At 52.0% G+C, this 57,671-nt stretch carries 48 protein-coding genes, 7 tRNA genes and 1 pseudogene (2 of these 56 only partly in view); 16 read left to right on the top strand and 40 right to left on the bottom strand.

Features of this window, described 5'->3' with window-relative positions; translation table 11 throughout:
* The 6 genes in view from BM477_RS03575 to BM477_RS03550 are tightly spaced (at most 51 nt apart) and all read right to left on the bottom strand, a layout consistent with a single transcriptional unit that may run on beyond the window.
* On the bottom strand, nt 1–285 hold the 5' end (the start) of the coding sequence (locus BM477_RS03575; protein ID WP_075361305.1) for a pseudouridine synthase. The gene continues 459 nt to the left of window position 1, outside the view; 285 of the gene's 744 nt are visible here — the first part of the coding sequence; its start codon is at nt 283–285; its stop codon lies off the left edge, out of view.
* Complete coding sequence (gene scpB / locus BM477_RS03570; RefSeq protein WP_281247076.1) at nt 282–863, bottom strand: SMC-Scp complex subunit ScpB; 582 nt, start codon at nt 861–863, stop codon at nt 282–284. The genes BM477_RS03575 and scpB overlap by 4 nt, the downstream gene beginning before the upstream one ends.
* A gap of 28 nt (nt 864–891) precedes the next feature.
* The gene (locus BM477_RS03565; RefSeq protein ID WP_075361303.1) at nt 892–1,674 is read right to left on the bottom strand and encodes a segregation and condensation protein A; all 783 of its coding nucleotides are present in this window, start codon (nt 1,672–1,674) and stop codon (nt 892–894) included.
* Nucleotides 1,675–1,682: 8 nt separating this feature from the next.
* Nucleotides 1,683–2,537: a ParA family protein gene (locus BM477_RS03560; protein WP_075361302.1), complete on the bottom strand. Its 855-nt coding sequence runs from the start codon at nt 2,535–2,537 to the stop codon at nt 1,683–1,685.
* 51 nt (nt 2,538–2,588) lie between these two features.
* On the bottom strand, nt 2,589–3,947 hold the full coding sequence (gene hisS, locus BM477_RS03555) for a histidine--tRNA ligase (protein ID WP_075361301.1): 1,359 nt from the start codon (nt 3,945–3,947) through the stop codon (nt 2,589–2,591).
* Nucleotides 3,948–3,952: 5 nt separating this feature from the next.
* Nucleotides 3,953–4,687 carry an MBL fold metallo-hydrolase gene (locus BM477_RS03550; RefSeq protein ID WP_075361300.1) on the bottom strand — a complete coding sequence of 245 codons (735 nt, stop codon included), beginning with the start codon at nt 4,685–4,687 and terminating at the stop codon, nt 3,953–3,955.
* Nucleotides 4,688–4,899: 212 nt separating this feature from the next.
* Here BM477_RS03550 and BM477_RS03545 point away from each other — a divergent pair, with 212 nt between their 5' ends.
* Nucleotides 4,900–6,222 carry a DUF349 domain-containing protein gene (locus tag BM477_RS03545; RefSeq protein WP_245792859.1) on the top strand — a complete coding sequence of 441 codons (1,323 nt, stop codon included), beginning with the start codon at nt 4,900–4,902 and terminating at the stop codon, nt 6,220–6,222.
* 106 nt (nt 6,223–6,328) lie between these two features.
* On the opposite strand, the gene BM477_RS03540 is transcribed toward BM477_RS03545, so the two are convergent.
* From BM477_RS03540 to thrS, 12 genes are all read right to left on the bottom strand, one after another.
* A complete protein-coding gene (locus BM477_RS03540) occupies nt 6,329–8,668 on the bottom strand; it encodes a RelA/SpoT family protein (protein WP_075361299.1) in 2,340 nt (779 codons plus the stop codon).
* A gap of 47 nt (nt 8,669–8,715) precedes the next feature.
* On the bottom strand, nt 8,716–9,249 hold the full coding sequence (locus tag BM477_RS03535) for an adenine phosphoribosyltransferase (protein WP_075361298.1): 534 nt from the start codon (nt 9,247–9,249) through the stop codon (nt 8,716–8,718).
* A complete protein-coding gene (gene secF, locus BM477_RS03530; RefSeq protein WP_075361297.1) occupies nt 9,246–10,349 on the bottom strand; it encodes a protein translocase subunit SecF in 1,104 nt (367 codons plus the stop codon). The genes BM477_RS03535 and secF overlap by 4 nt, the downstream gene beginning before the upstream one ends.
* Nucleotides 10,346–12,235: a protein translocase subunit SecD gene (secD, locus tag BM477_RS03525; RefSeq protein ID WP_245792858.1), complete on the bottom strand. Its 1,890-nt coding sequence runs from the start codon at nt 12,233–12,235 to the stop codon at nt 10,346–10,348. The genes secF and secD overlap by 4 nt, the downstream gene beginning before the upstream one ends.
* Before the next feature lie 123 nt (nt 12,236–12,358).
* A complete protein-coding gene (locus BM477_RS03520; protein WP_158024348.1) occupies nt 12,359–12,664 on the bottom strand; it encodes a preprotein translocase subunit YajC in 306 nt (101 codons plus the stop codon).
* Nucleotides 12,665–12,816: 152 nt separating this feature from the next.
* The gene (ruvB, locus tag BM477_RS03515) at nt 12,817–13,836 is read right to left on the bottom strand and encodes a Holliday junction branch migration DNA helicase RuvB (protein WP_075361294.1); all 1,020 of its coding nucleotides are present in this window, start codon (nt 13,834–13,836) and stop codon (nt 12,817–12,819) included.
* A 2-nt stretch (nt 13,837–13,838) separates the two neighbouring features.
* The gene (gene ruvA / locus BM477_RS03510; RefSeq protein WP_075361293.1) at nt 13,839–14,429 is read right to left on the bottom strand and encodes a Holliday junction branch migration protein RuvA; all 591 of its coding nucleotides are present in this window, start codon (nt 14,427–14,429) and stop codon (nt 13,839–13,841) included.
* Between the two features lie 76 nt (nt 14,430–14,505).
* Nucleotides 14,506–15,129: a crossover junction endodeoxyribonuclease RuvC gene (ruvC, locus tag BM477_RS03505; RefSeq protein ID WP_075361292.1), complete on the bottom strand. Its 624-nt coding sequence runs from the start codon at nt 15,127–15,129 to the stop codon at nt 14,506–14,508.
* A gap of 5 nt (nt 15,130–15,134) precedes the next feature.
* A complete protein-coding gene (locus BM477_RS03500; protein ID WP_075361291.1) occupies nt 15,135–15,896 on the bottom strand; it encodes a YebC/PmpR family DNA-binding transcriptional regulator in 762 nt (253 codons plus the stop codon).
* A 44-nt stretch (nt 15,897–15,940) separates the two neighbouring features.
* Nucleotides 15,941–16,444: an NUDIX domain-containing protein gene (locus tag BM477_RS03495; protein WP_075361290.1), complete on the bottom strand. Its 504-nt coding sequence runs from the start codon at nt 16,442–16,444 to the stop codon at nt 15,941–15,943.
* 213 nt (nt 16,445–16,657) lie between these two features.
* Complete coding sequence (locus BM477_RS03490) at nt 16,658–17,209, bottom strand: HIT family protein (protein WP_075361289.1); 552 nt, start codon at nt 17,207–17,209, stop codon at nt 16,658–16,660.
* A 3-nt stretch (nt 17,210–17,212) separates the two neighbouring features.
* Nucleotides 17,213–19,159 (bottom strand): threonine--tRNA ligase, encoded by a 1,947-nt coding sequence (gene thrS / locus BM477_RS03485; RefSeq protein ID WP_425425739.1) that lies wholly within the window; start codon nt 19,157–19,159, stop codon nt 17,213–17,215.
* A gap of 249 nt (nt 19,160–19,408) precedes the next feature.
* Between thrS and BM477_RS03480 the strand changes: the two genes are divergently transcribed.
* Nucleotides 19,409–20,683: an AGE family epimerase/isomerase gene (locus BM477_RS03480; protein ID WP_075361287.1), complete on the top strand. Its 1,275-nt coding sequence runs from the start codon at nt 19,409–19,411 to the stop codon at nt 20,681–20,683.
* Between the two features lie 190 nt (nt 20,684–20,873).
* Nucleotides 20,874–21,413 (top strand): NADPH-dependent FMN reductase, encoded by a 540-nt coding sequence (locus tag BM477_RS03475; protein ID WP_075361286.1) that lies wholly within the window; start codon nt 20,874–20,876, stop codon nt 21,411–21,413.
* 147 nt (nt 21,414–21,560) lie between these two features.
* Here BM477_RS03475 and BM477_RS03470 read toward each other — a convergent pair.
* The 5 genes from BM477_RS03470 to BM477_RS03450 form a co-directional block, all read right to left on the bottom strand.
* Nucleotides 21,561–21,631: transfer RNA gene (locus BM477_RS03470), tRNA-Cys, on the bottom strand.
* Nucleotides 21,632–21,653: 22 nt separating this feature from the next.
* Nucleotides 21,654–21,726 (bottom strand) — tRNA-Gly (locus BM477_RS03465).
* 34 nt (nt 21,727–21,760) lie between these two features.
* A tRNA-Val gene (locus BM477_RS03460) sits at nt 21,761–21,835 on the bottom strand.
* 1 nt (nt 21,836) lies between these two features.
* Nucleotides 21,837–21,909 (bottom strand) — tRNA-Gly (locus BM477_RS03455).
* Between the two features lie 38 nt (nt 21,910–21,947).
* Nucleotides 21,948–22,019 (bottom strand) — tRNA-Val (locus tag BM477_RS03450).
* Nucleotides 22,020–22,380: 361 nt separating this feature from the next.
* Here BM477_RS03450 and BM477_RS03445 point away from each other — a divergent pair.
* From BM477_RS03445 to BM477_RS03425, 5 genes are all read left to right on the top strand, one after another.
* Nucleotides 22,381–22,453: transfer RNA gene (locus tag BM477_RS03445), tRNA-Gly, on the top strand.
* A gap of 1 nt (nt 22,454) precedes the next feature.
* Nucleotides 22,455–22,529, top strand: a tRNA-Val gene (locus BM477_RS03440).
* Between the two features lie 67 nt (nt 22,530–22,596).
* Nucleotides 22,597–24,705, top strand: coding sequence for a glycogen debranching protein GlgX (gene glgX, locus BM477_RS03435; RefSeq protein ID WP_075361285.1), 2,109 nt, complete (start codon nt 22,597–22,599; stop codon nt 24,703–24,705).
* A gap of 71 nt (nt 24,706–24,776) precedes the next feature.
* On the top strand, nt 24,777–25,361 hold the full coding sequence (locus tag BM477_RS03430; protein ID WP_075361284.1) for a DUF3000 family protein: 585 nt from the start codon (nt 24,777–24,779) through the stop codon (nt 25,359–25,361).
* 3 nt (nt 25,362–25,364) lie between these two features.
* Entirely contained in the window at nt 25,365–26,588 is a 1,224-nt protein-coding gene (locus tag BM477_RS03425) for an HRDC domain-containing protein (protein WP_084543686.1), read from the top strand.
* 50 nt (nt 26,589–26,638) lie between these two features.
* Here BM477_RS03425 and pflA read toward each other — a convergent pair whose 3' ends face one another.
* The 3 genes and pseudogenes from pflA to dxs form a co-directional block, all read right to left on the bottom strand.
* Nucleotides 26,639–27,535 carry a pyruvate formate-lyase-activating protein gene (gene pflA / locus BM477_RS03420; RefSeq protein WP_075361283.1) on the bottom strand — a complete coding sequence of 299 codons (897 nt, stop codon included), beginning with the start codon at nt 27,533–27,535 and terminating at the stop codon, nt 26,639–26,641.
* 142 nt (nt 27,536–27,677) lie between these two features.
* A pseudogene (pflB, locus tag BM477_RS03410) lies at nt 27,678–30,050 on the bottom strand (formate C-acetyltransferase); the annotation flags it as partial.
* Nucleotides 30,051–30,250: 200 nt separating this feature from the next.
* Nucleotides 30,251–32,143 carry a 1-deoxy-D-xylulose-5-phosphate synthase gene (dxs, locus tag BM477_RS03405; RefSeq protein WP_075361420.1) on the bottom strand — a complete coding sequence of 631 codons (1,893 nt, stop codon included), beginning with the start codon at nt 32,141–32,143 and terminating at the stop codon, nt 30,251–30,253.
* Nucleotides 32,144–32,315: 172 nt separating this feature from the next.
* On the opposite strand from dxs, the gene BM477_RS03400 reads away from it, so the two are divergent.
* Nucleotides 32,316–34,259: an alpha/beta hydrolase family protein gene (locus tag BM477_RS03400; RefSeq protein ID WP_075361280.1), complete on the top strand. Its 1,944-nt coding sequence runs from the start codon at nt 32,316–32,318 to the stop codon at nt 34,257–34,259.
* A gap of 1 nt (nt 34,260) precedes the next feature.
* Here BM477_RS03400 and BM477_RS03395 read toward each other — a convergent pair whose 3' ends face one another.
* The gene (locus tag BM477_RS03395) at nt 34,261–35,589 is read right to left on the bottom strand and encodes a class I SAM-dependent RNA methyltransferase (protein ID WP_075361279.1); all 1,329 of its coding nucleotides are present in this window, start codon (nt 35,587–35,589) and stop codon (nt 34,261–34,263) included.
* A complete protein-coding gene (locus BM477_RS03390) occupies nt 35,586–37,613 on the bottom strand; it encodes an APC family permease (protein ID WP_084543698.1) in 2,028 nt (675 codons plus the stop codon). The genes BM477_RS03395 and BM477_RS03390 overlap by 4 nt, the downstream gene beginning before the upstream one ends.
* A 161-nt stretch (nt 37,614–37,774) precedes the next feature.
* Between BM477_RS03390 and BM477_RS03385 the strand changes: the two genes are divergently transcribed.
* Together BM477_RS03385 and BM477_RS03380 are read left to right on the top strand one after the other, a co-directional pair.
* A complete protein-coding gene (locus BM477_RS03385) occupies nt 37,775–38,446 on the top strand; it encodes a potassium channel family protein (protein WP_075361277.1) in 672 nt (223 codons plus the stop codon).
* Nucleotides 38,443–39,147 carry a potassium channel family protein gene (locus BM477_RS03380; protein ID WP_075361276.1) on the top strand — a complete coding sequence of 235 codons (705 nt, stop codon included), beginning with the start codon at nt 38,443–38,445 and terminating at the stop codon, nt 39,145–39,147. Before BM477_RS03385 ends, BM477_RS03380 begins: the two co-directional genes overlap by 4 nt.
* Here BM477_RS03380 and BM477_RS03375 read toward each other — a convergent pair.
* Genes BM477_RS03375 through BM477_RS03360 form a run of 4 tightly spaced genes read right to left on the bottom strand, consistent with a single transcriptional unit; the run spans nt 39,134 to nt 41,266 of the window.
* Nucleotides 39,134–39,796: a DUF3159 domain-containing protein gene (locus BM477_RS03375; RefSeq protein WP_075361275.1), complete on the bottom strand. Its 663-nt coding sequence runs from the start codon at nt 39,794–39,796 to the stop codon at nt 39,134–39,136. The two genes, BM477_RS03380 and BM477_RS03375, sit on opposite strands and share 14 nt — an antisense overlap.
* 7 nt (nt 39,797–39,803) lie before the next feature.
* Nucleotides 39,804–40,199 carry an OB-fold nucleic acid binding domain-containing protein gene (locus BM477_RS03370; protein ID WP_075361274.1) on the bottom strand — a complete coding sequence of 132 codons (396 nt, stop codon included), beginning with the start codon at nt 40,197–40,199 and terminating at the stop codon, nt 39,804–39,806.
* 5 nt (nt 40,200–40,204) lie between these two features.
* Nucleotides 40,205–40,903 carry a DUF3710 domain-containing protein gene (locus BM477_RS03365; protein WP_075361273.1) on the bottom strand — a complete coding sequence of 233 codons (699 nt, stop codon included), beginning with the start codon at nt 40,901–40,903 and terminating at the stop codon, nt 40,205–40,207.
* A gap of 57 nt (nt 40,904–40,960) precedes the next feature.
* Complete coding sequence (locus BM477_RS03360) at nt 40,961–41,266, bottom strand: DUF4193 domain-containing protein (protein ID WP_075361272.1); 306 nt, start codon at nt 41,264–41,266, stop codon at nt 40,961–40,963.
* Nucleotides 41,267–41,448: 182 nt separating this feature from the next.
* On the opposite strand from BM477_RS03360, the gene sepH reads away from it, so the two are divergent.
* Entirely contained in the window at nt 41,449–42,465 is a 1,017-nt protein-coding gene (gene sepH / locus BM477_RS03355; RefSeq protein ID WP_075361271.1) for a septation protein SepH, read from the top strand.
* Nucleotides 42,466–42,491: 26 nt separating this feature from the next.
* Here sepH and BM477_RS03350 read toward each other — a convergent pair whose 3' ends face one another.
* The gene (locus tag BM477_RS03350; RefSeq protein WP_075361270.1) at nt 42,492–43,589 is read right to left on the bottom strand and encodes an alkaline phosphatase family protein; all 1,098 of its coding nucleotides are present in this window, start codon (nt 43,587–43,589) and stop codon (nt 42,492–42,494) included.
* Nucleotides 43,590–44,153: a DUF5998 family protein gene (locus BM477_RS03345; protein ID WP_075361269.1), complete on the bottom strand. Its 564-nt coding sequence runs from the start codon at nt 44,151–44,153 to the stop codon at nt 43,590–43,592.
* A gap of 75 nt (nt 44,154–44,228) precedes the next feature.
* Between BM477_RS03345 and BM477_RS03340 the strand changes: the two genes are divergently transcribed.
* The gene (locus tag BM477_RS03340; RefSeq protein ID WP_075361268.1) at nt 44,229–46,649 is read left to right on the top strand and encodes a DNA gyrase/topoisomerase IV subunit A; all 2,421 of its coding nucleotides are present in this window, start codon (nt 44,229–44,231) and stop codon (nt 46,647–46,649) included.
* A gap of 13 nt (nt 46,650–46,662) precedes the next feature.
* Here BM477_RS03340 and BM477_RS03335 read toward each other — a convergent pair whose 3' ends face one another.
* The 3 genes from BM477_RS03335 to BM477_RS03325 all read right to left on the bottom strand — a co-directional run bounded on the left by BM477_RS03335 (nt 46,663) and on the right by BM477_RS03325 (nt 50,860).
* Nucleotides 46,663–47,655: a GNAT family N-acetyltransferase gene (locus BM477_RS03335; protein WP_075361267.1), complete on the bottom strand. Its 993-nt coding sequence runs from the start codon at nt 47,653–47,655 to the stop codon at nt 46,663–46,665.
* On the bottom strand, nt 47,655–48,680 hold the full coding sequence (locus BM477_RS03330; protein ID WP_075361266.1) for a GNAT family N-acetyltransferase: 1,026 nt from the start codon (nt 48,678–48,680) through the stop codon (nt 47,655–47,657). Before BM477_RS03330 ends, BM477_RS03335 begins: the two co-directional genes overlap by 1 nt.
* A 71-nt stretch (nt 48,681–48,751) precedes the next feature.
* Nucleotides 48,752–50,860: a DNA gyrase/topoisomerase IV subunit B gene (locus BM477_RS03325; protein ID WP_075361265.1), complete on the bottom strand. Its 2,109-nt coding sequence runs from the start codon at nt 50,858–50,860 to the stop codon at nt 48,752–48,754.
* 168 nt (nt 50,861–51,028) lie between these two features.
* On the opposite strand from BM477_RS03325, the gene BM477_RS03320 reads away from it, so the two are divergent.
* Nucleotides 51,029–51,250, top strand: coding sequence for a DUF7455 domain-containing protein (locus tag BM477_RS03320; protein WP_075361264.1), 222 nt, complete (start codon nt 51,029–51,031; stop codon nt 51,248–51,250).
* A 114-nt stretch (nt 51,251–51,364) separates the two neighbouring features.
* On the opposite strand, the gene BM477_RS03315 is transcribed toward BM477_RS03320, so the two are convergent.
* Together BM477_RS03315 and BM477_RS03310 are read right to left on the bottom strand one after the other, a co-directional pair.
* Nucleotides 51,365–53,095: an RNA polymerase sigma factor gene (locus BM477_RS03315; protein ID WP_075361263.1), complete on the bottom strand. Its 1,731-nt coding sequence runs from the start codon at nt 53,093–53,095 to the stop codon at nt 51,365–51,367.
* A gap of 119 nt (nt 53,096–53,214) precedes the next feature.
* Nucleotides 53,215–53,592: a universal stress protein gene (locus BM477_RS03310; RefSeq protein WP_075361262.1), complete on the bottom strand. Its 378-nt coding sequence runs from the start codon at nt 53,590–53,592 to the stop codon at nt 53,215–53,217.
* A 75-nt stretch (nt 53,593–53,667) separates the two neighbouring features.
* Here BM477_RS03310 and BM477_RS03305 point away from each other — a divergent pair, with 75 nt between their 5' ends.
* Together BM477_RS03305 and pknB are read left to right on the top strand one after the other, a co-directional pair.
* Entirely contained in the window at nt 53,668–54,777 is a 1,110-nt protein-coding gene (locus BM477_RS03305; protein ID WP_084543684.1) for a polyprenyl synthetase family protein, read from the top strand.
* Between the two features lie 145 nt (nt 54,778–54,922).
* Nucleotides 54,923–56,926, top strand: a complete 2,004-nt coding sequence (gene pknB / locus BM477_RS03300; RefSeq protein ID WP_158024346.1) for a Stk1 family PASTA domain-containing Ser/Thr kinase — start codon at nt 54,923–54,925, stop codon at nt 56,924–56,926.
* Between the two features lie 2 nt (nt 56,927–56,928).
* Here the strand turns inward: pknB and BM477_RS03295 are convergent, their stop codons facing one another.
* A protein-coding gene (locus tag BM477_RS03295) for a class II 3-deoxy-7-phosphoheptulonate synthase (RefSeq protein ID WP_075361260.1) crosses the window boundary here: on the bottom strand, nt 56,929–57,671 show its 3' portion. Its footprint extends 595 nt past the window's final position; only the last 743 of its 1,338 coding nucleotides appear in the window; its start codon lies off the right edge, out of view; its stop codon occupies nt 56,929–56,931.

Below are 57,671 nucleotides of genomic sequence, written 5' to 3'. Positions count from 1 at the left end.
TGCAAGGCACGGCCTGCCTCCCGGGTCTGACATGGTTGAGACTACGCCAACTGGTTTATTGAGCACTACGGTGACGTTCGATTGGTCCAAGAATACGCGCTTGCCGCGAACATGAATCACTGCGGTTTCAGGATTCACTCTCGTTCCTAGTTCGGTAACTCTCTGGCCGTTCACCTGGACTTTCCCGCGGGCAATCAGCTCCTCAGCGGCCCGCCTTGAGGCCACCCCTGCTTGGGCTAATACTTTTTGGAGACGCACCCCATCTGGTACGTGTGGATCATTCATCTTCTTAAACTCTCAATCTCATCCATTACATCTGGAAGTTGGTCGGCAGCGGGATAGTAGGGTGCCATCGGGGGCAAGTCATCTAGGCTTCGTAGCCCAAAAGCTTCGAGGAACTGCGAGGTGGTGCAATAGTGCAAAGCTCCGCTCTCAGAGGTTCCAGTTTCTTCAATCAAACCACGGGCAGTCAAAGTCCGCACCACCCCGTCAACGTTCACGCCACGGATTGCGCTAATTTGGCCGCGAGTTACCGGCTGCCGGTAGGCCACTACAGCTAAAGTCTCGAGTGCTGCCTGAGAAAGACGCGAAGTCTTTTCCCCAATCACAAAACGTTCAATCACGTGAGAATACTCATCGCGTGCGTAGATGCGCCAACCTTCTGCTACCTGTCTCAGCTCAAATCCGTGCCGAGGGTGTTCGGGGACTTCACCGTTATAGGTTCGTTGAAGAGCGAGAATCGTATTCTCAACGCTCTGTGCATCAACCCCGGTGGCTGCAGCGATGTCTTGGATGCTGGCGGGTTCGGTCGCAACCATCAATATAGCTTCAATCAGCTGAGCTAGCTGAGGTGGAACCGTCAATGCAGAAACGTGGGGCAGGGGCGCAGATTTAGGCAACAGCTTCACTCCCTGAATAGTTTTTGATGCGGTCGTCATTTCGGGTAATCAGGAGCTCACCCAACACCTCTGGTTGTTTCACTTCGATTACGCGGTCACGGTATAGCAATAGTACAGCTAAGAACAAAGCTACTGCGTGCCCGAGAGTGGGTGCTTCTTCCTGTAGCTGAGTGAAGGTGCACGACCTGCTCCGGCGGAGCTTCGCCAAGATGGTGTCGACCTGGGAAGAGACAGAAACGGTCGCAGAGTGGACATGCCGCGTTTCTACCTGCGGTTCCGGTTGGTGAAAGGCATCCCACGCATAGTTGGCGAGGCGGCGCACATCAATGTTGATTTTTATGGGGGGAAGTATCCGTTCGTAGCGTTCTTCTAGGGGAACCGCCCGCGGCGTTGACTGGGACCAGGTTGCGAAACGCTGCGCCAAGAATTCAGTTGCCTGCTTAAAGGCGCGATACTGCAATAGGTGCGAGAACAGCACATCCGCTGCTTCTAGTGCCGCGAGGGTGTCGTCGTCAGTTTGTTCATCAACGGGAAGCAAACGAGCGGCTTTCGCGTCGAGGAGGGTGGCCGCAACTACCAAAAACTCGCTGGTTTGCGAAAAGTCAGTGACCTTATCCATGTAGGCAATAAACTCTTCTGTCACCGCAGAAAGCGCCAGTTCAGTTAAGTCCAGCTTTCGCTTCGCAATTAAAGACAACAGCAAATCAAAGGGACCCGAGAAGTTATCGAGATGCACTTCAAAGGTCTGTGGGAGATGAGATTTTTCACCATCCATTTTGGATATCACGCAACATTACCGCGGGCAATCATTTCACGGGCTAGACTACGGTACGCGTCAGCACCCGAGTGGGTAGGTGCGTATGTAGTAATCGGTTCAGTTGCCACCGAAGCATCCGGGAACTTCACAGTTCTACGGATCATTGTCCGGTAGACCGTATCGCCAAAAGCTTCCTGTAGACGATCCAAAACTTCACGAGAATGCAAAGTCCGGGTATCCACCATGGTAGCCAAAATACCATCAATCTTAAGACGCGGGTTCAAACGTTCTTGCACCTTTTCAATCGTCTCTATCAGCAGTGCAACGCCGCGCAAAGCGAAAAACTCCGCTTCCAGTGGGATCATCACGCCATGTGCTGCAGTCAATGCGTTAACGGTAAGCAGACCAAGTGAAGGCTGGCAGTCGATCAGAACCAAATCATAATCATTCATGATGGGACGCAGAACTCGCTCCAACGCCTGTTCGCGCGCCACTTCATTGACCAGCTGCACCTCAGCTGCGGACAAGTCAATATTTGCAGGAATAATGTCTAGTCCTGGAACTGCAGTATTCACAATGACATCACGCACATCTAGGCGGGGGGTCATCAGCAGGTTGTATATCGTTTCATCCAGTTCATGAGCATTAATCCCCAAGCCGGCGGAAGCAGCACCTTGCGGGTCAAAATCCACGATGAGGACACGACGCCCCAGCTCAGCCAAAGCAGCGGACACATTAATGGTCGAGGTCGTTTTACCGACGCCGCCCTTTTGGTTACACATAGCGATTACGCGCGCCGGACCATGCGATTGAAGTACCGGCGGTTCCGGGAACTCACCCTCGTCCCCTGAACCCCATTGCAACAATGTTCCCTGTTCCACTTTGGGTCCCCTTCTTCCAGTATTTATTTCAGTATAGATTAGGAAACTGGCTTAGCCCTCAACATCTAAGGGCGGGGCAAGTACTTGCACCTTCAAGTCTTGCTGTGGAGGCTCCCAAGTATGACAATCAGCCACAACCTGTTCACCCGAGCGAATATCTTTCACCTCATCAACATCGCCGGGGAACCAGACAAAGGGGATACCGCGTCGATCCGCTGCTTTAATCTGTTTGCCAAACTTTGCGGCCTTATCGGCCACATCGGTACTGATGCCACGGGCGCGCAAGGCAGCAGCAATAGCATTAGATTCACCGCGATGTTCCTCATCGTTCACAGCCACATACACGACAGTGGGAACCGGACGGCTAGGAACCAGCAAGTTAGCAGCCATAATGCGCGAAAGCACGCGAGAAACACCAATCGACAGGCCGACGCCCGGATACTTCTTCTTACCATCACCAATCAGGTTATCGTAACGCCCGCCGGAACAAATCGAACCGAGGTCTTCGTGACCTTCAATGAAAGACTCGTAGACGGTTCCGGTGTAGTAGTCTAACCCGCGGGCGATCTTCAGATCCGCAACCAGTAATCCAGGGGCACGTCGCTCCCCCTCTTCTAGCATCGCACGAAGCTCAGCAAGCCCCTCATCAAGAAGCTCTGACTGGTATCCCAAAGCGGTCACCGCTGAGACAATACTTTCAGATTTCGATCCGCTAATCTGCGCCATCTTTAGCAAGACATCTGCTTGCTCTGCCCGGATTCCGACAGACTCTAGCTCTTCTCGGACCTGGTCAGCACCAATCTTGTCCAGTTTATCCAGGCACCGCAAAGCATCTTCGACCTGTTCGATTCCGGCGCCTTCACAGATACCTTGAACAATCTTGCGGTTGTTCACGCGAATTGTCACCGCGGGAAGACCAAGCTTACTGAGGGCCTCTCCCATCACAAGAGCAAGTTCAACTTCATGGTGGAAGGCAAGTTCTCCCTGCCCCACCACATCAATATCAGCTTGGATGAACTCTCGGAAACGACCATCTTGGGGACGCTCTCCACGCCAAACCTTTTGAATCTGGTACCGTTTGAACGGAAATACTAGGTGACCGGCATTCTCATTGACAAAACGGGCGAAAGGAACGGTCAGGTCAAAATGTAAACCGAGACGCTTACCCTTCGACATCTGCCGATCAATATCAAGGTTAGAATCTTGCAGACGGGAAAGCAAATAGATTTCCTTGGAGGTTTCACCTTTTCGCAGTAACTGAGAAACCGGCTCTACTGCCCTAGTTTCTAGAGAGGAAAAGCCGTGTAACTCAAAAGTCTCACGCAGGGTGTCTAGCACCTGTAGCTCGACTAGACGCTCCGCAGGCAACCATTCAGGGAAACCGGAAATCGATGCAATGTTTTTAGCCATAGATATCAACCTAGTTTGCGTGCCTGGCGAATATAAGCATTCGTAGACAACTGTGTGGATAGAAGTGTTGCCGGTCCATGACCAGGCAATAAAAGAGAGTTAGGATCGAGCACATTTGCGGTAGTACGTAAAGAATGCAGCATCTGTCGATTGTCTCCGCCCGGAAGGTCGCTCCGGCCAACCGAACCGGCGAACACGTGATCTCCGGTAAAGACAATCATGCTGGGAACCTGTTCAAGCACCTCAGCCTCAACGCTCACTTCATCTGGGATGGTGCCAGCTTCAATTACTCCACCCAAGAGCAACAACACTTGACCTTCAGTGTGCCCAGGGACTGAAAACCCCCTCACCACCAGACCTTCGGCGAATTTGAGTCCAGATTCAAAAAACCCAATTGGATAGACACGAAGGTCTTCGGGTTGTTTCCAATCGCCATAAAGTTCCCGCAAATTCGGCAATGGAAGGCTACCGCCAGAGGTACTCGTGGCAGGATCCTTCATCCGATACAGGTCTGGCCGTGAGACATAGCAGGGTGCAGAAAACTCAGCTGCATCCCAAACATGGTCAACGTGCGCATGCGTAATCAGTACGGCGACAACCTCTAGATTCTGAGCTGAGACAGCGGCTTTTATTCGGTCGCCAGATCCTGCCCCAGGGTCGATAACTATTGCCTTTCCGGAGTCTGATACCAGGTAGCAGTTCTCCGCAAAAAATGGGGCGGTAAATCTTTGAATACGCATGGAGATATTCTAGCGTGCCTGTGAACTTTACACACTTACAGCGTCTGTTGATAACAAAATGCTAAGAAACAGGCCATTAGGCTTTGCGTTAAGCTACTTAACGGATAAACTGTTATCGGTAACACAGCAGCGTGCCATTTTCAGCATGCGCACTGTGTTCTTGCGTTACATTACGGCCGAGCTTTCGGCCCTCACTGAATAAAAGGATCACCGTGTCTGATAACACAGAACAGAAGGAAACTGAAACTATCGTTCCTCCCGCCTCCACTCCGCACGCCCCGGATAGTGCAATTGCTCAAGCAGCGCTAGCTTTCGGTCGAATCGATGACGAAGGAAACGTGTGGGTACAAGATGGCGAAACCGAGCGTCAGGTGGGACAGTACCCTGATGGTGTTCCTGAGAATGGCCTAGATTTATATGTCCGCCGTTACTTGGATCTGTTCGCTCAGGTAAAGCTTTTCGCTGATCGTCTCCCACACCTTGCCCCAAAGGAAATCGACCAGACTTTGGTTTCTCTCCGTGAGGGAGTAAAAGAGCCAAACGCGGTTGGCGATTTACCTGCGTTGCGTGCTCGCGTAGAAGCTCTAGCGGAAACCGCTGAGCAACGTAAGGAAGAAGCCCGCAAGGCTCGCGCAGAAGCAAAAGAGAAGGCTCTTAAGCTTCGCACGGAAATCGTTGAAGCAGCCGAGGAAATAGCTAACCAAGATCCGGCACGAACTCAGTGGAAGATGTCTGGCCAGAAGTTCCGCGAGTTACTCGATGAGTGGAAGAAGAATCAGAAGTCCGGACCGAAGCTGGATCGTTCCGCTGAGGATGCACTCTGGAAGCGTTTCTCTGCTGCCCGTACTCTGTTTGACCGCAACCGTCGTCAGCACTTTGCAGCTCTGGATGCCCGTCAGGATGAAGCCAAGCGGGTCAAGGAAGAACTTATCGCGGAGGCGGAGCGTCTCTCCAGCTCCACAGAGTGGGGTGCTACCGCTGGGGCGTATCGCGACTTGATGACTAAATGGAAGGCGGCGGGTCGCGCTTCCCGCAAGGTAGATGATCAGCTTTGGGAGCGTTTCCGTGCCGCTCAGCAGCGCTTCTTTGACGCGCGGCACGCCGCCAATTCTGCCATGGATGCAGAGTTCGGTGAGAACCTGAAGGTTAAGGAACAGCTTCTTGAAGAAGCTGAGGCTTTGCTGCCTATTACTGATTTAGAGGTTGCGAAATCCAAGCTTCGTGTCATTCAGGACAAGTGGGATGAAGCAGGTAAGGTTCCCCGCGCTGATATGCAACGCGTTGAGCGCCGTATGCGTGCAGTAGAGGATGCCATTCGCGATGCAGAGCAAGAGCTGTGGCGCAAAAACAATCCTGAGACCAAGGCCCGTGCTGAGGGCATGCTCGGTCAGCTGGAGACGCTGATTGAGGAGATCAATGAAGAGATTGCGGCAGCTGAGGCATCTGGAGATTCAAATAAAGTCGAGGAACTCAAGTCTGCTCGTGACGCTCGGGTGGCTTGGCTGGAACAGGTTAAGAATTCTGTAGACTCGTGATCTGAATTTCTCTGAATATAGAGCTTAGGGGCGAACCAAATGGTTCGCCCCTAAAATTCGCCTAGATACACTCAAACTCAAATACTTTGAAGCACATGGCTAGTATTTACCTCTTAGGTTTCTTCTGCTTTTTCTTTCCGTTACCTTTAACGGTATTGACACGATAAACGTCGTATACGCCATCAACCTTGCGCAGGCTAGCTATCAATGCTTTCAGGTTGGCGGCCTCTGCTAGCTCAAGCGTGAACCGAGCATAGCCGATTTGGTCACTGGTGGACTTGAAAGAGCCGGACCGAATAGCCAGTTTATATTCAGAAATTACCTTTGACAGATCCACCAATAATGAGGGGCGGTCTAAGGCTTCTACCTCGATTTGTACTTCAAAACTAGCATTCGAATTGGATATCCACCGAACTCCGATAATACGTTCCGGTTCTAACTGAAGGTTTTTTGCGTTAGGGCAGTCCTTTTGATGTACAGATACCCCAGAGCCACGGGTGATAAAGCCGATGATTTCATCACCCGGTACTGGGGTGCAACACTTAGCCAGTTTAACCAGCGCATCATCGCCTTCCAAACCTGCCACCTCAACACCCGAGCTTGACTGTCGCGCCGAACGTTTTGTGGAAACTTGTGTCGGCACAATCGCTTCAGAAAGGGTCTCCTCTGTCCCGACTTCGCCGCCCTGAAGATCTACCAAACGCTTGATGACGTTAGCCGAGGAATACTTGTGCTCCCCCACTCCGGCATACAAGCCAGAAACCTCAGAGTAGCCCAGGTCGGTAGCTACAGCCAACAGGCTCTCATGTGTCAGGAGGCGTCGCAGAGGAAGATTCTGTTTCCGCATTGCGGCTGCCAGCTCGGCCTTACCTGCCTCTACAGCTTCCTCCCTGCGTTCACGAGTGAACCATTGGCGGATTTTGTTCCTTGCCCGGGCTGAAGCGACAATCTTGAGCCAGTCCTGGGATGGACCTGACTTCTCTGCCTGAGAAGTAAGCACCTCTACCTTATCGCCATTTTCGAGTTGGTAATCCAAAGACACCAATCGGCCATTTACCGTGGCGCCGACAGTCCGGTGACCCACCTCGGTGTGGACTGCATAGGCGAAGTCGATAGGTGTGGAACCTTGCGGCAGGGCAATAATGGAGCCCTTCGGGGTGAACACATAAACCTGCGTACCACTGATTTCGTACCTGAGTGAGTCGAGGAACTCTTCCGGATCTTGGGTTTCTGATTGCCAGTCCACCAACTGACGTAGCCAGCCCATCTCCTGTTCCTGTTGAGTGCCGGCTTTTGAATCTCCAGATCGCGCATTCGGGTCCTGCTTGTATTTCCAATGCGCAGCCACGCCATACTCAGCCCGACGGTGCATATCGTAGGTACGAATCTGTACCTCGATTGGCTTGCCTTCCGGGCCTAGTACTGTCGTATGTAACGACTGGTACATATTGAACTTGGGCATGGCAATATAATCTTTGAACCGTCCAGCCAAAGGATGCCACTTTGCGTGCAATGCACCCAGCACCGCATAACAATCCCGCACCGTTTCCACTAAGACACGCACTGCAACTAAATCATAGATTTCATCAAACTCGCGGCCGCGCACGATCATCTTTTGATAAATCGAATAGTGGTGTTTTGGGCGACCGGAAACAGTTCCCTTAATAGCTGAAATGCGGAGTTCCTCCTCGATGGCAACCATTACTTTGTGGAGGTACTTGTCACGGGCAGGTGCCCGCTCTTGAATGAGATTATCGATTTCTGCGTAGCGGCCCGGGTAGAGAGTCTTGAAAGAAAGTTCCTCAAGCTCATATTTGATTGTGTTCATGCCCAGCCGGTGCGCCAAAGGAGCATAAATCTCTAGGGTTTCACGCGCTTTGCGTGAAGCATTCTCCGCTGACACATACTTCCATGTCCGGGCATTGTGCAGCCGGTCCCCAAGCTTGATTACCAGCACGCGAATATCGTGGGACATTGCGACAATCATCTTGCGCACAGTTTCAGCTTGTGCAGCTTCACCGTACTTGACCTTGTCTAACTTGGTGACGCCGTCGACCAAAAGGGCAATCTCCGAACCGAAGTCCGCAGTCAGTTGGTCGAGGGTGTAATCAGTGTCCTCAACCGTGTCGTGCAGAAGGGCAGCCGCGAGCGTAGTAGAGGTCATCCCTATTTCCGCAAGGATTGTAGCGACCGCCACCGGATGTGTGATGTACGGTTCTCCAGACTTACGGGACTGCCCTCGGTGACAACGCTCAGCCACTTCATAGGCGCGTTCAATCAGGTGTATATCCGCTTTCGGATGGTGCGCCTGAACCGCCCTCACTAGGGGTTGAATTTCAGGCGCAGTAGTCTGGCGGCGGGACCCGAAACGGAATAAGGATGAACGCACCCTCGAACCTGGCACCACCGAAGATGATGCTGTCGAGTTTGAAGTGGAATCAGTCATTTTTCTATTCTAGGACTTTTCTCACGCAAATGCGCGTAAGACCCAGCTTAGAAAGAAACGAAAGCATCGACCTCATAGGCGCTGAGCTGGTCCCGGCCTTTGAGTGCAAGTAGTTCCATCAGGACACAAACAGCAGTCACTGAAGCGCCAGAACGTTCGACCAATTCTATAGCAGCTTTAGCAGTGCCGCCGGTGGCAAGGACGTCATCGATGATGAGAACCCGGTCGTTCTCCCTTACTGAATCAGGGCGAATTTCCATGCGTGCTGAACCGTACTCTAAGTCGTAGTCGACACCGATCACCGGTCCGGGGAGCTTTCCTCCCTTACGGATGGTCAGCATCCCAACACCGAGCTTGATTGCCAGAGGAGCCGCGAGGACAAACCCTCGGGACTCCAGTCCGGCGATCGCATCTACTTTGCCACGATACCGCGCTGCGAGCAAGTCAATCAGCTGGCCGAAGGCCTCCCCATCAGCTAACAGAGGAGTGATATCACGAAACAGGATCCCCTTTTCTGGGAAATCGGGAATTTCACGTAGATGGGTGGTAATCAGTTCGGCTAGTTGATCATGCGTGTTCATCGTTTGCTCCGTGGTTTACGTCGGGGTTGCGCTTTCTGGCCCTTGTGCTCGCCAGACTGCATCGGAGCCACGCGGACTGCCGCTGCCGTTGCCACATGCTCCTTGTCCTCTGTAGAACCTTCAGCCTGCAAAGCGCGACGGGCTTGTACAGCCGCATTGTGCTCAGCTCCACGCTTGGCCCTATCATGCAACCATGTCAAAGTCGGAGGCGCGATAAAAAGTGACGAGAATGCGCCAGCAATCATGCCGACGAACAAAGCCAGTGCGATATCTAGCAGTGTGCCAGCACCAAGCAACCAGGTACCAATCACCAAAATAGAAGTCACCGGCAGCAAAGCAACCACCGAGGTATTGATTGAGCGAACAAAGGTCTGGTTGACTGCAAGATTGACCAACTCGCCGAAGCTGAACCGGTACTGCGCTGTATATCCCTTGGTGAGTTCACGGACCTTATCGAATACAACAACGGTGTCGTAGAGAGAATAAGCCAGAATGGTCAAGAAGCCAATCACAGTGGCCGGGGAAACCTCAATTTGTGTGAGGGCGAAGAACCCAGCCAATACGAACATATCGTGCATCAGAGCGAACAAAGCAGCGGCAGCCATACGCCAGTTACGGAAGTAGATCGTCATCAGCAAAGACACAAACAGCAAGAAAATGCCCAAAGACATCAGTGCCTTCTGCGTAACGCCGCTACCCCATGCGGGGCCGATAAAGGTGGAGGTAACGTCTGCTTCGGAAACGCCGTAGGCCTTTGCAAGAGCTTCGTTCACACGGTAGGTATCAGAATCTCCAAGTTGCTGAGTCTGAACGCGAACAGCACTGGTACCAACTGTTGATACACGAACCCCTTGCTCGACACCGGCGCTCTTCAATGCGTCATAGGCAGGCTGCTGTTCGGTGCTAGAAACGTTGGAGACTGTGAACTCGGAGCCACCACGGAATTCGATACCGGGGTTGATACCCAAGATGGCAGTAGCGAGTCCAGCAATCAGCATCACAGAGATTGCAGCTCCCAAGAAGATCTTGCGCAGACCAATTACGTTAAGTGAGCGTTGACCTGAATGCAGGTCGCGGCCCAGTGCACTTAATGACATCATTTCACATTCTCCTTAGCTTCAGCTGCATCATCCTCAGCAATCACGGATTCCTCTTCACGCTGAGCGCGACGGGCCGCCCGACGCTCTGCAATCGTCATTCCGGATTCGTCAGCGCCTCCTACAGTCTTAACACGCCCACGGCCTGCATAAATCACTTTGCCTTCCGGAGCACCAAGAGTCTCGGCATCAAAACCGGACCAACGCTTACCCTGCCCAAAGAATGGAATCTTCAAAAGCAGCGTCATGACCGGATGGGTAAACATGAAGATGACGGCAAGGTCAATCAATGTAGTCAGCCCCAAAGTGAAGGCGAAGCCTTGGACGCCACCAACTGCCAATACATACAAGATCACAGCAGCAAGGATATTCACTGCATCCGAAATCAAGATGGTGCTCTTAGCATGTTCCCAACCTACCTCGACAGCCTGTAGGAGACTAGCGCCTTCACGCACTTCATCTCTGATGCGTTCAAAGTAAACAATGAAGGAGTCAGCAGTAATGCCGATTGAGATAATCAAACCGGTCACACCTGGGAGCGAGAGACGATACCCCATTCCCCAAGAAAGCAGGGCGACCGATAGGTAGGTCGCAAGTGCAGCAACTGTCAAGGAACCAAGTGCTACCAATGATAGGCCATGGTAGGACCAAGCTAGGTAAACAACTACTAGAATCAAGCCAATGAGACCGGCCCACAAACCCTTCTCAAGATGATCCGAGCCGAGCGTCGCCGAAATCTTTTGTTCGGACTCTACCTTGAAAGTAAGAGGCAAGGAACCGAATTGAAGCTGGTTAGCCAGCAAACGTGCACTTTGCGGATTAAAGTCACCGGTAATCTGAGCGTTACCGTTAGGAATCAGACCTTCAATCCCAGGTGCGGAAACCACACTGCCATCGAGAACGATAGCGAATCGGTTCTTGGTGGGGTTACTCTGACGGAAATCCAAGAGTCGCTTGGAAACGTCAAAGAACTTCTGCGCCCCAGCGTCATTAAATTTCAATTCGACAGCCCATTTACCTGTCAAGCCACCAGCTTGGTTCTGCTGAGGGGCAGCGACAGCCTGGGAGATTTCTGTACCTGTGATATCTACCGGAGAAAGAATGTACTTCTGTGAGCCGTCAGTTGAACAGGCTGCGACAGCCCTATCCGCAGGTTTGGCAGTCTGCTCCGCCAAACGTCGAGCGTCCGTACAGTTCAACATGTAGTAGTCGTACCAAGTCTGTTCGGTAATCCACTCATCAGAGGAGTTATTTTCCGGCTGCTTGGCAGGCTGATCTGAAAGCTGCCCGTCCTTATTGGTGTCCGCGAGTTTGGTAGCGATCTGTTCCGCGGTCAGATTAGAGAACTCTCGCGCTTGGGCAAGTTGCTCTTCACGCTGTTGCTTCTGCTCTGCGGGCTCATTCGGCTCAGGCGTATATGCCTCAATCTGCTTAACCTGAGCTTTGAAGAACTCAGGGGAGATTGCACCATCCGCGCCCGCGGAAACCTGAAGCACGGACCTGAACACCATGAAAGCTGACTTACGGACAAGGTTTAGCGTTTCTTCTGAAGGGTTACCGGGGAGCGACACGACAATGTTCTCTCCACCTTGGGAGGTAATCTCAGCTTCGCTCACGCCAGAGGCATCCACGCGCTGGCGAATAATCTCAATCGCCTGAGCAAGGTCGTCGCTGGTCACCTCTGTGCGTCCACCACTTGTGGAGGCATCATCGGTAGCTTGCGGGGTAAGGATTAACTGGGTTCCGCCCTCTAGGTCGAGAGCTAGGTTGGGGCGCAAGGATGTCTTCCCCGAAATTGAACCAACAGCCAGTGCGATAGCAGCTGCTAGGAGCATCACCATGGATGCAATTAGCGGCCGTCTCGCCTTCTTAGTACGGGTGTCTGCCACGTTTCTTCTTCTCTTAGTCGGGCGCGAGTATGCCGCGCATAGCCACGCAATGTTTAACAGGTAAGATTCTACACTAATAGTGCAGGAGCCGAGTTGTGCAAAAGGTTACGAAAACGTCCACGTTTAGGCGTCTGTATCCTCTTCCTCAACGTCGTTATAAAGTTCAGTTTCTACAAAGTCATCGAGAGCATCAACCTCTAATGAGCCGTCAAGCAAAGTAGAGCCTTCAGCAACCGGGGGTTCTTTCTGCACCACGACAGATCCTGCATCCCAAAGACTCTCATCGCCGAGAGGGGTTTCCAAGACTACTACATCACCATCAATTTCAGCTATTTTACCGTAGAAACCCGCGCGAGTCATGACCCAGTTACCAACTGCTAAGGCTTCAGTGCGTTTAGCTGCCTCACGTTCACGCTGTTTCTTTCCCATGCGACTCAAAATCAATATAACTATCACTAGCGGTAGCAAAGATACCAAGATAGGTCCAAATGACGAAAACTCTCCCATAATTCTCCTAAAGTAGAGGTCCGTCCATAAGTCTAGGGATAATAATGCAAAATTGCGAACTTTAACGCCCGCGTTTACGCTAAACCACTCAATAAATCAGCTGGCATACTAAGCCCGAGATGCTTCCAAGCACTGGCTGTAGCGATTCTCCCACGAGGAGTCCTACTCAAAAAGCCTTCCCTGACTAGATACGGTTCAGAGACAGTCTCAACGGTTTCTGGCTCCTCCCCAATAGACATCGCCAAGGTCGAGAGCCCAACGGGACCACCATTGAAACGATGGATGATTCCTTCCAGCACCATCCGATCCAATCGGTCCAAACCGTAAGGATCCACCTCGAACAGCTCCAAAGCTGCATGGGCGGAAGCCAGCGAGATTACTCCATTACCGTGCACCTGGGCATAATCACTGACCCGTCTGAGCAAGCGATTCGCGATCCTGGGTGTCCCCCGAGAACGCCGCGCTAGCTCCAATGCTGCTGCGGGCTCCAGATCTGCATCGAGAAGCCGGGCTGAGCGAACTACGATTTTCTCCAGCTCATCGTGCTCGTAATACTCCAAGTGACCCGTATAGCCGAAACGATCTCGCAATGGTGCCGGCAATAAGCCCGAACGGGTAGTTGCTCCGACCACAGTAAAAGGAGGCAAGGTCAGAGGAATCGAGGTGGCACCAGGACCTTTACCCACCACTACATCGACCCGGAAATCTTCCATCGCCAGATATAGCATTTCCTCGGCCGGTCGTGCCAGACGGTGAATTTCGTCAATAAAAAGAACATCACCCTCTTGCAAAGATGAGAGTATCGACGCTAAATCACCTGCATGTTGAATCGCCGGACCAGAAGTCAGCCTGAGGGCAGAGCCCATCTCCGAAGCAACAATCATTGCCAGCGTAGTTTTACCCAAACCTGGGGGGCCAGACAATAGAATATGATCAGCGCAAGCACCACGAAGCTTAGCGGCTTCCAATACTAGCTGGAGCTGCTTCCTCAGCTTTGGTTGCCCAACGAACTCTTCTAGTTGCTTGGGACGCAGAGCTGACTCCGCTGCACGCTCTGCGTCAGTGGCTTGAGGTTGAATAATAGATTCTGTCATGACTAGTTACGCAATGCTTTCAGTGCTTCTCTTAACAGTTCCTGCGTGGACAGATTGGGTTGCTGAACCCGTACTTCACGGACCGCTGCGTTCGCCTGGGCACCACTAAAGCCCAATCCCATTAAAGCCTCGCTCACTGTTTCATCTGCTGGGTGAATAGCCGAAGCAACTCCTAATCCTGCCCCAGGTACGGGAGCTCCAAGTTTCTCCCCAATATCCAAAACGATCCGTTGCGCACTCTTTGCCCCAATTCCCGGCACCTGCTGAAGTGCTTTATAGTTCTTATCTGCCACGATTTGCCGCAATTCATCTGCAGAATAAACAGAAAGCATGGCTAAGGCGACCTTTGGGCCAACTTTAGGGACACCGAGCAAGACTTCGAAAGCGAAACGGTCAGATAACTCGGCAAATCCGTATAGAGTCAAAGCATCCTCACGTACAACTAGATGCGTGTGCAACTCATGTTCAGAACCGACCTGTAATGTACTGAGCACAGTAGGGGTCGCATAGACAAGGTATCCGACTCCATTGATCTCCAGCACTGCGTAATTTAAGGTAACACTGTTGACTGTACCCCGCAATGATGCAATCATAGCTCCTCCTCAAATTAGCTTAACTATCGACATTATACATCGAACATGTGTACGACTGAGTGAAGGCTGCCGCGTGTCATCGCCGTCTCGGATCCACGGCCCCTGTCCGGCGAGTCGCCGCTTGGGCTTGAGCCCACTGCTGTTGCGCAGGAGTTAGTTTCTTTCGAGAGGAAACTTTGCCAGAAAGGGAAACCGAAAAATCCTCATCAGCGCCCGAACCCATAATTCCATTGCCCCGCCAAGCGTGGCAGATTGCCACAGCTAAAGCATCAGCAGCATCCGCCGGCTTCGGAGGTTTATTGAGACGCAGGATTCGGGCAACCATAGCTTGTACTTGCGCTTTACCAGCCACGCCACTTCCGGTTACAGCTGCTTTTACCTCCGAGGGAGTATGCACAGCCATCGGTAAGGAGGCCCTACCAACACACGTCATAGCGGCACCCATCACCATCATGGTGGTTGTCACCGACTGCAAGTTATCCTGGACGAACACCCGCTCGATAGCCACCACATCAGGGTCGTAGTCGGTGAGTGCCTGATCTAGGCCGTCTGCAATCTTGCGCAGACGAAAATGAGTTGCCAAGCTTGCATCAGAACGAATTACTCCTACATGCACGAGCCGGGCCTGACGCGAGCTGTCTACATCAATTACCCCAATGCCACAGCGGGTCAGACCCGGATCAATACCAAGTACTCGCACTTAACTCAGTCTTCGGCTTCCAGTTCAGCAAGAACTTCGTCAGAGACCGAAAGGTTAGTGAAGACATTTTGCACGTCGTCAGAATCCTCTAGCGCGTCAATCAACTTAGTAACTTTGCGCATGCCATCCGCATCCAAATCCACCTTGGTTGCGGGAAGCCACTGAACTTCCGCTGATTCGTAGTCAATGCCGGCTTCCTGCAGCGCCTGACGAACCTGAACTACGTCAGTGGCTTCAGAAATGATTTCGAAGAACTCGCCCTCGTCCTCAATCTCGTTAGCACCAGCCTCAAGCACAACTTCGAAAAGCTGATCCTCATCAAGGCCTCCCTCGTGCTTAACCTGAACCACGCCGAAACGTGAGAAAAGGTATGCCACTGAGCCGGGATCAGCCAGTGAACCATTGTTACGAGTAAAAGCGACGCGCACATCAGAGGCAGCCCGGTTACGGTTATCGGTCAAACACTCCACCAGGAAAGCCACGCCATTAGGCCCGTAGCCTTCATACATGATGGTTTCCCAGTTGGCCCCGCCAGCTTCTGCGCCGGAGCCACGCTTTACCGCGCGGTCAATGTTGTCAGCAGGAACCGAGTTCTTCTTAGCCTTCTGAATCGCATCATACAGCGTCGGGTTACCCGCAGGATCTCCACCACCGGTGCGTGCAGCAACTTCAATATTCTTAATCAGGCGGGCGAATAGCTTGCCGCGTTTCGCGTCAATAGCCGCTTTCTTATGCTTCGTGGTAGCCCATTTAGAGTGTCCCGACATAAATACTTCTCCTCAAACTAACGAGATTAATCACCAGTATTCTATCAACATCCCGCGGCAGGCGTAAATGTAGAAGCGGTGCGCCCAGATTCTTTAAGATATGCCACTAGATCAGGCAAACAGGGTGGGAAGACCTCTCCCCCGCCGCTACAAAAGGTTTGTAACTGAGGCAGGCTCAGCGTAACTATCCCCAAGGTTGAAGAACGCTCCGATTCGCTCCAACCATGATTACTGAACTGGACGGCTTCGGGTATCCGGACCCAATAATAGGTTTCTGTGACCGCATAGGGAGCCTCAGCAAAATCCCGCCACGCCTCTCTCTGATAAACCGGACCGAAAAGCTCATCAGTAGTTATTTGTAATCCCAGTTCTTCTTTAATCTCACGAATCCCCGCTTGCGTGGTGGATTCACCCGGCTCAACATTTCCTCCGATAGTATATAGCCACGGGCGACGGGCAGAATCGTTAACGTCAAAGCCTTTCAACAAAACAATCTGGTCACCTTGCAAAACGACGACTCTGGTGCTGGTTTTCCTCAAGTTATTCACTGTCTTCACTTTCGTCAGTCTGCCGGCACAGGCACAGATTCTATTCCGCGAGGTTCTCCCCGTCATATTGCGCTATTGACTTTGGGCCGAGGATGAATCGGCGCTAAGAGAACTGTAATCGCATGAGCAATCTAAACCACTGAACTAGATTCCAGCCGATGCGCGCCTCGGAAGGCAATCAGTGGTATCGAATTTCCCCCGCTCAGGTCAGCTTCAGAATTTGTGCCACGCTTGCGTCAACTCTAAACGCTGTGTTTCCAACAACTGCGGGACAGCCTTCGTCTGGGCAATGAGAGGGAAGAAATTGGCGTCACCACTCCACCTCGGCACAATGTGCTGATGCAAGTGGCCGGCAATTCCGGCGCCCGCCACTTCTCCTTGATTCATTCCCAAATTCAGACCATGGCAGTTTGTTACGCCTTTCACTACCCGCATGGCTTGCGCCGTTACCTCACCAAACTCGACTCGTTCAGCAGCGGTGAGATCCGTAAAGAAAGGGATATGACGATAAGGGAGGACGAGGATGTGCCCGGAGTTATAAGGAAACAGATTCATGACCACGAAAACCAACTCCCCGCGGTACACGATTAGTCCGCTTTCGTCGTCAAGAGTCTGGGCACGACAAAACGGACACTGGCTAACGCTCTGGTCGTCAGGTTTCGCTTCCCCGTGAATATAAGCCATCCGATGTGGAGTCCACAGACGCTGAAAAGCATCTGGCGCACCGGGTAGCAGATACCCGTCCTCTACCTCATAGTCAGTCATGTCTTAGGCGTAATCCTCATTTGAGTGGCTGGCAATGTGCTGAACAATGCGTTCAACAGCTTCATCAACCGGCACCTGATTATCCTGCGCGCCGCTGCGATAGCGGAAGGAAACTGCTCCAGCATCCTTGTCATCTCCACCAGCAATCAAGGTGAAAGGTACTTTGTCCTTGCTGGCGTTGCGAATCTTCTTACCGAAACGATCATCGGAGAGATCGACCTCAACGCGGACACCACGAGCACGAAGTTTATCCGCAATTTCATGACAGTAGTCGTCGAAGGCCTCAGCGACGGGGATAAGGCGAACCTGCTCAGGGGCCAGCCAGGCCGGGAAAGCGCCCGCGTAGTGCTCAACCAAAATGCCAAAGAAGCGCTCGAAGGAACCAAACTTTGCAGCGTGAATCATAATCGGCTGCTGATGTGAACCGTCAGGACCCGTGTAGTGCAGGCCGAAACGCTCGGGCTGGTTGAAGTCATACTGGATGGTGGAGAGCTGCCAGGTACGGCCAATCGCGTCACGCGCTTGGATTGAAATCTTCGGACCGTAGAAGGCTGCACCACCGGGATCGAGGACAGTTTCGATGCCGGCGTCCGCTGCGCATTTGCGTAGAACTTCAGTAGCGGCCTCCCACTGTTCATCAGTACCGATGAACTTGTCCTTCTTCTTCCCGTCCTCATCGCGGGTGGATAGCTCTAGGTAGAACTCATTCAAGCCAAAATCGCGAAGCAAGGAAAGAATGAAGTTCAACAGGTGGTTGATTTCATCGGCAGCCTGTTCAGGCATGCAGTATGAATGTGAATCATCCTGGGTAATCATCCGCACCCGGGTGAGTCCCTGGAGTACGCCAGACTTTTCGTTCCGGTACACGGTACCGAACTCAAAAAGGCGCAATGGTAGCTCACGGTAACTACGACCACGCGACTTAAAAATCAAGTTGTGCATGGGGCAGTTCATGGCCTTCATGTAATATTTTTGCCCCTCATCGTCCATCGGAGGGAACATGCCATCAGCGTAGTATGGCAAGTGTCCAGAGGTGTGGAACAGATCTTCACGCGAGATATGCGGAGTGGAAACATAGAGGAAGCCGCTCTTGATATGAGCTTCCCGGACATAGTCTTCCATCACTCGCCGCACGATTCCGCCCTTCGGGTGGAACACTGGTAGACCTGCACCTAACTCTTCAGGGAAGGAGAAGAGGTCCAGCTCTGCGCCCAGCTTACGGTGGTCACGACGAGCTGCTTCAGCCATCCGGTCCTGATAAGCCTTCAAGTCATCTTTCGAAGCCCAAGCAGTGCCGTAAATGCGCTGCAACTGGTCGTTATCTTGATCGCCCTTCCAATAGGCTGCAGAGAACTTAGTCAAAGCGAAACCATTACCAATCAGCTTGGTACTAGGCAGGTGCGGGCCGCGACACAAATCCGTCCAAACCCGGGTACCGTCACGTCGAATATTGTCGTACATGGTTAGTTCTGCACCGCCGACCTCGACGGAGGCACCCTCGGCCCCGCCACCTTTGGTGGTAACTAGCTCTAGCTTATAGGGTTGCTGGGCAAGCTCCACCCGTGCCTCATCTTCAGAGATGACACGGCGCTCGAAGCGCTGTCCTTCCTTGACAATGCGTTTCATCCGCTTCTCAATCTCTTTCAGCAGCTCAGGAGTCACCGAATCGATATTGCCAAAGTCATAGTAGAAACCGTCCTCAATGAACGGTCCGATACCCAGATTCACGTCGGGGAAAATGTCTTGAACTGCCTGAGCCATAACGTGCGTGCAGGAGTGACGCAAGATATTCAATCCATCTGGGGAGGTAATGAGGATTGGCTCGACCTCTTGTCCGGGAGTTAATTCTGTTGACAAGTCACGTAGTTCTCCATCAATCCGTAGAGCAACTACTTCTTTCCGTTCGGCGAATAAATCAGTGCCCGTACCTGATTCAGATACCGTCACCATAGCCTCACGATTTTCGTCAACCATTTGTACACTCCTTAAAGGATGAAAGATGTCTTTGTTAAAAGTTTACAGCTTAGTGGTGAAACCGGCTTTAAGAAGCGCCCCGGCATCTCAGCTGAGTTTGTAAATCACAGCATAATCTACTCCCCTTGTGGCATCCTTGGAACTAAGCAACTCCCGTGAGCAGAGATTTCGATGACAAGTCAGTCTTCTCGGCGGGGTCTTTCACTATTGAATGAAGAGGAAAATATGACAGCGTCAGCAGATTTTTACCTTCTCCTAGACGGTATGGCGTTTGAGCGTGATTCGATTATCGAGGTAGCGAAAGGGTCACGTGTCGAAACCGGTTTTGGACGGCTTAATCGCGATGGCAAGCTAGCTCCCGATTCAAAGGTGGAGCTGTGGATTACTGCCCGGATGACCTACGTGTTCTGTTTGGCTTCCGAACTGGGAATTGAGGGGGCAACTGAGCTCGCCCAGCATGGAATTTCGTGTCTTCGTAAGTACCAGCATGACCCGGTTTATGGGGGCTACTTTGGCGTGATTGAGCCGGTTCCTGGCAATGGTGACGAGGGCGTCCCGACCAGCGACGGCGCGAGGAAGGAGTCATACGCCCATGCATTCGTAATCTTGGCCGCCTCTGCCGGTGTCTGTGCGGGCATTCCGCAGTCACAAGAACTGCTTGACGACGCTTTAGATATCAGTGAAAAAATCTGGTGGGAGTCGCAACATCAGCGTGTCCAGGAGTCATTTGACCGCGCTTTTAGCGAATCGGAGCCCTATCGTGGAGTTAACGCAAATATGCACACCACCGAGGGGTTCTTGGCCGCTTACGACGCAACGGGCAGTCGGATTTGGCTTGACCGCGCGGTTGCGATTTTGGACTGGACATTGAATGTTCAAGCGCGAGAACATGACTGGTTCATCCCTGAGCATTTCTCCTCAGACTGGGCGGAACTGCCAGACTACAATCGTGATCAGCCAGCTCATCCTTTCCGACCCTGGGGATACACTATTGGGCATTCCTTTGAATGGGCACGTTTATGCCTCCATGCGCGCGGCGCTTTGCTAGAACGAGGAGAAGAGACTCCCAGGTGGATGCTAGCAGCGCCGCTTGCGATTCTTCAACAGGCAACTAAATACGGATGGAGTGTAGATGGCCAGCTCGGATTCGTTTACACCATTGGGGAGAATCTTAAACCCATCGTGCGAGAGCGGATGCACTGGGTAGCCTGCGAGGCTATAGGGGCGCTAGCCGTCACAATCAAAACTCTAACGGAGGAAGGCGAACAATATAAGGAAGAGATTGCATTGCTTCGCAAATATTATGTGAGCTGGTGGAAGTATGCCCGCGATAATTTTATCGCCGGTCCCGGACTGTGGTGGCATGAGTTAACAGCCAACAATCAGCCGGGAATACAAACCTGGCCGGACAAACCGGATGCTTATCACGTTGTCCAGGCATTACTACTACCAGAGCTACCGGTTAGCCCGAACTTTGCGAAAGCACTGGCTCACCGATAGACGCTGTATTTCAACTACTTTGAGGTGTGCAGAGCCGTCCCTTTTCGCATTCTCGGGACTTTCTCTAGCGAAATGTGGGAAGGATAACTCTAAATAATCACGCGAATAGTTGCGCACGCAACTATGGTCCTTTATGCTTGGAGAGCGCACCAAACAGTGGTGCACTGTCTAGTAGAAAACAGGTATAAACATGAAGATTGGCGTTATCACCGGAACCACCCGTCCGGGAAATGTTGGCAGCTTCGTCGGCAAGTGGGTTGCCGAAACCCTCGCAGATCGCACCGATGTCACCATCGTGCCTGTTGCGGTTGCCGATTTTGATTTGGATCTCCTCAATGAACCTACCCACCCCGGTGCTGCAAACGGTAACTACGAGAACCCCAAGACCCAGAAGTGGGCCGCTGAGATTGCTCAGCTAGATGGCTTCTTGTTTATTACCCCTGAGTACAATGCCGCACCCCCGGCCGCTTTCAAGAACGCTTTCGACCTGCTCTTCGCCGAGTGGACCGAGAAGCCTGTCGGCTTTGTGGGCTACTCCTACCACGGCGCTGAAAATGCAATCAAGCACTGGCGTGATATCGTCGCAATCGTCAAGATGAAGGCTGTTGACTCCCAGGTGATGTTGAACCTTGGTACTGAAACCGTCGTTGACGGTAAGTTCCAGGCCGCTGAAGGTCAGGCGGAGAACCTGAACAAGCTGCTTGATGAGGTCATCTCTCAGCTTTCCTAGTCTGCAATAACACCAATAAAATGCCGCTCTAAGAATATCTTAGAGCGGCATTTTAGATATAAAAACAGGTTCGATGGGAACAAGTAAACCGGAGAGGAAAACTAAGATTGAGCACTTCGGCAAATCAATCAACGGGCGAGCAAACGGAGGTGGGTACGGGATTCGAACCCGTGTATACGGCTTTGCAGGCCGCTGCCTCGCCTCTCGGCCAACCCACCGGAAGGACATATATCGTCCCAGAGCGGATGACGGGACTCGAACCCGCGACCCTCACCTTGGCAAGGTGATGCTCTACCAACTGAGCCACATCCGCATGGTTACTTACAGATAGAAAACCCACCTATAAGTGGTGGGCGATACTGGGATCGAACCAGTGACCTCTTCCGTGTCAGGGAAGCGCGCTACCGCTGCGCTAATCGCCCGAGCGGATGACGGGACTCGAACCCGCGACCCTCACCTTGGCAAGGTGATGCTCTACCAACTGAGCCACATCCGCGTAGTACTAGATTATCGACAATCACGACTTACTAGCCGTGGGCGATACTGGGATCGAACCAGTGACCTCTTCCGTGTGAAGGAAGCGCGCTACCCCTGCGCCAATCGCCCTAGCAGATTGAAAGTTTAGACTGCTGAAGCAATCAACGCAACTTTACGGGCGGTGAGGAGACACACACAAGGCGCGAAACTTACACTCTTTCGCAGAGACTTTAGGACTAACCCCACCCACCAAAACCCTATCGGCCTGCGCTATTTCGCGAATCTACAAGCGAAGCGCAAGAGGAGACATACTTGGTTATCCTTTGTAGCACAACAGATGGTTTAAAGGACCAAATTACGGGCTGTGAAGACACGCCGTTTCAAACTTGCCTTAACAGAAACTACTTGCTAAAGTTCTACCTTGTTGCGTAAGACAAAAGCACTCGGTGCTGGACATTTTGAGTACCGAGATAGCACTTATACGACTACTGCGGATGTGGCTCAGTTGGTAGAGCATCACCTTGCCAAGGTGAGGGTCGCGGGTTCGAGTCCCGTCATCCGCTCGGGCGATTAGCGCAGCGGTAGCGCGCTTCCCTGACACGGAAGAGGTCACTGGTTCGATCCCAGTATCGCCCACCAATATTTTCATTAGTAATCATTTTTCGTTAGTCCGGCTGTTTTTACTGAATAGTTATATACTCAGCTTATGGAAAAATGGCCAGGAAAATCCTATCCTCTAGGTGCTACCTACGACGGTTCAGGAACGAACTTCGCACTCTACTCTTCCGTCGCAGAGAAAGTTGAACTCTGTCTCCTGGATGAGGATCTCAATGAGACCCGTTATGAACTCACTGAAGTCGATGCCTCTGTCTGGCATGGTTACTTTCCTACAGTTGGTCCCGGCCAGCTCTACGGATACCGCGTCTATGGCCCCTATGATCCAGCGCAGGGACACCGCTGTGACTCAACTAAGTTGCTGCTAGACCCATACGCTAAGTCTATCAGCGGACAGGCACAATCGGATGAGTCGCTTTACTCCTACTCATTTAGGGATAACACCCAAATGAATGGACTAGATTCTAAAGACTTCACCATGCATTCGGTGGTGGTAAACCCCTTCTTTGATTGGGGTCATGACCGGCCACCAGGGCATCCTTATCATGAGAGCATCATTTACGAAGCTCACGTGCGGGGCCTAACCATGACAAACCCTGACATCCCCGAACCATTACGCGGAACCTATGCCGGGATTGCCCATCCTTCCACCATTGACTACCTGAAAAAACTGGGAATCACTGCTATAGAACTGATGCCTTGCCATCAGTTCGTGAATGATCATCACCTCACTGAAAAAGGGCTGTCCAACTACTGGGGATACAACACTATTGGTTTCTTCGCACCCCAGAACACTTATTGCTCAGATCCCACCCCTGGCTCTGAGGTAACTGAGTTCAAATCCATGGTGAGAGCGCTTCATGATGCCGATATTGAAGTGATTATGGATGTGGTATACAACCACACTGCTGAAGGAAACCACCTCGGCCCCACGCTTTCTTTCCGCGGCATCGACAATGCGGCCTACTATCGCCTAGTGGACGATGACAAGGCCCACTACTTCGACACCACGGGTACCGGGAACTCACTATTAATGCGTTCTCCTGCCGTACTCCAGTTGATTATGGATTCCTTGCGCTATTGGGCTCAGGAAATGCATGTGGACGGTTTCCGCTTTGATTTGGCCTCCACCTTGGCCCGCCAGTTCCATGAAGTCGATAAGCTCTCCGCTTTCTTTGATTTGATCCATCAAGATCCCGTGGTTTCTCAGGTCAAGCTCATCGCTGAGCCTTGGGATATCGGCGACGGCGGATACCAGGTGGGCGGATTTCCGCCGCTTTGGACCGAATGGAACGGAAAATACCGTGACACGGTTCGCGATTTCTGGCGTGGAGAGTTTTCCACGCTAGCTGAATTCGCTTCTCGTTTCACTGGGTCAGCAGATTTGTATGAAACCAGTGGGAGATTCCCGGTGGCGTCCATTAACTTCGTCACCGCTCATGACGGGTTCACCATGCATGATTTAGTTTCCTACAATGAGAAGCATAATGAGGCTAACGGAGAGAACAACGCCGATGGGGAGTCCCATAACCGCTCCTGGAACTGCGGCCTAGAGGGCCCCACAGATGATATCGCGATTTTACAGCTGCGGGCGCGACAGCACCGTAACTTCCTCACTACTTTGATGCTCTCACAGGGCGTCCCCATGCTCTTGCATGGCGATGAGTACGGACGCACTCAAAACGGAAATAATAACGTCTACTGCCAGGATAATCCGCTTTCTTGGATGAACTGGGAGCGTGATGAGTACCAGATTGCCTTGGAGGACTTTACGGCCCGTCTAATTCAGTTGCGTAAGGACCATCCGGTATTCCGACGGCGCTCCTTCTTCAAGGGAGTGGCCTCTCGGGGTGGAGAATCCGACTGGCGTGAGATTGAGTGGTTTAACCCGAATGGCCACCATATGACCGAGGAAGAGTGGAGTCAAGACTACGCCAGAGCCCTCACCATCTTCCTGAATGGACATGCCATCGGCGAACCCGACCGCTACGGACGCCCAATCGACGATGACAGTTTCCTCGTGGTGACTAATGCTTCCGGAGAAGAAATCTCCTTTGTGCTTCCTGAACGTTCAATTTCGGATTCTTGGATCACTGTGCTTAACACGGGTGACGACTTCGACGAGACGGTTTACCAAGAGGGGGAAAGCCTAACCGTGCCTGGCAAAACCACTCTGGTTCTGCGTGAGCTACGGGAGTAGTCTCCAGAGTATCGACATCTCTCTCGGCGCGGCAAACAAGTTTTTAGACTGTAAACACATAACCTAATTTTGTGCGAAATGAACATACGTCTGCCCCCTCCGAGTTCCTAGCGGCGCTCCACAGCCTTCGGGACGCATATACGCCTGCCGGAGTGAGCCTGACAGAGGTTCCTGCCCCTCGCGGAATAGCTCCATATTCGGCTGCACTCTCTTTGAAGGTCGAGACTGGCGAGCTGGACCATCCAGCTCATGGAAGATTCGTGATTTTTTACGACCCTGAAGGGCACTCGAGTTGGGGCGGAAAGTTCCGCATTGTGATGATGATGCAAACCCGCACAGATTTGACCATGGCTGCTGATCCACTGATTAAACAGGTTGCCTGGCAGTGGTTTCATGAGGCGTTAGACCAAGCAGGTGCCGGCGCGAAAAAGACTACTGGCACGGTGACGGTTGAGACCTCGGAATCCTTTGGTTCGATTCGCCGTGGCGAAGAGATTTCCTACCTGGAAATCCGTGCTTCTTGGACTCCACAGACCCTTGATTTGTCTGCCCATCTGGAGGCTTGGGCTCGTCTGGCTTTAATCTGTTCCGGGCAGGAATCGGGATTGGCAGAGGTTCCGGTCATTTCGTTAGTCCCCCATACCGCAAAGGCATAACCCGTGTCCGCTGAGACTGAAGAACCTATGGTCAAGACTATTCCTCAAGGTGGCGTCCCGGACCCCGTTGACACTGAGGAAGCTTTTAGTGAAATGATCTCTGCCCTAGAGGCCGACCCTGGCCCAGTCGCGGTAGACGCGGAGCGCTCGTCCGGTTTCCGCTATGGGCAACCGACCGTACTGGTGCAGTTCAAAACCGCTTCCGGAAGAATATTCTTGGTCGACACGCTTGCGATTAGCGACCTCTCCCCTGCTCAGGCCGCGCTTTCGAATCGGATTTGGATTTTGCATGATGCAGATCAAGACTTGCGCGGAATCGCAGAACTGGGTCTGCAAGCAGATCTGCTTTTTGATACCGAGGTGGCAGCGAGGCTATGTGGAATGCGCCGATTTGGATTGGCTGCAGTATGTGAGCAGCTACTCGGAGTGACTTTAGAGAAAGAGCACCAGGCCGCGGATTGGTCTGTCCGTCCGATTCCACGCGATTGGCTTCGTTATGCGGCCTTAGACGTTGACCTTTTGCATCCGCTGTACGAAATCTTGTCCAGCAAATTAAAGGAACTAGGGCGCCTAGAATGGGCTGAGCAGAACTTCGCCGCGATTATGGAGCTTGCCCCCCGCCAGAAAAAGCCAGATCAGTGGCGTAAAGGCGCAGCCGGCAAGTTGACCACGCCCCGCCAGTTCGCGACGCTGCGTGAACTCTGGTTGACGCGGGAAGAAATCGCTGAGGAGATCGACATGTCCCCTTCGCGCCTGCTCAATACTAGCGCTATGATTTCTGTCGCCGCGCATCCGCCGCGCACCCGCCGCGAGTTGAACAAGAATTCAGCTTTCCGGTCACCGCGAGCAAGACAGTTCGAGGACGAATGGATGGATGCCTTGGACCGTGCCAAGTGGATGGACGAGGATGATTTGCCACCGGTTCGTAGATCAACTGATCCAAGCTATTTCCCCTGCTACGCGACTTCTTCCTACTTAAGGCATCGCTCTTCGAGCATTAGTGAGGTACTCAAGGAACGGGTACATAAGTTAGCTAAGAAGCTGGATTTAGAGCCCATGCTGATTGCCCCAACTGCCATCACTAAACATCTTGGTTGGTTGCTGGCGGATTTCGAGTGCGCCGATGACGACGTCGCCAATGTCGAAGCAGAACTCGAAGAACTGGGGTGTAGGCAGTGGCAGATTGATTTAATCGAGCCACTTACCCATAATATTCCTCGCCGCTAATACCGCTAGTCGTGCTCCTTAAGGCCTTCCTGCCTCCTGTGAGCGGCGAATTAGTAGGTTTCGCACCCATGAGCACGGAAGACTTCCCGTACCGCCTCGGTGGCTTCTTTCGAGGGAGGTTCAACATCTGCCAGCTGATATTCAAGATTGAGGTTAGACCACTTGTCCCTAGCCATCTGGTGGAAGGGCAAGACTTCAACCCTAGCAACATTAGACCACTTAGCCACCTGGCTAGCTACCGCCTCCACGTTTTCCGGCCCGTCTGTCAGGCCCGGGACTAACACGAAGCGAATCCAGACTTTCTTCCCTGCTGCCGCAAGCCTGTCACCGAAATCAATCGTAGGCTGCAAATCACGGCCTGTAGTACGCCGATATATGTCAGGAAGTCCAGACTTTAGATCCAGTAATACCAGGTCAAGATTGGACATCATTTCATCTGTCAGGTTACGGCCGAGGAATCCGGAAGTGTCGATGCACGTGTGTACACCTAGATCTTTTGCGCCGCGTAGTAACCATGCAACAAAGTTGGGTTGCATGAGAGGCTCCCCGCCAGAAATCGTGATGCCACCGCCAGACGAATTAAAGATCGGCACATAGCGCGCAATCTTTCGAAGTAGATCCTCAGCACGCACCGGTTGACCGTCGCGCATTTTGAAAGTGTCAGGGTTGTGGCAGTAGAGGCAACGGAGCGGACAACCCGCGAGAAAGATAGTCATCCGGGTACCTGGTCCATCCACAGCCGTGACCAGTTCCCACGAATGCATGGAGCCGATTTCACCGCGTTGTACAGCTTCCAAGTGCTCTCGTCGATCCATTAAGGGCGCAGCTGCAACGCCGGCAGTACCCGCACCTTGTAGTCGCGGTACTTCGTAATCGAGAGGAGCCGGTCGGTACTCTCCGGTAGAGCCGTCTGCGTATCTGGTAGCATCAAATCTCTCATCTACCATCGTGCTGCCCTCCTCTATTGTGCACAGTTTCTGCTTTCTATTTTAGTCCAAAACTGTTGGGACTAAGAGAATCTGGGCTCGAAGCGGAATGCTTCGAGCCCAGATTATAAATCACTTAGATTTCAGCATCTCACATGTCACCGTGGAAGGTACGGGAGATAACATCCATCTGCTGCTCACGGGTGAGGCGGACAAAGTTAACTGCGTAACCAGACACGCGAATGGTGAGCTGCGGGTACTTCTCCGGGTGCTCCATTGCATCATAGAGGGTGTCACGGTTCAAAACGTTGATGTTTGCGTGGTACAGACCCTTAACACCACCATTTGCATCACGCGATGCCTTCATGCTTGCGAGACGCTCTTCGAATGTTTTTTCTGCCATGATATGACTCCTTGTGTTTTGTGTAATTTTCGATCACGCCTGAGGGATAAATCCCGCATCCATGATTCCGACTAGGTTCTTTACTTGTTCATCTAGGGTACGACCCAAGCCGGACGGGGTGATGGTGTTGGTCAGTGAAATACCGTCCAACGCATCATCGTAATCCAGCTTACCAACAGACATCATTGATGCCAGCATGCCGTGCGTATCCATGCCGTTTTCCGGGTTCGCACCGGGAGCGAAGGGCGTGCCAGCCTTGTGACCGGACGGGAACGAACCGGTGGCTTTGCCGTAAACGACATTCGAGGTAATCGTGAGTACCGACTGGGTCGGAATAGCGTCACGGTACATCGGGATAGCCTTAATCTTCGCCATAATCGTGTGAACCACGGTAGCAGCAATATCATCTGCACGATCATCGTCGTTTCCGTAGACCGGGAAATCACCCTCGGTCTTGTAGTCCACGATTAATCCAGTTTCGTCACGAACCGGGTAAACCTTGGCGTACTTAATGGCAGATAGCGAATCAGCCACAATCGACAAACCGGCAATACCGCAACCCATGGTGCGAACTACGTCAGAGTCGTGCAGAGCCATTTCCATTGCCTCGTAGGCGTACCGGTCATGGCAGTAGTGGATGATATTCAAAGCTTCAACATAGGTGCCAACTACCCAGTCCAGCATCTTCTCATAGCGCTCCCAAACCTCATCGAAGTCTAGCGGACCGTCGCCCTGAATGGGCTCGTGATCGGGCACCACAAGCTTGCCGGACATTTCGTCGCGGCCACCGTTCATCGCGTAAAGCAGTGCCTTAGCGGAGTTTACTCGCGCGCCAAAGAACTGCATTTGCTTACCAACCCGCATCGGGGAAACGCAGCATGCAATAGCGGCGTCATCGCCCCAGTGTTCACGAATCTGGTCGTCAGCTTCGTACTGCAAGGAAGAGGTAGTGATTGAAACCAAAGCACAGAAGTCCTTGTAGCCTTGGGGTAGGTTCTTGTTCCAGAACAGCGTAATGTTCGGCTCAGGAGCCGGCCCCAGGTTGTTCAAAGTCTGCAATAGACGGAACGAAGTCTTAGTCACCAAGGTACGACCATCTTCACCCATGCCACCGTCTGACCAAGTGGCCCAGTACGGATCGCCGGAGAAGATTGCATCATAGTCGATCGTACGAAGGAAGCGAACGATACGAAGCTTAATGACTAGCGCATCGATAATCTCTTGCGCGTCACTTTCCGTAATCAGACCAGCCTTCAAGTCACGCTGGAAATAGATATCGAAGAATCCGGAGAGACGACCGAAGGACATCGCGGCGCCATCTTGGCTCTTGACCGAAGCAAGGTAACCAAAGTAGGTCCACTGGACGGCCTCCTGTGCGGTCTTCGCAGGACCGGAGATGTCGAAGCCGTAGCCAGCAGCCATGTTCTTCAACTTCTTAAGAGCCTTAATCTGCTCGGCATGCTCCTCGCGGTAGCGTGCCCAGTGCTCGCTAAACGGCTTGTCAGCAACCAGGTCCTTGTCAGCCATCTTTTCAGCAATCAGGCGGTCAACACCGTACAGAGCAACGCGACGGTAATCACCAATAATACGTCCACGACCGTAGGCGTCAGGAAGACCGGTAATAATGTGTGATGAGCGGGCCGCACGAATACGCGGGGTGTAGATATCGAAGACCGCGTCATTGTGGGTTTTGCGGTACTTGGTGAAGATGTCCTTAACGGCCTGATTAGGTTCCTTACCGGCCTCGCGGATGGCGGTTTCAACCATACGCCAACCACCGTTAGGCATCATCGCACGCTTGAGCGGCACGTCGGTCTGTAAACCAACAATGACGTCGTCGTCATCAGAGATGTAGCCAGGGCCAAAAGCGTCAACATCAGCGGGAGTGTCCGTATCCACATCGTAGACACGCTTCTCACGTTCCACTGACAAGTAATCCTTGCTTAGGGTATCCCAGATTCTCAACGTCTTTTCAGTCGGGCCAGAAAGGAATGAGGCATCCCCTTCGTAGGGCTCGTAGTTACGCTGAATGAAATCGCGAACATCAATTTCATCGTTCCACGATCCAGTTACAAAACCCTCCCATGCTTCTTCATGAGTGGCAGCAGTAGCTGTCGTATCAGTCGTTCCCATCTTCAACTCCTATGTATAGTTAGGGACTTTTGGGTCCTAATGCAAGACTACGCCGTAGGACTTTTGGCCACATCCACGCCACACGTTAGTACGGTCACACCAGTCAAAAAGTGAGAAAAATACGTTAAGCAACTCACATAAAAAATCGCTAGTTGGGACTTTTATCCCAGAAAAGACCGTTGCTCAGAAACTGGAGCACTCTACAGTGACATAGCAGTTTCCGCAATAGATACAGCGCTCAAGCCAGAACCTTCAAGGAGACTATTTCGAGACTGGTGCGCGAGGAACTCACGAGGCAAACCCAAACTACGCCAAGCCGGGACTCGGCCCTGAGCTGCCACACTCGCCAGCAGCTCTTCACCAAAGCCAGATTTCACAATCCCATCTTCAACAGTCACGACTGCCCCGGCAGACCGACAAAGCTCAACCAAGTCTGAGGAAACAGGATAGAGCCAGATTGGATCAACGACGATTACCTTGCGTTTTCTCCTGCCGAGCAGACGACCTGCCTCAACGGCGGTCCCGCAGAGTGCACCGGTTGCCACAATCACCACCGGCGAATGGTCCAGGTCAGATGATTCATCTGACCTGTAGAGGATGTCGAATCCAAATCTTGACTCTAGTGCAGGAATTGGTTCCGGCAAAGAACCCTTGGCGTAACGAACCACCGTAGGATGGTCATCAACTTGGAGAGCTCTCGATAGTGCAGCCCTGAGCGTAGGCTCATCACGAGGCGCCGCCAGTTCCATACTGGGGATTATGCGAGTCAACGCCAGATCCCACATCCCGTTGTGGCTAGCTCCGTCATCGCCAGTTGCTCCGGCCCTATCCAGAACGAAAGTCACGCCCGCTTGGTGAAGTGAAACATCCATTAGCATCTGGTCGAAGGCACGGTTCAAGAAGGTTGCGTATACCGCAAAGACTGGATGCATCCCAGCTTGGGCAAGCCCCGCACACATAGTGACTGCATGTTGCTCAGCGATTCCTACATCGATAACCCGATCGGGGAATTCTTTGAAGAACGGACCCAAGCCCACAGGAGCCATCATCGCTGCAGTCACGCCAATAATCTCTGGGTGTTTACGGGCCTCAACCATAATCTGATCCGCGAACACTGAGGTCCAGCCAAACCGTGACGGAGCCACTGGCAGACCGGTTTCCGGATGAATCACGCCGACAGCATGGAATCGGTCAACATGATCTTGCTCTGCCGGCGTGTAGCCCCTTCCCTTCTCGGTCCGCACATGAACGATCACAGGCTGTTGCAGCGCCTTGGCTTGCGTCAAGGCCTCCGTCACATCTTCGATATTATGGCCATCAAAAGGACCTATATATTTCAGGCCCAAATCCTCAAAGAGCGCCTGCGGAGCAATCACATCCTTTAACGCCCGTTTCAAAGTGCGCAAAGTATCATAGGTGACTTCACCCGGCTTGCCACTGGCAAGCAAAGCAGCCTTTACTTGAGACAGCGTCTTTTCATACATCGGATTAGTTCGCAAACCATTGAGGTGATGATGCAGGCCCCCAATAGTCGGAGCGTAGGACCTGCCATTATCATTAACTACAATGATCAGGCGACGGACCCTATCCTCGGCAATGTTATTGAGCGCTTCCCATGCCATACCGCCCGTCATAGCCCCGTCACCAATCAAGGCCACTGTGTAGCTCTCATCGCCTGACATGTGTTTTCCGAGGGCGATTCCATGAGCCCAAGACAGTGCCGTCGAGGCATGCGAATTCTCAATTACGTCGTGATCGGACTCTTGCCGATTAGGGTATCCGGACAGGCCCCCAGCCTGGCGTAAAGTAGAAAAGTCATGACGACCAGTAAGTAGTTTATGCACGTAAGCCTGATGGCCAGTATCGAATAAAATAGTGTCCGTTGGAGAGTTAAACACCTTGTGTAAAGCTATTGTCAACTCCACCACTCCAAGATTTGGCCCTAGGTGTCCGCCAGTTCGGGAAACCGTAGCAACTAGGTATTCCCTAATATCTGCAGCTAGTTGCTTTAGCTCTGATGGGGTGAGCCGCCGTAGAGCTGAGGGTGCGGTAACACTAGCCAAAAGGTCAGAGGGGACTGGACAAGATTCCATCTCAAGATCCACTCCGCCGCTCCTTAGCACTCATTGATAAAGCCAATCTGGCACCTAAACACATTATTCTATGCGACTCGTCTCTGATACGCGACATACAAACTTAGCAAACACTAATCGTTCGTCAATGGAGTAACCTTGAGTTACGACAACTGCGAACCGGAGGTACGAAATGAAACCCTTGACGAAAGCCCCTTATGGCACCTGGGAAACTCCTTTAATGCCGGTAACTTTGACTTCTCGTCGGGTAAGAATCTCTGGACTCAGAATTGATGGCGTCGATACCTATTGGATTGAGCATCGCCTAAATGAGGGCGGCCGCCACGTTCTGTTGCGTCGCCAATCAAATGGTGTCATTGGTGAGATTCTCCCGATGACACCTGATTATCAGCTCATGGATGTGCAGATTAATGTGAACGGCTATAACGGCCGCGCTTATGCGGTCCAAGACTCACTTATCGTTGCGAACCAGATTAGTGACGGCCGGGTTTACAAGTACGATTTGAAAGACTCTATGCGTACCATGGTGCCCCTGACGCCGCGGGCCCGCGCGCACTACGGCGATTTTGACCTAGATTTGAACCGTGGCATTTTGTATGCGGTGGAAGAACTACATGAAGACAATGTGACTAATCGACTGGTGGCAATCCCTCTCGATGGTTCTGCTGCCCGTGACGCAAGCGCTATCAAGGTCCTCAGTGATTCTTCTGACTTCGTGGCCACTCCAGCACTCAGCCCGGATGGGAAAGCTCTGGCGTGGACCAGCTGGGAGCACCCGCATATGCCTTGGACCCAGTCCGCTCTTCACGTGGGTAAGTTGACGGATTCAGGTGAGCTCGACTCTTTCGTCACTTTGGTTGACGAGGAAGATGTCTGTGTTTATGAGCCGCGCTGGGGTATGTCTGGCGATTTGCTACACATTGATGACTCAAACGGCTGGGCTAACTTCTATCGCACTGAGGGATTCAATTTTAACCAAGGTGCTGAGTGGGCAGCGAAACTGAAGACCCGGCTGGTTCACCCAGCGCAGCGCGCATTCTCAAGCCCTCAATGGGAGTTGGGTAAGCACAGCTACGACAACTTCTCCCTGGATGAGATTATCTGCTCGTGGTCGTACAACGGACATAAGCGCATGGGCGTGATGAACATTAAGAACGGCCAGCTGGAAGAAACCAATTTCCCTTGGCATCCCTGCGGCAATGTGGTTTGTGAGAACGGTCGTCTGGTCTTCCTTGGGGAAAGCGCCACCGACCTCCCTAGCATCGTTGAAATCCGGCAGGGGGAAGCGATTGTGCTCCGTAATACTGCGGATCTGGAGCTAGACACCGAGAACATTTCTTTGGCCCAGCCAATCTCTTGGCGGAGTTCTGATGGAGTAATGGTACACGGCTTCTTCTATGCACCCCGTAACCATTCATACATGACACCACAAGATGAGCAGCCACCCCTAGTGGTCAATGTCCATCATGGCCCGACCTATGCTGCTAAAACTGGACTTTCTTGGGAGGTCCAGTTCTGGACTACCCGCGGTTTCGCTTATCTCGATGTTGATTACCGTGGTTCAACGGGTTACGGCAAAGTCTACCGTGAAGCACTTAACGGCAACTGGGGCCTAATGGATTCTCAAGATGTGATCGAGGGGGTTCAGTATGTGACTCGACAAGGATGGGTTGACCCTGAACGTATCGTGCTGCGGGGATTCTCTTCCGGTGCAATGACTGCGATGAATGCCATGCGCCAATCTGACAAATTTAAGGCTATTTCGGCAGTTTCTGGTTTCTGGGATATTAAGGGATTGGAGCAGCGAACTAACAAATTTGAGTCGTTTTTGGTTCAGCGTCTCCTGGACGGTAAAGAAAATGCCTACGAGCAGGTCTCCCCGATTAATCATGTTGAAGAAATCTCAGGTGAGGTGTTGATTTTCCAAGCGGAAGACGAAGCTATTTCCTCTGCCGCTGAGACTAAGTTGTTCGTGAGTAAATTGCAGGAAGCTGAAATTCCGGTCGAGCTACACCTGATTGCGGGCGAAACTCATAATATGCAGAACAAAGCCAGTATTGAGCAGATCTTTGAGCGTGAGCTGGCGTTCTTTACTAGGGTCCTAAACCTGGGCTAGGTTATTTCGCACTCGAGTCAATAGCAGTGAAGCGCGCAACTATCTCCAGATGATATGTACCGGGGAATATGTCGAGTACTTGGAGATGAACTGCTTGGTAACCGTTTTGGCGCAGTAGTGCCGCGTCGCGGGCGAATGATGCCGGATCGCAGGAAATAAGTACCACGTCAGCTACCGCACATTTGCGCATGACTTCCGCAATCCCGCGGCCGAGACCGCTACGTGGAGGATCAGCCACCACTAGGGATTCACCAGGTAGATCCATGTCTACTAGCTGTTTTTCGACCTCGTTAGCAGTGACCGAGAGGCTTAGGTGTTTAACCTTGGCGTCGGTGACGTTTTCTCGCGCATGAAGAACCGCTTGAGAGCTACCCTCAATCGCAATTAGGCTCTCAAGTTGAGATTCGGCAAGCAAAACATCTGTCAAGAGTCCCGCCCCTGAATACAGTTCGAGTGCCCCCCAATAGGTGATTTCCTGAGTGGCTTGTTTTAATGCCTCTCTCAGCATGTGGGGAGCTTCCAAATGGGCTTGCCAGAAACCATTGGGATCGGCGGCGAAGAGCTTCCCATCTACTCGGTAGTGCACCTCATTTAGCAAAAGGCGTTTTCCCTCGCTAGAGTGCCAATTCTTGCCGATTCGCACGAAAACGCCCTCGGCGCAATCGATCACCCGGATTCTCTGCCCTGGGCGCCACAGTTCTCGCCACGTAGAGTCTTCAGACCAAAAATCTAGGGCTTGCATATCGTTGGTGACGAGGGGGAATGAATGCACTCTGCGCAATTCATTGCTCTCGGAGACGAACATGGCTGGGTACCCATCTTCGTCTATTACAAACTCGCAGCGAGTACGCCAAGCCTGCGTTTGCCTCGCCTGAGTGACTATTGCAGGATCACCGCTTTCGCCCAGCAAAGACGCAAACTCTTGGGCTAGTCCGGTTCCTCCAATACGACGGAGGTTATCACGAACCACTTCCGCTTTCCACAGTCTCTGTCCAGCTGCACTCACATGGCAGAGTTCCCCACCTCCAACTCCTCCAGGACCCGCATCGGGCCAGATTGTAGGCACTCTCTGTGAAGAGGGGACAGTAATTTCGATTGCTTCTGCAAAAACTACCTTGCCTTTGGCAGCATATGGCTTAGCTACTACAGTCTCGCCAGGGATGGCGTGTTTAACGAAATAAGCTTTACCGTCATGGAAACCTACGCAAGCACCCCCATGGGCAGGTCTTTCAACCCGGAGGCTTACTGGCTGCGGATCGAAGCTGGTGCCAACTCTGGACTGTTGAGCACTTAGCTTGCGCTTTCTGCCGGCACGTTTACGCGAACTCATGAGCCCCTCTTCTCCCCTAAAGATTTATCTCCATCAACCGGGTCTTCGCTAACTACGCGCACCAAAGAAGTTGCCTTATGCTCATTGCCCAATTGCCAAGGCACGGCGGCGACTACGACACCGGGGGTAAACAATAATGTGGTCTTAAGCCTTAGTACAGTGTGGTTATGTAGTAGCCCCTGCCACCAATGTTGCACTAGGTACTCAGGCAAATAAACCACGACTAATTCACCAGGATTACGACGTCTCCATCCGCGAATATGTTTCATAATGGGAACAGTTACATCACGATAGGGAGCATCCACGAAAGTCAATGGGACAGGAAGTCCGCTCTTTTCCCATTGCGCCTTCAGTGTCTCTACATGCTCTTCATCGAACACAACAGAGAGAATCTCCGCACTGGTGGGGTTCGTGGCACGAGCGTATGAAATCGCACGCATTGAAGGTCGGTCCAGTTTCGATACCAAGATTACCGCGTGAACACGTGTCGGCAGAACTCTCGCGGCGGATAAATTGGGAACATCAAGTTCGGCACGGACCGAAGTATAGTGATTTGAAATCGCCAGCATCAACGTGAAGAAAGCTGCCATCAGTAGCACTGCCAGCCAGGCGCCATGAGTGAACTTCGCGATAAACACAACTGCTACCACAACAGTGGTAAGAATGCCGCCAATCATGTTAATTCTGCGTGAATGACGGTATCTCCGGCGCAAATCGGCGTCGATTTCAGTCTTCAGGGCGTTATCCCAATGCCTAATCATGCCCAGCTGTGACAGCGTAAAAGAGAGGAAAACCCCGATGATATAAAGCTGAATCAGACCGGTGACAGAGGCCTGCATAAGTACAATCAGTACCACCGTGGGAACAGTTAGCAGCAAAATGCCGTTTGAGTATGAAAACTTGTCGCCGCGGGTATAGAACTGTCTCGGGAGGAATCCGTCTTTAGCTAGGACAGAGATTAGCGCCGGAAAACCTTTCACTGCTGAGTTAGCTGCAGTAACCAAAATAAGCGCAGTTACCAGTCCGACAATACCGATGATTATGTTATTTGCATCAAAAATGACACGGGTAAGCTGAATAATGACCGGCCCGACCACAGTACCTTCGGGTACTGGGGCGCCATGCAGCTGCATCTGAGTGGAGGGATCTTCAACATAGCGAATCTTGGTGGCACTGGCTAGATGCACCACCGAAAACAGCAATAGCCCAGAAACCACACCTAGTACAGCCAGAGTCGCCGCCGCATTTTGCGCCTTGGGTTTACGGAAAGAGGGGACATTATTCGCGATCGTCTCCACACCCGTTAAAGCAACACAACCAGAAGAGAAAGCGCGAAGAATTAAGAACGCGCCTGCCAGTCCGGTCAATCCACCTTGAAAATGGTCTGTCGCAATGATGTCATAGGTAGCGCTTGGAGCGATTCCGAGGGTTCCCCAGGCTTCTTTCACCAAACCTGCAACCGCAAGCGAGCCAATCACCAACATGAACAAGTAGGTAGGAAGCGCTGCGCCTCTGCCAGTTTGCCGCATCCCTCGCATATGCAGCAAGGTGAGCAAGACGACGACGGATACCGCAACCAGCACCTTGTGGTTAGCAAAGAGAGGGAAAACAATCCCCAGGTATCGCGATGCGGCAGCAACCGATACTGCCACAGTCAGCATATAGTCCACAATCAGAGCCGAAGCGACCACCAGCGCAGGTTTACGCCCTAGATTCTTACTAACAACCTCATAATCTCCGCCGCCTGAAGGGTATGCGTAAACGGTTTGTCGATACGAAATAATCACTACCGTGAGCACAGCTACAACCACTAGGCCAACCCAAGGTGCGTAAACCGTCGCTCCGAATCCAGCTAGGGAAAGAATCAGCAAAATTTCATCGGGCGCATAGGCTACTGATGACAGTGCACCAGAAGCGAAGGCCGGTAATGCAATCCGTTTAGGAAGCAAGGACCTATCACGAGCGACCGTCTGTAACGGGCGCCCGAAAATAAAGCGTTTGAAACGAGCCAAGGTGTTCTGCACAATTACCAACTTTAGACTGTAGAGCTAACTTAGGAAACTCCTCAGGTAATTTTATCCTGAATCCGAGCTGTCAATCACAATTCAACACACTAGCCAGTTCTCCTGCGCAAGTTTTCTCTGAGCGGTTGTTATCAGTGTTTTAGGTAATGTAGTCTCTTTATGTGCACTTTGTAATTATGGGTTCTGGACGCGTCGGCGCGTCATTGGCAGAACAACTAGATAAAATGGGCCATTCTGTGGCGGTTATCGACATCGATTCTGATGCTTTCCGGCGCCTCCCCTCAGACTTCACAGGAAGAAGAGTGACCGGTGTAGGGTTTGATCGAGAATCCCTGCGGCAAGCCGGAATTGAGGACGCTTATGCTTTCGCAGCAGTGTCCAACGGAGACAACTCAAATATTATTGCTGCCCGAGTAGTTCGTGAATCATTTGGCATTGAGCGTGTGGCTGCACGCATTTATGATCCTGAGCGTGCCCGCGTGTATCAGCGTCTTGGAATTCCTACGGTAGGAACCGTGCAATACACCACTTCACAAATGCTCCACTATATGATTCCAGACCATTTGGAAGTAGTTCATGCTGATTCCGCATCTTCGGTCTCCCTAGTCCAAGCAGTGGTTTCTGAAGTCTGGACAGGCCGCCTAGTGGAACAGTTCGAAGACAACTATTCCAGTCGGGTAGCTTATATTCTCCGGCAAGGAGAAGCTTTACTGCCAGACCGCGACACCTTATTCCATGAAGGCGATACCGCCTTCTTTGCGGTAGAAGAACAGAACCGGATTGCTGCCTTACGTGCGCTCCAATTCGCACCTGAGAAAGAAGTTGAGTCGTGAAAATAGTGATTGCAGGTGCCGGCTCTGTGGGACGCTCCATTGCCCGCGAGCTCCTCTCTCATGAGCATGAAGTTACCCTAATTGATAAGAAACCTTCCAAGCTCAAAGTGGCCTCAGTAGCAGAGGCAGACTGGATCTTGGCAGATGCATGTTCCCCTGATGCTTTAAAGGAAGCAGGCGTAGCCAATTGCGACGTGATGGTCGCAGCGACAGGTGACGATAAGTCGAACCTTGTGATTTCCTTGCTAGCGAAGACCGAGTTTGGGGTGCCTCGTTGTGTGGCCCGAGTCAATAACTATGTCAATGAGTGGATGTTTGATGCAACATGGGGGGTCGACGTTCCGGTTTCCACTCCTCGTCTCATGACAGGGCTGGTTGAAGAGGCGGTATCAGTTGGCACACCGGTACGTATCTTTACTTTCCATGAAGCTAGAGTAGATTTGCACGCTGCAGTGATCCCATCAACATCGAAGCTGGTTGATCGCAGAATTGGGGATGTCCAGCTTCCTCCAACCGTAGTGCTTTCCGCTTTGCTACGAGACGGCAAACCCATCAGTCCTGACCCCGACGGGGTGATCGTCGCGCAGGACGAACTTCTCTTCCTCGTCCCTCGGAAAGCAGATCTGCTCGCACAGGTCGCGGAGCTTGTACGTGGAGAGGAACCTCAGGCAGAAGAACCTGAAACGATCACTGAGCAGTAGCCCGCATTTTCACCTCGGTCAGTGCGCTTGAAACCATCATCCACATCAACCATGCGACCAAGGCGAATAGAGGAAGTCCCATCAGTAAACGGGCAGTTCCCAGCCAGACTACTGACCCTGCCCACCACAGTGGCGCTTGCACTAGCAATCTAGCCGCACACAGTGCTACCCATAGCCAAGTGGATCTAACACAGGCGCGATTGAGCTTATGATACTCAGGACGAGTACGCCAGCCACGAGGAAGGTTTTCCGTACCTGCCAGGATTAAGCCGATCGGGTCTTGACGAACTATCAAGAGCAACAAAAATATCACAGCAAGCACCAGATTGGTTACCAAGCCAAGCGCGAAGAAGTCACTACCTCTCCCGCTCTTCCACGCCCAAAGAGCAGATATCGCGACACCGGCGAAACCCGCGGTCACTTGGGTGAGAGCTGTTCGGTCAATCAGACGAACTACAGCCAACACTGCTCCGATTCCCAAAGCAACCACAAGGGACCACAGCAATGACGAAGAGATTAAGAATACGACCAAAAAGCCCAGCCCCGGCGCTGTAGCTTCCGCAAATCCACGCGGACCACCAAGAGCAGCCTGAAATGAGAATTCTTCTTCAGTTAACTGCTTACCTAACTGTTTTGGCGCTGCCGACATATCTATCTCAATCCTCGATAAGCAGTCGCGGGACCAACAGGTCATACCGCGGATTAATCAGAGTGAGTGCCCCCTCGGCCTTAGAGAGCATTCCCTCAACACGTACCTGTGCACCCGGAACGATTCCCGGAGGGTGCTTCTTACCCAGCCACAGCAAAACAACTGAACCAGTTCCGTCGGCCATAACTGCAGTCATACCAACGGATTGTTCTGCCGGATGAAAGGTGACAGATTGAATCACTCCCGCCAGAATCACTCGCTCCCTCGAAACAGCATCAGCTATGGCGGTTGTCTCAGGGGGACTCGCTACGGTCTCACCATTTTCGGAGGGTTGCGGACTTCGCTTCAGATTTCTGATGCGAATCAGCATGCGTGCCACCGCAGCTCGAAGGCTAGTAAACATCTCAGTTACACCTGTTGAAACTCAGCAGGATTTTGCGGCAAAAGAATGCTGTAGGGTGCGGCCGGGTTACTCCCCCGCACGATAATCAATGAGTCAATAAAGTCGTCAATGAGTTTTGCCGCCGCGGAGTCTAAATCAACAGCTGCTCCGTGAATCACCAGTTGAGCCACCCAGCGGTGACCGCCCACCAGTAAAATCCTGACGACGCCGACCCCTGCCCTGCCGTCTGGAGCGGTGACCGGCGTGCTGACGTGGAGCTCGGTCCCGTAACGAGTCTCAACCTGGGTCACGGTAGAGTCGCTTCCTTCATAAGCTTGGGTAATATCCTCATAGCGCTTCAAACGGCCGTCCTCCCCTTTCGGGCAGGCAAACACTGTTACCTGCAAGGCGGCATTCGCGATGATAAAAGTCAAAGGAGAATAGGGCTCCTGATTTTGCGGCATATTCATCTGCATGCCAGACACAGGATGGAAGCGCACAATCCCAAGATCTGCATACCCATCAGTAGGTAATTCAGATAGAGACTCCGCATCAAGCGGTCCCGCATCGGATGACCTGGGAGATAAAACAATCGAGTCATCGTCGGCCGTAATCTGGCTATCCTCAGGGTCTTTCCCCGTTGCCAAGTCAACACTATCTAGCTGTGAGGAAGATAAATCAGCGGATTCGCGATTTCCCCTCCTCTTTCGGGAGAAAATACCCATACCAGTCACCTCGTTTGCTTCTGCACCCAGATTACACCACTGAGAGGGAAGGACAGTCTAAAGAGATTCAGCACACTCAGAGCAAACCGGCAGACCGTCATTCACCGCAGCTAGTTGGGAGCGGTGATGGACGAGGAAGCACTCCGAACAGGTGAACTCATCGTCTTGCGCGGGAATAACTTCAACTGCCAGTTCTTCGGCAGATAAGTCCGCTCCGGGCAATTCGAATCCTTCTGCTGCTTCAGCTTCATCCTCATCGACGGCGTTTGAACCTACATCGGTTCGCCTTGATTTTAGTTCTTCGATAGAGTCCTCAGAACCTTCATCTTCGTTCTTCCTTGGAGCATCATAGTCGGTGGCCATAAGTCTTCCTCTCCCTCGTTAGACTTAAGTTCATTCAATGTCCTACGCATAATAGCCACGCGAGCGAGGTTTTGCAATGGCAAAACCTCGCTCCTTTCCTACCAGCAGAAATACAACACTCCGGACAAACAAACTCATTTGGAGGCTAATTCGTGGCACGCTAAGGGTGAAATGGAGGAATTATGCGGGAACTAGAGCTGTTGGGCTTACATAGCGACGGTCAGCACATCGTCTTCACTGATGAAGAGGGGGCGCGTTATAGTGTCGCGATAGACGAACAGTTGCGCGCATTAGTTCGCTCAGACCGTAAACTTGTGGGTGCGTTAGCCCACGCCTCTGAGAGCCTAAGTCCCCGCGAAATCCAGCGTTTGATTCGCGCCGGCGCTACCCCGGGAGAAATTGCCGCAGCCTACCACGTCGACAAGGGTACGGTTTCACGCTTTGAGCATGCGGTACTTTCCGAGCGCGCTTTTATTGCCTCCCGCGCCAAGAATGCGCATCTGCATGGCGATCCGCAAGCTCCCACTTTAGGAGACCTAGTAATCGACCGCCTTGCCACCCGTGGGGTATCACCAGACTCCATTGAGTGGGATGCAACTAGAAATGAAGACGACCCATGGGTCGTACAGATTAGCTTCGCACTTTCAGCCAAAGAGCTCCATGCCTCTTGGAGATTTGACGTCAAAACTTCCAATCTTGTGGCACTAGATGAAGAGGCTCACTGGCTTACCGAGACCACCGCATCTGCTCCGGTTCAACCTTCCCCAGTGGTCACCCCCCTTCCCCGGAGAGAACTCTCCCAAACACCCACCACGCCGGCAAAACCCACTGCAACGGGCCCATCAGAAAGAACCCTAACACTGTTGGACAGTCTCGCTGCACGGAGAGGCAGGCGGGTTGACATCGACTATGAGAACGAGGCAGAGCTCATCTCCGCTGACGAATCAGAACTCGGCGATTTGATTGATCTCTCCGATGCCTTCTCAGAACCAGATGCACATCCAAATAGCGAAGACGAAACCGCTCAGCCAGCTACACCAATTTCACCTATCGACGACACAGAAGAACTCACATCCGATTCCGGCTTATTGCCGGGGATGCCTCCAGTCAGAGACAAAGCGGGAATAAAACGGACTAAGAAATCTCGCAAGTCCGTGCCAGGCTGGGACGAGATTATTTTCGGTACCAAGAGCGACTAGCCGCACCCGAATCACCCTCGGCTTCTTCAGCGAACCAAGATAGGTACCTGCATCTCCGTTTCAGTGAGGGAACCGTGTACTCCCGGCATCTCAATCATTGCTGATGATTGACAGCGCGAATCTACGATCGTCACCTGGTCTTTCGCATAGGCGACAAAGCTGCCCTGCAGTGAGCTTGCACCGCCTTGGAGATTTGCTAGTTCAGCAAAACTGGGAATCCAAGCTTTTCCATCTAGATATTCGGCCCAAATGTCGCGCACTGAAGCAGCGGCACCCGGCAACGTATGCACATGAACAGCCCTCGGCTCTCCCGCCAGGGTAATAACATTCTCTGCTAACTGCGGGTGATCCAATAAATCAATTCGTTGCTCTACAGGCGCATTCACCATGCCGTGGTCAGCCACAATGATAATCCGATGGTTCTCACCCGCTTGTCTAATCAGGACACCTATCTGCGCGTCGGTTTCTTCCAAGGCTGCAATCCAATGGTCTGAACCCACCCCGTACAAATGTCCAGCATGATCAACCTCGGACCAGTATCCATACGTTAATCCCGGGACGGAAAGCAGACGAGATAGCTTACCTACCCGTTCCTCCGGACTCTCCGCGCCAATTAGTTCAGCACCACGCAAGGCCGCGTGAGTCAAACCAGAGTTATGATATGCGTCCGGCAACACGGCCCGAGTAGGCACTCCATCCGCTGATAGCAACTCCGCTAGGGTAGGCATTGGTTGCCATCCCTCCACCAGTTCTGGGGCCTGTTTGAAGGTGATTAGGTCAAAATACCGACCTTCCATGAAAGCGCTGTAACCAACCATATTGGTTGCGCCCGGCAAATAGCCAGTTAGGGTTGTGGTGATTGCGGCAGCCGTCGTAGAAGGTGCACAGGTGTAACCAGGTTCAGTATCCTTTGCAATTCCCCATAAGTTTCGGGCATGCCCGCGATATTGCTCTAAAAGCCGGAAACCCAGACCATCAATCATAATCAGCATGATTGACTCGCTGTGCAAAGATCCGAGTTTTGTCTGTATCTTGCCCGCGAAGGCTTGCTGGATTGAGGGAGCAACCCAACTCAGATGAGGTGATGATGCATCCGGTACGCAGGCGCCGACAAGTGAAGTCACCTAGTATGCCACCTTTTCAGAGATTGAAGCTAGCGAACCTGAAACTGCTTCAATGAACAGCTCGTATTTCGATACTGCCTCATCGCCTTCTACTTCAGTACTGACCCGTAAGTTGAAATCATCTGGCATGGTACTACCGGTGTAGCCATGGTCGGCCGCGCAGTTGACATCACCACAGGTAGCAGGCTCCAGATCTACCCTCCGCACGGTCTGCCAGTTCAATGACATAATGGCCTCTTTGACTTTGAGCTCCCCAGTATTATCATTCGTATAGACGTATGAAACGGCGTGCGTTTTAACATCCGCTAATCGGACGGCGTCAAAAACAGCGGTTGTTTGCGTCGCGTCATCATCCACATGTACCCGCAGTAACCTCTTATCTGTCAATAGGGCAACCGTCACATGCCTGAGCAACTTAGCGCCATCTAAGGTGGTCTCGGTCTGCACGTACCATGCCTTTGCCTGCTCCACACCGAGAGCCTGAGAGGTAACTCTAAGAACTACCTGCGGGTGGACGCCAGAGTATTCAATGTCTTTGACTAACCCGTCACTAAGATTATTCATAGCTTTAGTTTACCTTGATTGCCCTCACGGCGTGCCTAAGGGTCTTTGGGCTGATTCTTTGCGAAAATATCAAACATGGCTAAATCCTCTGCAGACTCCAAAGAACAGATTCTTGATACTGATGTTTCTGAAGAGATGGAAAAGTCTTTTCTCGAATACGCCTATTCCGTGATCTATTCGCGTGCGCTCCCGGACGCGCGGGATGGGCTAAAACCTGTGCAGCGTCGCATTATCTATCAAATGGGTCAGATGGGTTTAACCCCCAATAAAGGGCATGTGAAAAGCCAGCGCGTAGTAGGCGATGTCATGGGTAAACTGCACCCGCACGGAGATTCCGCTATCTACGACGCGCTGGTTCGTCTAGCTCAAGATTTCTCCTTACGGGTGCCCATGATTGATGGACACGGAAACTTTGGTTCGCTAGATGATGGACCGGCAGCCGCTAGGTACACCGAAGCTAGGATGGCCGCCCCCGCCATCGACATGATTAAAGACCTAGATGAGGATGTAGTTGACTTCGTTCCCAATTATGACAATCAGTTCATGCAGCCCTCGGTTCTGCCAGCTGGTTTCCCTAACCTGTTGGTCAACGGCGCTTCTGGCATTGCTGTCGGCATGGCAACCAATATCCCTCCTCATAACTTGGGAGAAGTCTGTGCTGCTGCGGGATATCTCCTCGATCATCCTGATGCCACCACAGACGAATTGATGCGTTATGTGCCCGGCCCCGATCTGCCTACCGGTGGCACCATCGTAGGGCTAGATGGCATCAAGGAAGCTTATGAAACGGGCCGCGGCTCATTCCGTACACGTGCCAAGACCACAATTGAACGTGTCTCCGCACGCAAGTGGGGAATCATCGTTACTGAGCTGCCCTATTTGGTAGGTCCCGAGCGGGTTATCGACAAGCTTAAGGATGCGGTAAACTCGGGCAAAGTCAAAGGTATCTCAGCGGTTACGAACTTAACCGACCGTCACCATGGTTTGCGTCTCGTCATTGAGGTTAAGAATGGTTTCAACCCCGAAGCCGTACTCGAATCCCTCTATAAACAAACCCCGCTCGAGGATTCCTTTGCAATTAACGCGGTCTCTTTGGTCGACGGCCAGCCCCAGACCTTGGGTCTGAAAGAGATACTAAGGGTGTACACCCGTCACCGTCTGGAAGTCGTCAAGCGACGTACCGCCTACCGTCTGGGGAAGCGCCAGGAGCGTTTACACCTAGTAGAAGGTCTGCTCGCCGCAGTCTTAGATATCGATGATGTGATTGCGATAATCCGTTCTAGTGACGACGTCACAACAGCGCGCAAACGCTTAATTTTCTCTTTCGATCTTTCCGAGGTGCAAGCTGACCATATTCTCTCCTTGCAGCTTCGCCGACTTACCAAGTTGGCACGCATTGAGCTGGAGACTGAACGCGATAATCTCCGTAAAGAAATTGCGGAACTGGAAGCCCTTCTGGCAAGTGACGAGCTGAGGCGGCACCTAGTCCGAGATGAATTGCAAGATACCGCCCAGCGCCTTAGTACTCCGCGGCGCACGGTTCTCACCTCTCAAATGCCCATGCCAACAAAGGGAGCTCCCCTAGAGGTCCCAGACGGCCCGTGCCAGCTTGTACTGGCCGCAGATGGTTCGCTTTCACGTTTTGATACCGAGGAAGATCTTCCCACTGATGGGGACAGGGTAGCCAATGATGCCCGTAGGAACGTGCTTTCCACTAGCACAAGAAGTACTGTAGGCCTGCTAGATGAACAGGGCATCGTGCATAAGTTGGATGTGCTGACGGTACCACAGTTGCCACTAGCCGCCTCTGCACCATCTTTTGCAGGCGGAGCGGCTGCTCATTTACTGATTCATACTTTGGATAGTGAGGTCTCCCCTGTCGCCCTTTTGGATCTGTCCGAAGATGCCGCCCCACTGGCTCTCGGCACCAAACATGGCATCGTGAAACGGATTCGAGGGGAGCACCCCAGCTCAAAAGAAAGCTGGTCTGTCATCAGCATGGACGAGGGAGATTTGGTCATCGGTGCGGCCCATGCGACAGATGACGCCGAACTCATTTTTATTAGCTCAGACGCCCAGCTATTACGTTTCAAGGCTTCTAATGTCCGCCCACAGGGCTTATCGGCCTCCGGCATGGGTGGTATTTCGCTCCGAGATGATGCGACACTGGTCGCTTTCGCCGTCATACCTGCCGAAGATGCAGAAACCGCTTATGTCACCACAGTAACTACTGAGGATGGTGGACTCCTAGGCGGTTTAGTCAGTGTGGCTAAGGTGTCACCCCTAGGAGTGTTCCCGGCAAAGGGACGCAACACTCAAGGCGTCCGTTCCCATCGTTTCTTAGTTGGACAGAAGCAATTAGTGGGTGCTTGGGTAACCGCTCATAGCCCACGCGCGGTTGACCAAGGCGGTCAGCCGGTTTCATTACCTCCCGCCACGGAGAAGCGTGATGGATCAGGGGTAAGCGTGGACGCGATGATCCAAGCGGTGGGCTGAGTCCTCTAGATCCTCAGAGAGTACGGGTAAATTCCTGTTGGGTACTTACTTCAACAAAGCCTAGGTTACCGAACAGGCGAGCTGCAGACGCTTCATGTCTGGATGATACTCCAGTAGCTATCTTGTTCATGCCGGCTTGCTCACTAGCTCGCATACTGGCGACCACCAGTTCACGTCCGACTGGTAAATTCCGCCATTCTACTCCCACTTCCAGCAAGTCAATGTAGCCTTCTTTCCAGCCGAGCACCTCCCAATCTTGGGGGTACTTTGCGGCCATCAAGAAACCAGCGATCTGGGTTCGATCGGTCGACTTATCAACTGCGATAAACGAAAGCTCCGGAGCAAAGCGATTACGGTTCGACATCCACTGTTCCATACTACGCCCCTTTGAGTGCACGGCATCTGGCGCAAACTCTAAGGCAGCACGTCTCACCATATCCTCTAGAGCGGGATTCCAAGCGGTAATCTCAATCATGGGTCCAGGGTTTTCCGCAGTAGGGAGAACATCAAGATCAGCCCGCATTTCGTGGAAGGTGGAAGTTGATGTGTATCCGGCTTTTAGTAACAAATCGCTGTAAGCACTGTCATGGTATTCATTGCGGCACACAATCTGCACTTCAGAGTCAGTGCCGATGGAGCGAGTCAAAAAACGCGCCGCAGATTCTTGCCAAATAATCATCTGCGTACCGATTGAGTACCCCCGATAGCGCGGAATGATTCCCCCGTTGCATCGGATTTGCAGGGGTGAGGAGATTCGTAGGCGCGCATGAACAAAGGCGCAACAACGCCCTATTTCATCGGTGGCAATGATGCCAATCCAATGTTTTGTTTGCTCAAAAAGCTGCTCGACCTCATCGCGAGTCGTGCGATAGGGCGGATTGTCCTTAGCTTCAATCTGCTCGATTATAGAGAATACGTCATCAATATCTGTAGCTCGCATCCATTTCCAGGTCAGACCTGAAACTGGATACGGCAAGAATAGCGACTTGGAAAACTCACTATCCATCACAATTCCACAGAGTAGTACGTAAAGTTTTTGACAGTTTCAAACCCAATAGAGGCATAAATTTGGCCGGCATTGGAGGGACTATCCACATCCACGTCCAGACCGAAGCGTTGCATTCCTTGAGCCTTTGCCTTCTTGATCGCTTCACTGAGCATCGCCCTAGCGATTCCGTTGCCTCGGTGATTGCGTGAGACACCTACTAGCTCGATATAGAGTTCCTTCACGCCGGTTAGCATCCAGCGGGTGGCGGGTCGGGAAATAACTGCGTATCCGGCGATGTCTCCAGCAGAATCAACCACAAGAGTAGAGGTCCTCACATCCAAATCGGTTAAAGCACTCTCCCACCAACTAAGATTCTCGCTGCTGTCCCCCCAGTGATCTTGAAAAGCATCCATATGCAAGTCTCGGACTTTTTCGATTGAATCATCAGCAGGCCAAGGCACGAAATGATAGCCCTCCGGCAGGTAATAGTTAACAACGGGCTGATTCAAATCAACATACATCACGTCGAAGGTACGAACCGGAGTGTACCCGGCAGCTACAAATAGCGAACGTGCGGACTCATTATTGCCCGGAACAATAGCCGAGATGCTCACTTCCAATGTGCAGTCATCCCCATATGCTTCACGAATCAAATCGCGTACGGTGTGATCTTGCCAGCTAAGCAGGACACGGCCGATTCCCCGCCCCCGCCATTGTGGCGCCACAGTCGCTTCTAGGGATGCATTAATTCTAGACCTGGCATTGCGAGGTACGCGCACAGCGGCAACTGCCTGCATCCGATGGGCTGCATCCATCCCAACCAACGACCGAATAATCGTATTTCCAGAGCCGCCCTCAATCATGTCAGCCAACTCGGTATCAGTAGTTTGAGATTGCCCCCCGTCGAAACGCTGAGAGTTGCGCACTAGCTCCACCAGCTGGGGAGCATGATCTGCGCGAAGTGGCTCCCATCGTAGCCCCAGATGGCCTGGGGGCAACGGTACGGGACTTGGACATGCCAATCGTTCAGAAAGTGTTCGCATGGGACTATCCTACCTATTTTTGCCAAATTATGACGGATGGCGAGAGTCAAAATCATCTGCCTCGCGGCGTGTCAAGCATCAATATCCTGCAAATCAAGTTTTTTCGCACCATTGACAATAAACTCCTTACGGGGAGCTACCACCGAGCCCATCAAGAGTTCAAAGGTGGCCTCCGCCTGCTCCAGTGAAGGTTCATCAGCTAGGGTGATTCTGCGCAGCATGCGACCAGAAGGATCCATAGTAGTCTCCGCTAACTGATCAGCGTCCATCTCGCCTAGCCCCTTATAGCGCTGAATTGGCTCTTTATGAGCTCTCCCAGACTTTGCCAGCTTTTTCATGAGCTGTTGTAGCTCGGCCTCAGAATACGTGTAAACGTATTCCTTCTTCTTTCTGCCGGTAGCGGCAAGTTCTACACGGTGCAGCGGAGGAACCGCTGCATAAATCCGCCCAGCTTCAACCATCGGACGCATGTACCGGAAAAACAAAGTCAACAAAAGAGTGCGAATATGTGCACCATCAACATCTGCGTCGGTCATTAAGATCACTTTGCCATAGCGGGCCTGTTCAAGATCAAAGGTCCGTCCAGAGCCAGCCCCGATGACCTGGATAATAGCAGAGCATTCAGCATTAGAAAGCACATCAGCTGTCGAAGCTTTCTGCACGTTCAGAATCTTCCCGCGAATCGGAAGAAGCGCTTGAAACTCTGATGAACGAGCCGATTTCGCAGTCCCCAGAGCCGAATCACCCTCGACAATAAACAACTCCGAAGCTTCCACATCGTTCGTGCGACAGTCCGCCAACTTAGCAGGTAGGGAGGAGGTCTCGAGAGCATTTTTCCGTCGAGAGATCTCCTTATGAATTCGCGCTGACTGACGCGCCTTCATTTCTCCAACAATCTTCTCCAAAAGCAAAGCAGACTGCTGCTTGTCATCGCGTTTAGAAGAGTTCAGCTGATGAGTCAACTCGTCCGTGATGACTTTTCCCACCACCTGACGAATCTGTGGCGTACCGAGAATCTCCTTCGTCTGCCCCTCAAACTGCGGCTCCGGAAACCGTACTGTCACAACCGCAGTAAGACCAGCCATGATGTCGTCTTTCTCAATCCGACTATCCTTCGCAGTGACTTTAAGCTTGCGGGAATTCTTGTCAATCTGTTTACGAAAGACCTTAACCAGGGCTTGTTCGAAACCAGCCACGTGAGTTCCGCCCTTGGGCGTAGCGATAATGTTTACGAAAGATCGCAGATTAGTCTCATACCCAACTCCCCAGCGTAGAGCGCATTCAACTTCGCAGGTACGTTCCACATCGACTGGTTGCAAACGTCCTTTCCCGTCTAGTTGCTGAACTGTCTCAATATAAGACCCTTGCCCCGTGAAACGCCAAGTAGCGGTCACTGCACCATCTTTCGCAAGGAAATCAACATAGTCAACTACACCGCCCTCGTAATGGAGCTTCTCTTTGACCGGCTCAGCGCCACGCAGGTCAACCACATTGATTGTTAATCCAGGAACCAAGAACGCAGACTGACGGGCACGTTCCAGCAAAGTGTCCCAAGAAAAATCAACTGACTTAGGGAAGATTTGGAAATCAGCCCAAAAACGCACGCGGGTTCCGGAAACCCCTTTTCTGGTCTTACCAACTACCGCAAGCTCGCTAGAGTCTGTAAAGGGCGTAAACGGGGAGCTAGGTTCATGTTGTTTTGAGTCATCAAAACGACCGGGTTCTCCCCTGCGGAAGGACATGGCATAGGTCTTCCCGCCGCGGTCGACTTCGACATCTAAACGAGCAGAAAGAGCGTTTACTACGGACGCGCCGACACCGTGCAGACCACCAGAAGAAGAATACGATCCGCCACCGAACTTACCACCAGCGTGTAACTTGGTGAATACCACCTCTACACCTGAAAGACCTACGGACTTCACGGTGTCAATCGGAATACCACGGCCGTTATCTGCCACCGAGACGGAGCGGTCGGGGTGTAAAGTGACGGTTATCTCGGAGCAGTAGCCTTCAAGCGCTTCATCAATCGCATTATCGATGATTTCCCAGACGCAGTGCATGAGGCCTCTGTGGTCGGTCGATCCAATGTACATGCCTGGGCGTTTACGGACAGCTTCTAGTCCTTCTAATACGGACAGATGTCTTGCTGTGTATTCTTCATTCTTAACTACCACTCTAATAGGCTACCGGGGGAATTCTCTCGATTCCAGTTGCAACGCTGAAATAACATCAGGCGATATGCTAGTAGCCTTAAAGATTTGTGCCAGCCGCGAAAGTCGAGCTTTACTGCTGAAAATACATAGATTACATGGTTGTATGTTGGTATGACAGAAACTAAGGAATCCGTAATGACGAACCAGTCCGAAGCTCAAGATACTACACTCACAGCGCTTGACCGTTGTGATGCGTGCGGCGCTCAGGCCTACGTCCGAGTTCAGGTAGGAGATTCCGGTCAGCTCCTATTCTGTGCACATCACGCAAGAAAACATGCTCCCGTGCTGAAACAAGTTGCACAGATTATCGAAGATGAGTCTGATCGTCTCAGTCAACCCGTAGGAAACCGTGACTGAATAGTAAGTATCCAATAAGGAATGGGCCTCAGATATTTCCGAGGCCCATTCCTCATTGCGCCTACGCTTAAAAAGAAGTTTCAAGTGCGAGAGAACTAGAAAAGCAATCAGGCTTTAGTCTAGATAATCACGCAGCACTTGGGAGCGAGAAGGATGCCGTAGCTTCGACATAGTCTTAGACTCAATCTGACGGATACGCTCGCGTGTCACGCCGTAAACCTTGCCGATTTCATCCAGAGTCTTAGGCTGCCCATCTCCTAACCCAAATCGCATTTTCACGACGCCAGCCTCGCGCTCGGACAGCGTACCAAGCACTTGCTGTAGCTGTTCTTGCAACAATGTGAAAGAAACTGCTTCTGCCGGGACGATTGCTTCGGAGTCTTCAATCAAATCACCGAATTCAGAGTCTCCATCTTCACCCAGCGGAGTGTGCAAACTGATTGGTTCACGACCATACTTTTGCACTTCCACGACCTTGTCAGGTGTCATATCCAGCTCTTTGGCTAACTCTTCAGGGGTAGGTTCGCGCCCTAAATCTTGCAACATCTGACGTTGCACACGAGCAAGTTTGTTAATAACTTCCACCATATGCACCGGAATACGAATCGTTCTGGCTTGGTCTGCCATAGCGCGGGTGATTGCCTGACGAATCCACCACGTAGCGTAAGTCGAGAACTTGAACCCCTTGTTGTAGTCAAATTTCTCCACTGCACGAATCAAACCAAGGTTACCTTCCTGGATTAAATCCAAGAAAAGCATACCGCGGCCAGTGTAGCGTTTGGCGAGTGACACTACCAGACGCAAGTTGGCTTCTAGCAGGTGGTTCTTGGCGTTCTGTCCGTCTTTCGAAATCCACATCAGTTCCCGACGTAGCTTAGAAGGCATGAGATCACCCTCGCGTTTAAGCTTTTCATCGGCATAAAGTCCGGCTTCGATTCGCTTAGCTAAATCAATCTCTTGATCAGCAGTCAGCAGAGCGACTTTACCAATCTGTTTCAGGTAATCCTTCACCGGGTCCGCGGTAGCTCCAGCTACCGTGACCTGCTGGACTGGTTCATCAGTATCATCTGAGTCAGAAACCACAAAGCTGGCGGCCTTCTTGGAGTCCTCAGCCATTTGTTTGGCCGTACTAGGCTTTTCCGTTTCCTCGTCATCAGAATCCGGGTCAACATCAGGTTCTCCATCGTCGTCAATATCGACGTCGTCTAAATCGAGATCCTCAAGATCATCTGTCTCCACCAAGTCTACGTCTGGAACCAGTTCTACGTCATCAGGCAAATCGTCTAAATCATCGTGTTCCCTATCCAAATTGACATCTACAACCGGCTCTTCTTTCGCCACAGCTTTCTTAGAAGATTTAGCTGTGGAAGAACCCTTCTTAGTCATCCGAGTACCGGTCTTTCTGGAAGTAGTTTTTTTGCCTTTTTCAGCTTCATCCTTCTCGGATGCGGCTTTGACCGGGGAGGCTTTTTGGGCAGTAGACTTAGTTTCGGTCTTTTTGCCAGTGTTAGTCTTCTTTGGAAAACTCTTCTTAGTGGCGGATTCGCCAGAGGATTTAGTCTTCTTATCTCCCGTTTCCTCAGACTTCTTATGAGAAGTCTGAGAGGAAGCAGCTGTCTTGCTCGGGGCAGACTTTTTTTCGGCAGTTTCCAAGGTTTTGGTTTTACTCTTGCGGACGGGCTTCTTCTTTTCAGTCGCCTCAGACTCCGCCCCGTTCTGGGCTACAACTTTCTTAGCCGGCGCTTTCTTCGCGCCGGTAGCTGTCTTTTTTGCGGTACTGGAGCTAGCTCGCTTATCAGCCTTAGCAACCTTGTCAGACGACTGTTGTTTAGATGGTTCTGGCACGGAGCACCTTTCGTGAACTGCATTACTTTGGCCTGTACGGCACAAACATTAACAATTATAATCGCGGGGACGAATATTTTCGCGTTGAGTGAGCTATTACAACTTCTGTGCGGTGGCGCCTAGTTAGCTGTTGCGGTCAGAACTGGGCAGGGGGAATTCAGTAGAATATTCTGAGCCTGCGGCCCCAAAGTCCAGTTTCCGCCAACTTTTCCAACCAATCCTAGGACAACTAGCTCGCATTCAAGTTCCGTCGCTAGCTTAATCACCTGTTCAGAAATCTGCTCTCCTGGACCGCTCCGGTGAATCTCAAATGGAATATCGGTCGCGCCTAGCATCTCCCAAAGCGGGCCTTCTGGGTCACGGTTATCGGGGCCCAGCTGTTCGTCTTCAGACAGCAAAACTAGCAGAGAGGTACGCATTTTCGAAGCTACTGCGATTGCTGCATTCGCCGCCGCATTAGACTCCTCCGTACCACAGTAGGTTAGCAGAACTGCCATAGACACCTACCCCCATTTCGTAAATCACTTAACATAGCAGTGGTCTGGACCGGTTGAATCTGTTATCTTGCGAGAATGACTCAAAGCCATCACAGCGCGCCCCTATCAGATCCCTCCCAGTATCTCACGTTGGTCAACCAACAGCTAACTAAACGCGCTAAAGCCACACCGTATTCCCAGCAAAGCACAGATACACCGAGATATTGGTCCCTCCTTGATGAGTTACTATTGGCTTCGGTACAGGGAGGCAAGCGCCTCCGCGCGCTGTGCGTTCACGCTGGCTATCTTTTGAGTGTCGAAGATGACTCGCAGATATCAGCAGACAGCGCGGAACAGCTTGCTCTTTTAGGCAGTGCAACCGAGTTCTATCAGGCGTCCGCGCTCGTCCACGACGACCTCGTTGACCACTCTGACCTGCGCCGAGGAAAGCCCACCACTCATGTTCGTGCCAGCCAATCTCACCTAGCCACAGACAGCGCAAAACTCTCAGATTTTGGTACTGCCTCAGCCGTGCTGGTAGGCGATATTACCTATGCTTTGGCGCTCGAGTGCGCCACCGAAGCAGTGCGGGAACACCCCGCGGGAATGCAGATTTTGCGGGACTTTGCGCAGATGACTAAACGGGTTGCCATTGGGCAATATCTTGATGTTGTCTTAGATATGAAGACAGTAAATCAGAGTCTGGACACAGACCGTCCAATCGAGGTAATCAACTATAAAACTGCCGGGTATTCCGTAATTGATCCAGTCTGTCTCGGGGCTCAGTTCGCAAATATCTCCGGTTCCCGCCTATCCGCGTTATGGAAAGCTATCTCCAGTTGGGGGGTCGCCTTTCAACTCCGCGACGACCAACTTGGAGTATTCAGCCCGGCCAGCGACTCTGGGAAACCTGCTCAGCACGACCTGGTTGAAGGGAAGCGTACGTACCTATTGGCACTTACTCTGCAACTATGTTCCTCGAGCGAAAGAAAGCTGCTAGAGCGACTATATTCACAGCCAATACGCAGCACAGAAGATTGCCTAACCATTAGTCAATTGATGGAGACAAGCGGCGCCCGTGAAGCCGTCGATAATAAGATTGACGAACTCTACCAGCAGGGGGTTGAGAGACTGGCAAAACTCGATTTTCCCAACTCTGCTCCCCTACTTGACCTTAGTGAAAGTCTCGTTTACCGCACTAGGTAGTAGCCGGCGATCTCACACGCCCGGCCGATAACTAGGTAATGGTACTGCTTCCCCCTAAACTATTGTTGTGATGTTGCCGCCATCTGAAGAAGACCACGATTCCCCTCAAGGTTCCGCTAGCCAATCGCCGGAGCCTCTAACTGGCGTGTCTAAAGGTGCGGATGCGGCTCAGGAGATTGTCCTCTCCGGTTCCCGCTCAGAATCCGAGGACGCGGCTATTAAGGATCCTTTGATTGGGGTTAAGCTGGATCAGCGTTACCGCGTCACGAAACTTCTGGCCCGTGGCGGCATGGCTACCGTTTATCACGCGGTTGATGAACGCCTCGAACGAGAAGTCGCTATCAAAGTAATGCATCCGCACCTCCTCGGATCCGGGTCTTTTGCCGCTCGTTTCCAGCAAGAGGCACGTTCTGTCGCACGCCTAATTCATCCACATATCGTGACAGTCTTCGACCAAGGTCAGGTGCAAGGGACCGCCTACATCGTGATGGAGCTGGTCGAGGGCGCAACAGTGCGCGACTCACTGCGCACCAGCGGGCCGTACCCTCTCGGCCAGGCCCTAGAGCTAACGAAAGCCATCGCTCAAGGACTTGATGCCGCTCATCGTAATGGAGTTGTGCATCGCGATATCAAGCCCGAAAATATTTTGCTTACCCAGGATGGCTCTCCTAAGATTGCCGATTTTGGTTTAGCCCGCACGGTTTCCGAGATTTCGATTAGTTCACATTCCACAGTTCTCGGAACAGTCGCGTATGTGGCGCCAGAAGTCGTTACAACTGGAGATTCGGATGGACGCGGAGACCTATATTCGCTGGGGATCATGCTTTACGAGATGATTACTGGCACCACGCCCTTTGGCGGAAAGTCCCCCATTAATGTTGCATATTCCCATGTCAACGAATCCGTTCCGTCGCCTTCCACATTGGTCGATTGGCTACCTATTGAGATTGATGAACTAGTCTCGGCTCTCACAGCCAAAAACCCCGAGGAACGGGTCAGCTCAGCAGCGGAAGCTCTCACCCTGATAGGGAATACATATGCCGCAATTCCCGCTTCTTTATTGGCTCGCCGTGCTGATTTCGTTGTGGAGGACACCGCAGTAGAGCCAGACCAGACAATCCGGTTCCAACCCCAGTCGTATACTTCTCCATTACCTCCGTCCCCGGCTGGCAAAGACACGGTACTTGCTCCCGTCACGGTTCACAAACAAGGAGCTGAGCAGATTCCAATCGCTTCTGATGAAGCTGAACAATCTAGCCGGCGCAGGTGGCCGTGGATCCTCCTCCTCATATTGCTCGTAGCTGCAGCATTCTCTGGTGGAGGTTACTGGTGGTATCAAGCTCTTGGTCCGGGCTCATACAGCATCATGCCGACCGTAGAAGGTCTACCAGTTGAAGAAGCACTGGATAGAATCAACGCTGCCGGCTTCACAACTGAAACCCAGGAGGGATTCTCCGACACCATCCCTGCAGGCCATGTAGTCGCTACCACCCCAGAAGCAGGACAACAGTTCCGGAAGTCTACGCCAGTCCAAGTTAGAGTATCCCAAGGCGTCGAAATGTTCACGGTTCCAAGACTTGAAGGTTTAAGTCTTGACGACGCACAGGAAACCCTGCTGAATCTTCGGTTTAAAGCCCCGACTATTATTGAAGAGTGGTCTGAAACTGTTCCGGCAAAGCAAGTCATGTCTGCTAGCGAATCTGAAAACGCTTCAGTGCGGCATGACACCGTAATTTCTTTAACCGTGTCCAAAGGAAGACAACCTTTCGAGCTTCCTAATCTAGTCGGCAAAACCTTAACTGATGTCAATACCGAAGGTGATGATGCCGTTTTCAGTTATGAACTAAGTGAGGCATTCTCCGATACCGTCGCACAAGGCTCAATCATCTCGCAAGAACCAGAGGCCGGGAAAACCCTCTATCGCGGCGATAAAGTCAAACTGGTTATCTCGAAAGGACCTGAACTGGTCGAAGTGCCTAGGGTATTTGGGGCTACTACCGAGGAAGCTAAGAAACGCCTTGAGGCCGCAGGTTTCCAGGTGAAGATAAAGAAATTCAGCGGTGGCTTGTTGAACCGGGTACGTTATGCTGACCCCGGACAAGGCAAAATGGCACCCAAGGGCTCAGTCGTAACGATTACTATCTTCTAGGATTAGACTGCTAGATACTGAGTCAGCAAGAAAGCTAGTTCCAAAGATTGCTGATGGTTTAGCCGAGGATCTACAAGAGTCTCATAGCGTTCTGCTAGCGCATCATCTGAGACATCCTGCGAACCGCCCATGACTTCGGTGACATCATCCCCAGTTAGCTCAATATGGATACCTCCAGGGATACCGCCTGCTTCCCGCACAGCTTGGAAAAAGCCTTCGACCTCGCCGAGGATATCGCTAAAGCGTCGCGTCTTGTATCCGGAGACTGAGGTGATCGTGTTGCCATGCATCGGATCAGAAATCCACACGACTGGATTCCCTGTCTCTTCAACGGCTTTCACCAATCCTGGTAAGACCTTTCTAATGTTACCCACACCCATTCTGGTGATGAATGACAGACGCCCAGGCACACCTTCAGGGTTCAGCAAATCAATCAAACGCAGCAAATCCTGAGGCGAAGTATTTGGCCCAATCTTCACTCCAATCGGATTGGCAATCTGCATGGCTTGTTTGACGTGTGCGGATTCAGGGTCTCGGGTTCTCTCACCTATCCACAGATAATGTGCCGAGGTGTCGTAAAGTTTACCGGTACGTGAATCAACACGCGTCATCGCGGACTCGTACTCTAAGAGCAATGATTCATGCGCGGAATAAAAATCAACAGTCTTGATCGAATCAAAATCTGCACCTACCGCCGTCATGAATCTAAGAGCCCGATCCAATTCACTCGCAATGGTTTCGTATT

Source organism: Boudabousia marimammalium (assembly GCF_001936115.1).
In the GTDB taxonomy this organism is placed as follows: domain Bacteria; phylum Actinomycetota; class Actinomycetes; order Actinomycetales; family Actinomycetaceae; genus Boudabousia; species Boudabousia marimammalium.
Note: the sequence above shows the minus strand (reverse complement) of the source record. Positions and strands in the feature narration are given on the sequence as shown.

Coding starts and splice junctions, on each gene's coding strand:
- BM477_RS03565 (WP_075361303.1), bottom strand. CDS start 1,674: ATGGATGGTGAAAAATCTCATCTCCCACAGACCTTTGAAGTGCATCTC.
- hisS (WP_075361301.1), bottom strand. CDS start 3,947: ATGGCTAAAAACATTGCATCGATTTCCGGTTTCCCTGAATGGTTGCCT.
- BM477_RS03550 (WP_075361300.1), bottom strand. CDS start 4,687: ATGCGTATTCAAAGATTTACCGCCCCATTTTTTGCGGAGAACTGCTAC.
- BM477_RS03540 (WP_075361299.1), bottom strand. CDS start 8,668: ATGACTGATTCCACTTCAAACTCGACAGCATCATCTTCGGTGGTGCCA.
- BM477_RS03535 (WP_075361298.1), bottom strand. CDS start 9,249: ATGAACACGCATGATCAACTAGCCGAACTGATTACCACCCATCTACGT.
- secF (WP_075361297.1), bottom strand. CDS start 10,349: ATGATGTCATTAAGTGCACTGGGCCGCGACCTGCATTCAGGTCAACGC.
- BM477_RS03520 (WP_158024348.1), bottom strand. CDS start 12,664: ATGGGAAAGAAACAGCGTGAACGTGAGGCAGCTAAACGCACTGAAGCC.
- ruvB (WP_075361294.1), bottom strand. CDS start 13,836: ATGACAGAATCTATTATTCAACCTCAAGCCACTGACGCAGAGCGTGCA.
- ruvA (WP_075361293.1), bottom strand. CDS start 14,429: ATGATTGCATCATTGCGGGGTACAGTCAACAGTGTTACCTTAAATTAC.
- BM477_RS03500 (WP_075361291.1), bottom strand. CDS start 15,896: ATGTCGGGACACTCTAAATGGGCTACCACGAAGCATAAGAAAGCGGCT.
- BM477_RS03490 (WP_075361289.1), bottom strand. CDS start 17,209: ATGACTGACTATGAGGTAGAGGACGGGTATCTGCTACCCGGTGCGCCA.
- thrS (WP_425425739.1), bottom strand. CDS start 19,159: ATGGTGACGGTATCTGAATCAGGTACGGGCACTGATTTATTCGCCGAA.
- BM477_RS03480 (WP_075361287.1), top strand. CDS start 19,409: ATGACAGCGTCAGCAGATTTTTACCTTCTCCTAGACGGTATGGCGTTT.
- BM477_RS03475 (WP_075361286.1), top strand. CDS start 20,874: ATGAAGATTGGCGTTATCACCGGAACCACCCGTCCGGGAAATGTTGGC.
- glgX (WP_075361285.1), top strand. CDS start 22,597: ATGGAAAAATGGCCAGGAAAATCCTATCCTCTAGGTGCTACCTACGAC.
- pflA (WP_075361283.1), bottom strand. CDS start 27,535: ATGGTAGATGAGAGATTTGATGCTACCAGATACGCAGACGGCTCTACC.
- dxs (WP_075361420.1), bottom strand. CDS start 32,143: ATGGAATCTTGTCCAGTCCCCTCTGACCTTTTGGCTAGTGTTACCGCA.
- BM477_RS03400 (WP_075361280.1), top strand. CDS start 32,316: ATGAAACCCTTGACGAAAGCCCCTTATGGCACCTGGGAAACTCCTTTA.
- BM477_RS03395 (WP_075361279.1), bottom strand. CDS start 35,589: ATGAGTTCGCGTAAACGTGCCGGCAGAAAGCGCAAGCTAAGTGCTCAA.
- BM477_RS03375 (WP_075361275.1), bottom strand. CDS start 39,796: ATGTCGGCAGCGCCAAAACAGTTAGGTAAGCAGTTAACTGAAGAAGAA.
- BM477_RS03370 (WP_075361274.1), bottom strand. CDS start 40,199: ATGTTTACTAGCCTTCGAGCTGCGGTGGCACGCATGCTGATTCGCATC.
- BM477_RS03365 (WP_075361273.1), bottom strand. CDS start 40,903: ATGGGTATTTTCTCCCGAAAGAGGAGGGGAAATCGCGAATCCGCTGAT.
- BM477_RS03360 (WP_075361272.1), bottom strand. CDS start 41,266: ATGGCCACCGACTATGATGCTCCAAGGAAGAACGAAGATGAAGGTTCT.
- sepH (WP_075361271.1), top strand. CDS start 41,449: ATGCGGGAACTAGAGCTGTTGGGCTTACATAGCGACGGTCAGCACATC.
- BM477_RS03345 (WP_075361269.1), bottom strand. CDS start 44,153: ATGAATAATCTTAGTGACGGGTTAGTCAAAGACATTGAATACTCTGGC.
- BM477_RS03340 (WP_075361268.1), top strand. CDS start 44,229: ATGGCTAAATCCTCTGCAGACTCCAAAGAACAGATTCTTGATACTGAT.
- BM477_RS03335 (WP_075361267.1), bottom strand. CDS start 47,655: ATGGATAGTGAGTTTTCCAAGTCGCTATTCTTGCCGTATCCAGTTTCA.
- BM477_RS03330 (WP_075361266.1), bottom strand. CDS start 48,680: ATGCGAACACTTTCTGAACGATTGGCATGTCCAAGTCCCGTACCGTTG.
- BM477_RS03320 (WP_075361264.1), top strand. CDS start 51,029: ATGACGAACCAGTCCGAAGCTCAAGATACTACACTCACAGCGCTTGAC.
- BM477_RS03310 (WP_075361262.1), bottom strand. CDS start 53,592: ATGGCAGTTCTGCTAACCTACTGTGGTACGGAGGAGTCTAATGCGGCG.
- BM477_RS03305 (WP_084543684.1), top strand. CDS start 53,668: ATGACTCAAAGCCATCACAGCGCGCCCCTATCAGATCCCTCCCAGTAT.